The sequence below is a fragment of the Paraburkholderia sp. SIMBA_054 genome (assembly GCF_046534875.1).
Taxonomy (GTDB): Bacteria; Pseudomonadota; Gammaproteobacteria; order Burkholderiales; family Burkholderiaceae; genus Paraburkholderia; species Paraburkholderia hospita.
Window position 1 is genome coordinate 1 of sequence record NZ_JAWRXV010000037.1, and the last position, 56,483, is coordinate 56,483.

Sequence of the window (56,483 nt, forward strand, 5' to 3'; positions counted from 1 at the left end):
TCAGTGACCCGAAGATCACCGCGCGCCGCCATCGAGCACCCACACTTATCGGCTGTTGATTGTTAAAGAACATTCGCGGGAAGCGCCTTGCTTTCACCACGTTGCTGCGTCAGCAGCAGAGAAACGAGATTATGAAGAACCTTTTTCGCTTCGTCAACCGGTTTTTTTTAGCATCGCCTGAAAAACCCTGCTGACTTCACGACCGCGCCGTTTCTGCCGCGGCCCCGTTGCGTCGCACCCAACTCCGTGCTGCTCAACGAGGACGCGAATCTTAGGCCATCCCGCACCCCGTGACAAGGGTGTGACGCAAAGTTTTTTAAGGGTCACTTCAAACCGCCAACCACCGGCTGCAGCGGGATCGCGTCCGCCATCGCCGAATAGCCTGCGTCGCTGGGATGGATCTGGTCTCCACTGTCGAACGAGCGCCGCAGGCGCGTCGGATCGGTAGGGTCGCGCAGCGCGGCGTCAAAATCCACGACGCCATCGAATGCGTGGCTCGTCCGGATCCATTGATTCACCTCCGTGCGAATCGCCTCGCGCTGCGTCGGCAGCGCCGCCGGTGTCAATGTGGCGCCGAAAATCCGCACTCCGCGAGCATGCGCCGCCGCAATCACGCGCTTGTAGCCCGCGATCAGGCCATCCACCGTCACCTGCGTATGCGGAGCGTCGCAATCCAGGCCGCCATGCGCCGGCATCGCTGCGAAGTTGATGTCATTGATACCGATCAGCAGGATCACCGTCTTCACGCCCGGCTGAGCCAGCACGTCCCTCCCGAAGCGCGACGCGAGCGCGTCCCCGTAGCAACTCGAATCCGTCAACAGCCGGTTTCCACTGATCCCCAGATTGACGACCGCCACCGACTTGTCGCCGCCCTGCGCCACCCTTCGCGCCAGCGCATCCGGCCAGCGTCGGTTCTGATTCAGGCTCGAGCGCATCCCATCCGTAATCGAATCGCCGATCGCCGCAATCGTCGACGACGAAGGCGCCTCGACCTGCACGCCCGTTACCCACGCGAACTGCGTGATCCGCTGCCGGTAAGCGTCGGCGGAGGCGTCGCCGGCATGGTTGCCCGGAATCGACAGATAGTTGACCTGGCTCGACACGCGATGCCACGCGATCAATTTTTGCTCGCGCCCCATATAACTACTGACCGCGTACGGCACTCCGGCGGAGATCCCGACACGGACGGGATCGCTATCGATTTCTCCGCCCGGCGGCACGCTAACGGCCGACTTTCCGCCGAAAGTCACCCGCGCCTCCGTCCCAACCTGAACGGCCGAGCCGGCACCGGAGCGCGCGATCCGCAAATCTTCGATGACTAACGGCGCTTTCCCATACGCATTACTTATATGGATGCGCGCGACCTCGCCCGAAAGCGTCGGATACACGATCTGCCGAAGCGTCCGCCCCGCAACATCAGGCGCCCGGTACAGCGGAGGCGGATTGGATATTTGTGGAATCGGCTGGAGCGCGGTCGCCCAGGTGGTGACCCAAGGCGAGTTTTCGGCAGCAGAAACGGGAGCCGACACCAGCAGAAAGGAAGACAGAACCGCGCCACACACGACGGCGAGAGAACGAGTGGTCATTGCGACTGATCGGTGAAAAATGGTTGAGGACATAAGCCGCTCATTGTGCACGATTGCATAGTGCAAACCCCTACCGGCGTATCTCGAAAAATTTATTAACCGACCGGCCGGTTGGTTTATACTGCCGAACACACACTTACTCATGACGAGAGCGTTCGACATGTACACGCAATCCCTCGACATCCCCGGCAACGTCGCCCCGCTCGACGCGGCTGCCAGTTCGCCCGAGCAGGCCCGTTTCGACGCAGTCATGGCCGCCGACGGCAAGATCGAACCGCAAGACTGGATGCCCGACGCGTACCGCAAGACGCTGGTCCGTCAAATCTCACAGCACGCGCACTCGGAAATCGTCGGCATGCTGCCGGAAGGGAACTGGATCACGCGCGCGCCGAGCCTTAAGCGCAAGGCGATCCTGCTGGCCAAGGTGCAGGACGAAGGCGGCCACGGTCTCTATCTGTATAGCGCAGCTGAAACGCTCGGCGTGTCGCGCGACCAGATGATCGATGGGCTGCACTCCGGCAAGGCCAAGTATTCGAGCATCTTCAATTACCCGACGCCGACCTGGGCGGACGTCGGCGTGATCGGCTGGCTGGTCGACGGCGCGGCGATCATGAACCAGATTCCGCTGTGCCGCTGCACGTATGGTCCGTATGCACGAGCGATGATCCGTATCTGCAAGGAAGAGTCGTTCCATCAACGCCAGGGCTTCGACGCGTTGCTCGCGATGATGAAAGGCACCGACGCGCAGCGCGAGCTGGTCCAGCAGGCCGTGAACCGCTGGTGGTATCCCGTGCTGATGATGTTCGGCCCGAGCGACAAGGATTCCGTCCACAGCAACCAGTCGGCCAAGTGGGGCATCAAGCGCATCACGAACGACGACCTGCGTCAGAAATTCGTCGACGCGACCGTCGAGCAGGCGAAGGTACTGGGCGTCACGCTGCCGGATCCGAATCTGAAGTGGAACGAAGAACGCGCCCACTACGACTACAGCGACCTCGACTGGGATGAATTCTGGCGCGTCGTCAACGGCGACGGCCCGTGCAACAAGGAACGCCTCGCCACGCGCGTGAAGGCGCACAACGACGGTGCCTGGGTCCGCGAAGCCGCCCTCGCCCATGCCGAAAAACAGCGCCAGCGCGCGCAGCAACACGCCGCCTGAGTGGCGCCCCGAATCTGGAAGGAGATAGCGATGAACAAGGAATGGCCGATCTGGGAAGTCTTCGTGCGCAGCAAGCAGGGACTCGACCACAAGCATTGCGGCAGCCTGCACGCGTCGGACGCGTCGATGGCGCTGCGCATGGCGCGCGACGTCTACACGCGCCGGCAGGAAGGCGTGAGCATCTGGGTGGTGCCGTCGTCGGCGATCACGGCATCGGCGCCTGACGACAAGGCAGAACTGTTCGAACCGGCGGCGGACAAGATCTATCGCCATCCGACGTTCTATCAGCTGCCTGACGAAGTCAACCACATGTAAGCGCGCGTCATGACTATCACACCCCAACATCTCGCCTACGTGCTGCGCCTCGCCGACACCGCGCTGATCCTCGGTCAGCGCAACGCGGAATGGTGCGGCCACGGCCCGATTCTCGAAGAAGACATCGCGCTGTCGAACATGAGCCTCGACCTGGTCGGCCAGGCGCGCCTGCTGTACACGCACGCCGCCGATCTGGAAAAGACGCTGACTGGCAAAAGCCGCACGGAAGACGACTACGCGTTCTTCCGCGCCGAGCGCGAGTTCGCGAACTACACGCTTGCCGAGCTGCCGCATGTCGGGCCGCTCGCGGGCACGGCGCGCGCCGATAAAGACTACGCGGTCACGATCGTTCGCAACTTCCTGTACTCGACGCTGATGCTGCACGTGTGGTCGACCTTGACGGGTTCGTCGGACGAACAGCTGGCTGCCATTGCCGCCAAGTCGATTAAGGAAACGCAGTATCACGTGCATCACTCACACGAGTGGCTCGTGCGTTTCGGCGACGGCACGGACGAATCCCATGCCCGCGCACAAGCTGCGCTCGACTATCTGATGCCGTACACGCGCGAATTTTTCAGCGCGGACGCGACGGAAGACGCGATCGCCGCTGCCGGTGTCGGCCCGAAGACGTCCGAAATTGAAGCGGTGTGGCTCGAAGACGTGCGCGCCGCGCTCGACGAAGCGACGCTGAAACTGCCCGAGCCCGTCAAGCACATCACGACGGGCAAGTACGGCGAGCATTCGGAGCACATGGGCTTCCTGCTTGCCGAAATGCAAAGCCTCGCGCGCCAGCATCCAGGCGCAAGCTGGTAATCCGTCGATCCAACAGGTGAAACCCACGATGATGTCGACCGCTCAAACAGCCGCCGTGGCACCGGATCACGCGCTCGCCCAGGCGTGGGCCGTGCTCGAAGCCGTGCCTGACCCGGAAATCCCCGTCGTGTCGATCCGCGAACTGGGCATTTTGCGTGACGTGCGCCACGCTGCCGACGGCGCGCTCGAAGTCGTCATCACGCCGACTTACTCGGGTTGCCCGGCGATGTCGCAGATCGCGGAAGACATCGGCCATGCGCTCGATGCGGCGGGTTTCACGCCGTATCGCGTGGCAACCGTGCTCGCGCCCGCCTGGACCACCGACTGGATCACCGACGACGCCCGCGACAAGCTGCGCGCCTACGGCATCGCACCGCCAACGGGCAACTGTGGCAGCGGCGACGCCGGCGCGAACGTCGGACAGAAAGAGAAAGTGATCCGCTTCGTCCCGCGGTCGCTGCCCGCGCCCGCCTGCCCGCGTTGCGGCTCGAAGCACACGGAACGCCTCGCGCAATTCGGCTCGACAGCCTGCAAGGCGCTGTACCGCTGTGTCGACTGCCGCGAACCCTTCGACTATTTCAAACCGTACTGATATGGCCACCCCGCAATTTCATCCGCTGCGCATCCGGGAAGTGCGGCCCGAAACCGCCGATGCGGTCTCCGTCGCCTTCGAAATCCCCGTCGAACTGCGCGAGCAGTATCGCTTCACGCAGGGCCAGTTCGTCACGTTGAAGACGCACATCGACGGCGAGGAAACGCGCCGTTCGTATTCGATCTGCGTCGGCGTCACCGATTACGACCGCGATGGCGAGTTGCGCATCGGCATCAAGCGCGTGCGCGGCGGCCGCTTTTCGAACTTCGCGTTCGATACGCTGCAACCCGGCCACACGCTCGACGTGATGACGCCCGACGGCCGCTTCTTCACGCACCTGAACGCCGATCACGGCAAGCAGTACGTCGCGTTCTCGGGCGGCTCGGGCATCACGCCTGTGCTGGCCATCGTCAAGACGACGCTCGAAATCGAGCCGCGCAGCACGTTCACGCTGATCTACGGGAACCGCAGCGTCGATCAGATCATGTTCGCCGAAGAGCTCGAAGACCTGAAGAACCGGTTCATGAACCGCTTCGTGCTGTATCACGTGCTGTCCGACGATATCCAGGACGTCGAGCTGTTCAACGGCGTGCTTGACCAGGCAAAGTGCGAGTCGTTCCTTGAGACGCTCGTGCCTGTGGACTCGATCGACGAAGCCTTCATCTGCGGCCCCGGTCCGATGATGGACGCCGCCGAAGCCGCGCTGAACGCGGCGGGCGTGCCCCAGGCGAAGGTGCACGTCGAGCGTTTCGGCACGCCGCTGCCGCAGGCGGGCGTCCCCCTTGCAGAAATCACCGACGACACCCCCGCCGCCGATCTCGAAATCGTGCTCGACGGCAAAAAGCGCAAGCTGCGCCTGCCGTATCAGGGTTTGAGCGTGCTCGACGTCGGCCTGCGCGCCGGACTGGCGCTGCCGTATGCGTGCAAGGGCGGCGTCTGCTGCACCTGCCGCGCGAAGGTGCTCGAAGGCGAAGTGAAGATGGAAAAGAACTACACGCTGGAAGAGCACGAAATCCGCGACGGCTACGTGCTGACCTGCCAGTGCCATCCGATCAGCGACAAGGTCGTGGTTAGCTACGACGAACGTTGACGCCTGCATGGCGCAGTGCGCCATGCACCGAACGTGCGCATCGTCGCTTTCGGCACACACGCGATCCGCTTACACTAGGGGCCGCTCGTCAGGGGAAACGCATTCCTCGGACGGGCGGCCTTTTCCGTTACCTGACCGAACTGAGTGATCGAACTGCGCTTCGCATTGCGCTCAAAGCGCGCGCGAACCGCCCGTCAATGACCATGAGCACGATCCACATCGCGAACGGCGACGTCGCCGCCGATTCTCTGCGCAAGGCGCTCGACCAGGCGCGCCGGACGGATATCGTGCTGGCCTTACGCGACGATCTGGCCGTCGGCCCGTTGCATGGCATCGACGAAGCGCCGCAGGTACGCGCCGACTTCTGGGGAGGCGTCATCGGCGACACCACGCGCGATTTTCTCGCCGAGCTAGAACAGCAAGCGAACGAGCTGAAAGCGGTGGTCGACGATACGACGCATGTGGTCGTGTGGCACGGCCAGAGCGCCGCCGATCAGCTGACGCTGCGCCGCGTGTGCTTCCATCTGCGCGAGATGCCGCAGCGGCTCAACGAAGTGCGTCTGTCGATCGACGACCTGACGGGCGACGCAAGCGCCCCGCTACACCGCCCCGATCGCGCGACCTCAGTCGGCATGTTCGCGCCCGATCTGCTGCAAAAGCGCCTGCGCAGCGCCGCGCCGATTTCGGTGCTGCGCATTGGCAGGCTTGCGCTCGAATGGCAGGAAGTGAAAGTCGTCGACGCCGAGCTGCGCCGCTGGCACGACAACACCTTTACGACTGGCACGTTCGCCGAACTGGACGCGCTGATCTTCGAACACGCCGTCGAAGGCTGGCAGCCCGCCGGGCGCGCCGCCGCTTACGTGATGGCGGCGGATAACGGCTTGCTGGTCAGCGACAGCCTCGTGCTGTGGCGGCTGCGCGAACTCGCGGCCGCTGGCCAGTTGCAGTTGCGCGGCGACGCGAATGACTGGCGTTCTCTCGAAATGCACGTCACGCGCACAACCCTTTCTCCCATATAAGACCAACCAGAATAATCATGGCCCGTACACGAGCCCCAGACCATGAAAGCCAGCGTGACCAGATCCTCGATCTGGCCGCCGAAAAATTCGCTCAAACGAGCTATCCCAGCACGTCGATGGCCGATCTGGCTGCGGCGAGCGGCACGTCGAAAGCGCGCCTTTATCACTATTACGAGAGCAAGGAAGCGATTCTCTTCGACCTGCTCGACCGCTACACGAAGCGACTGATGCTGATCATCGCCGAGGTCGAAGGCGCGAGCCAGCGGCGCGGACTCACCGAACGCGAGACCTTCGCCGAGCTGATCCGCGCGTTCCTCTCCGAGTACGAGACGTCGCACAGTCGGCACGTCGCTCTGTTGAACGACGTCAAATATCTGGTCGAAGCGCAGCGCGAGATCATCCTGAACCGTCAGCGCGACGTGGTCGCCGCGTTCGCGCGGCAACTGGCGCGCGCGTACCCCGAGAGCGTGGCGCGCGAAAACCAGACCGCCCTCACGATGATGGTGTTCGGGATGATCAACTGGACGTTCACCTGGCTGAAGCCGGGCGGCCCGATGGGCTATCGGGAATTCGCGGAACAGGTGGTCGCGATGGTGGATCACGGGCTGGCCGCGAGTGCATCGGACGGTGGCGCTGGCGGTCGTTGAGGTCCGCGCCGCCACGCGCCCGGCCTCACATGGATGCTGTCATGCAGCAATTACCGTGCCGTCGTTGTGACAAGACGACGCAACCACGGCGCGCGACCGACTCATATATTTTTCTTAAAAATCAATAACATAGTACTCATCGCACATAATTTTAGACCCCACCCTCGGCTTGTATCAGGGTTTTCCCCAGTGCTACCTCGGGTTTTCCATTAGAATGCTTATTGCGGCGCATCATGCCGCATAGCTAAAAGGAGAACCCACCATGAATCTGCAAACTGTCCGCGCCGCCGAGCCGATCGTGGTCGATCGCTTGCTGAACGTCGCCGGCCGCTCGCCTGTTCTGATCCGGGAACTCAGCGAGAAAGACCGCGAGCGTCTGCTCGCTCACTTCCTCGAACTCGACGAAGACGATCGCCTGCTGCGCTTTGGTCAGGTCACGCCGGATCACGTCATCGAAAACTATGTTCGCATGCTGGATTTCAGCCGCGACACCGTGTTCGGCGTATTCGACCGTCAACTGCAACTAGTCGGCGCCGGCCATCTGGCGTATCTGCCGGCTGAAGGCGATACACGCACCGCTGAATTCGGCGTGTCGGTGTCGGAAAGCGTGCGCGGCCAGGGTATCGGCACGAAGCTCTTCGAGCGCGCCGCCATCCGCAGCCGCAACACGCACGTCACGACGCTGTACATCCACTGCCTGTCGCGCAACACGACGATGATGCACATCGCCAAGAAGGCGGGCATGAAGATCGAATACGCGTACGGCGAAGCGGACGCCTATCTGACGCTCACGCCCGCGGATCAGAACAGCATCATCTCGGAGATGCTGCAGGAGCAAGCCGCCGTGTTCGACTATGTGCTCAAGCGCCAGGCGCGCAACACGTCGAAGCTGATCGAGTCGTTCATTCCGACCGCGATCGCCGCGTAAGTTTCAGCGAAACGGAACATCCAGAAAGGGCGGCTCTTCACGGAGCCGCCCTTTTCTTTTGCCCAACGCGCCTGTCGCGCCCGTCGTTCAAAGCGGCAGCGCGGTCGTCTCCTTGAACTTCTCCAGCGAAAAGCTCGACTTCACGTCGATCACCGACGGATGCCGCAGCAACTGGTCCTGCACAAACCGCGAAAAGTGCGCCATGTCGCGCACCTGCACACGCAGCAGATAGTCCATATCGCCCGTCATCGCGTAGCACGCGACCACCTCCGGCCATCCCTGCACCGCCACGCGAAACAGTTCCGAATGCGTCGCGCCCGCACGCCCCGGCGTGCCGTCGGCGCGTGCGCTGAGAGCCGGGCCGCCGCGCTTTTCTAGCCGCACGTTGACGTAGGCGAGCAGATCGAGCCCGAGCATCTGCGAATCCAGCAGCGCGACATAACCGCGAATCACGCCGGTTTCCTCCAGCCTGCGGATGCGCCGCAAGCACGGACTCGGCGACAGGTTCACCCGCTCGGCGATCTCCTGATTCGACAGCCGCCCGTTTTCCTGAAGAATCGCGAGAATGCGCCGGTCGATCACGTCTATCTCAATTTGAGCCATGTTCTGCCATCCGAGGCGTATTACGCGCCAGAAAATAGCCCGAGCGTAGTGTTCCTCGAATAATTTCGCAAGTTTTCTTCCTGAGGCGGCAACTACACTGTTCTTCATCAGATCGCGCGACGCGCCCCGCACACAGTCGAGGAGACAGACATGAAGGTTTCTACCTGGGAGAATCCCGTCGGCACCGACGGCTTCGAGTTCATCGAATACACCGCGCCGGACCCCGTCGCGCTCGGCAAGCTGTTCGAGAGCATGGGCTTCACGGCAATCGCGAAGCATCGCCACAAGAACGTGACGCTGTACCGTCAGGGCGAGATCAACTTCATCGTCAATGGCGAGCCCGACTCGTTTGCGCAGCGCTTCGCACGTTTGCACGGCCCTTCGATCTGCGCGATCGCGTTCCGCGTGCAGGACGCGGCAAAGGCGTACCAGCGCGCGCTCGAACTCGGCGCATGGGGCTTCGACAACAAGACGGGCCCGATGGAGCTGAACATTCCGGCCATCAAGGGGATTGGCGATTCACTGATCTATTTCGTCGACCGCTGGCGCGGCAAGAACGGCGCGGCGCCGAACAGCATCGGCGACATCGGCATTTATGACGTCGACTTCGAGCCGATTCCAGGCGCGAACCCGAATCCCGTCGGCAACGGCCTCACCTATATCGATCACCTGACGCATAACGTCCATCGCGGACGCATGCAGGAATGGGCCGAGTTCTACGAGCGGCTGTTCAATTTCCGCGAAGTGCGCTACTTCGATATCGAAGGCAAGGTAACGGGCGTCAAGTCGAAGGCGATGACGTCGCCGTGCGGCAAGATCCGCATTCCGATCAATGAGGAAGGTTCGGAAACGGCGGGCCAGATCCAGGAATATCTCGACGCGTATCGCGGCGAAGGCATTCAGCACATCGCGCTCGGCACGGACGATATCTACCGCACGGTAGACGGGTTGCGCGCGTCGAACATCTCGCTGCTCGACACGATCGACACCTACTACGAACTCGTCGACCGCCGCGTGCCGAATCACGGTGAACCGCTGGACGAACTGCGCAAGCGCAAGATTCTGATCGACGGCGAACACGACGACCTGCTGCTGCAGATCTTCACCGAGAACCAGATCGGACCGATCTTCTTCGAGATCATCCAGCGCAAGGGCAACCAGGGTTTCGGCGAGGGTAACTTCAAGGCGCTGTTCGAATCGATCGAACTGGATCAGATTCGTCGCGGTGTCGTGCAGGACAAGACCTGACCCGCTGCGAAAGAGTTAGCGCCAAATAAGAAAAGGCGAGGAATCGTATGATCCTCGCCTTTTCGCATTTTGGAACCGGCTTTTCTCTCCCTCAACCGGCTCTCATCTGTTCATACGCCGCGGATGATCAGCCGATCACCCGCCAGAGCGCGTCAGCCACGCTGCTCCGTGTCGTCGGACTCGCGCCGCTGGTTCACGGCGACCGTCGTCGCGGCGACCTGCGTGGTGCGCGTGACGGCATTTGCGAGCGCATTGGCGCTGTTCGGGCGCATCGGCGCGCTCATCGCGAAGAATGCTGCCGAGACCATCAGGAAGGTCTGGATGTGTCTTGTGTTCATGCGTACTCCTTTTTCGACTGCACAGCGAAGCTCCGCCGCATGCGGAACGTTGCGATTCATGCAGATGGGGAGTTTAGACCGACATTTCAAGCCCAGTTCCGCACGTTGCAAGCTTTTACACCCTGTAACAGCGGCAAACGAAAAAGCTCGCACGCGGTCATACGGATGACATTTCGTTCGTGACCCGTCCCGCACCGTGGTGTTTCCGACGATAGGCGGCGGGTTTTCACCAGTGCTACCATCGAACGAAAGCCGTCAACATGGCGACCCCGGCCGAAGCATTCACAAGATGCCGAGGCCAAGCAGGTTTTGGTGATCCCAAACTGGGTGGAGGAGTACACATAATGAATGCCCCGCTAGACGCCGGTCAGCGAGCCTCGCTCGAAGCCGCGCTGACTTCCGTCACGCTCGACGACAAATACACGCTTGAACGCGGCCGCGCGTACATGAGCGGCATCCAGGCGCTGGTCCGCCTGCCGATGCTGCAACAGGAACGCGACCAGGCCGCCGGGCTCAATACAGCCGGGTTCATCTCGGGCTATCGCGGATCGCCGCTCGGCGGTCTCGACCTGTCGCTGTGGAAGGCGAAGAAGCATCTCGCCGCGCACCAGGTCGTGTTCCAGCCAGGCGTCAACGAAGACCTCGCCGCCACCGCCGTGTGGGGCTCGCAGCAGGTCAACCTCTATCCCAGCGCCAAATACGACGGCGTGTTCTCGATGTGGTACGGCAAGGGTCCCGGCGTCGACCGTTCGGGCGACGTGTTCAAGCACGGCAACTCGGCCGGTTCGTCGCCACATGGCGGCGTCCTCGTGCTCGCCGGCGACGATCACGCCGCCAAGTCGTCGACGCTCGCGCACCAGTCCGAACATCTGTTCAAGGCATGCGGCCTGCCCGTGCTGTTTCCGTCGAACGTGCAGGAATATCTCGACTTCGGCCTGCACGGCTGGGCGATGAGCCGTTACTCCGGCCTGTGGGTCGCGATGAAGTGCGTGACCGACGTGGTTGAATCATCGGCTTCCGTCGATATCGATCCGCACCGCACGCAAATCATCCTGCCGACCGACTTCGCGATGCCCGAAGGCGGCCTAAACATTCGCTGGCCCGATCCGCCGCTCGTGCAGGAAGCGCGTCTGCTCGACTACAAGTGGTACGCCGCGCTCGCCTATGTGCGCGCGAACAAGCTCGACCGCGTCGAGATCGATTCGCCGCACGCGCGCTTCGGCATCATGACGGGCGGCAAGGCGTATCTCGACGTGCGACAGGCGCTGACCGATCTAGGCCTCGACGACGAAACATGCTCGCGCATCGGCATTCGGCTATACAAGGTCGGCTGCGTGTGGCCGCTCGAAGCGCAAGGCGCGCAAGCTTTTGCGCGTGGCCTCGAAGAAATTCTGGTGGTCGAAGAGAAGCGCCAGATTCTCGAATACGCGATCAAGGAAGAGCTGTACAACTGGCCCGACGCGCAGCGTCCGCGTGTGTTCGGCAAGTTCGACGAGAAGGACGGCGCAGGCGGCGAATGGTCGGTGCCGATGGGCAACTGGCTGCTGCCCGCGCACTATGAACTCTCGCCCGCGCTGATCGCGAAGGCGATTGCAACGCGGCTCGACAAGTTCGACCTGCCGTCCGACGTGCGCGCGCGCATCGCCACGCGCGTCGCGGTAATTGAAGCGAAGGAAAAGGCGCTCGCGCGCCCGCGCGTTCAGGCGGAGCGCAAGCCGTGGTTCTGCTCCGGCTGTCCGCACAACACGTCGACGAATGTGCCCGAAGGCTCGCGCGCGATGGCGGGCATCGGCTGCCATTACATGACCGTGTGGATGGACCGCAGCACCAGCACGTTCAGCCAGATGGGCGGCGAAGGCGTCGCGTGGGTCGGCCAGGCGCCGTTCACCAACGACAAGCACGTGTTCGCCAACCTGGGTGACGGCACGTACTTCCATTCGGGCCTGCTCGCGATTCGCGCGGCGATCGCGTCGAAGGCGAACATCACGTACAAGATTCTCTACAACGACGCCGTCGCGATGACGGGCGGCCAGCCCGTCGACGGCGTGCTGACGGTGCCGCAGATCACACATCAGCTCGCCGCCGAAGGCGCGAAGAAGATCGTGATCGTCACCGATGAGCCGGAGAAGTACAACGCGAACGTCGGTCTTGCGCCCGGTATCACGATTCATCATCGCGACCAGCTTGACGACGTACAGCGCGAACTGCGCGAGATCGAAGGCACGACGATCCTGATCTACGACCAGACTTGCGCGACCGAGAAGCGCCGCCGTCGGAAACGCGGCGCCTATCCCGATCCGGCGAAGCGCGTCGTCATCAACGAAGCGGTCTGTGAAGGCTGCGGCGATTGCTCGGTGCAGTCGAACTGCCTGTCCGTCGAGCCGCTCGAAACCGAGTACGGCACGAAGCGGCAGATCAACCAGTCGACCTGCAACAAGGACTACTCGTGTCTGAAGGGCTTCTGCCCGAGCTTCGTGACGGTCGAAGGCGGGCAATTGCGCAAGCCGCAGGCGTCGGGTGTCGCGGGCGACGCGATGCCGCCCGTTCCCGATCCCGAAGTCCCCGCCATCGCGAAGCCGTATGGCGTGCTGGTGACGGGCGTCGGCGGCACGGGTGTCGTGACGATCGGCGCGCTGCTCGGCATGGCTGCGCACCTCGAAAGCAAGGGTGTCACCGTGCTCGACGTGACGGGCCTCGCGCAAAAGGGCGGCGCCGTGATGAGCCACGTGCAGATCGCGAACCAGCCCGCCGACATCCACGCGACGCGTATCGCGATGGGCGAAGCGAGTCTGGTGATCGGCTGTGATTCGCTCGTGACGGCCAGCGACGAATGCGTGTCGCGGATGCAGGCCGGTCAAACGCACGTCGTGCTGAACAGCGCGCCGACGCCGACCGCGGAGTTCATCAAGAACCCGAACTGGCGCTTCCCCGGCGCAAGCGCCGATGCGGACGTGCGCGCGGCAGCGGGCGACGAGCAAGTCGCCGCCGTCGACGCGAATCACTTCGCGGTTGCGCTACTCGGCGACGCGATCTACACGAACCCGTTCGTGCTCGGCTACGCATGGCAGAAGGGTTGGCTGCCGCTCACGCACGAGTCGCTGGTTCGCGCGATCGAGCTGAACGCAGTGCAGGTCGAGAAGAATCTCGCGGCGTTCGAATGGGGCCGCCGCGCGGCTCACGATCTGGCTGCCGTGCGCAAGCTCGCGCAGATGCAAGATCGTTTCGATGACGGCAACACGGCGAATGCCGCGAGCAGCAAGATCGTTTCACTGCATACGCCGAAGGCGCTCGATACGCTGATCGACAAGCGCGCACAGTATCTCGTCGAGTATCAGAACGAAGCGTACGCGACGCGTTACCGCAAGCTGATCGAAACAGTGCGCGCCGCCGAAACGAAGCTCGATGCCGCTGACGGCCAGATGCTGTTGACGGAAGCCGTCGCGAAGAATCTGCACAAGCTGATGGCGTACAAGGACGAGTACGAAGTGGCGCGTCTCTATTCGGACCCGGCGTTCGTCGAGAAGCTGAAGTCGAATTTCGAGGGCGACTGGAAGCTCAAGTTCCACCTCGCGCCGCCGGCCACGTCGAAGAAGGACGCGCATGGGCATCTGGTGAAGAAGCAGTACGGTCCGTGGATGCTCAACGCGATGCACGTGCTCGCGAAGATGAAGTTTCTGCGCGGCACGGCGCTCGATGTGTTCGGCAAGACGGAAGAGCGTCGCACCGAACGGGCGCTGATCGTCGAGTATGAGACGCTGGTGCATGAACTGGTCGGCGGGCTGACCGCGGAGAAGCGTGCGCTGGCTGTCGAGCTGGCGAATCTGCCGGATGGGATTCGCGGCTACGGCCACGTCAAGGAAAACAACCTGAAGGGCGTGCGGGCGAAGTGGACGTCGTTGCTCGCGAAGTGGCGCGCGCCGATGGGTGGGGTTGAGCGGCACGTAGCATAACGTTCTGCCACTCCCGAAGTACAAAGGGCACCTCGCGGTGCCCTTTTTTCATCGTATCAACGAACGAAGCTTACTTCGCGACGTTGCGCTCCACGTTGGCATTCGCCGAAGCGACAGCCGTCATGTTGATGATCCGGCGCACCGTCGCGGCCGGCGTCAGGATGTGCACCGGCTTGGCCGCGCCGAGCAGGAACGGACCGACCGTCACGCCTTCGCCGCCGATCATCTTCAGCAGGTTGTACGTGATGTTCGCCGCTTCGACGTTCGGCATGATCAGCAGGTTCGCTTCGCCCGTCAGCGTCGTGCCGGGGAACGCGGCCTTGCGCACCGCTTCCGACAGCGCGGCGTCGCCGTGCATTTCGCCGTCCACTTCGAGATGCGGCGCGCGTTCGGCGATCAGCTTGCGCGCAGCCGCCATGCGTGCCGAAGACGACGACGGGACGCTGCCGAAGTTCGAGTTCGACAGCAACGCGACCTTCGGAACGATCCCGAACTTCTCGATTTCACCCGCGGCGAGGATCGTCATGTCGGCGAGCTGTTCGGCCGTCGGCACTTCGTTCACGTACGTGTCGCTGATGAAGAGATTGCGGCCCGGCAGCATCAACAGATTCATCGCGGCAAAGTTGTCCACCTTCTCCGCCTTGCCCAGCACCTGCTCGACGAACTTCAGATGCTCGTGATACGTGTCGATCAGACCGCAGATCATGCCGTCCGCGTCGCCGAGATGCACGAGAATCGCGCCGATCAGCGTGTTGAACTTGCGCATCGCTGCCTTCGCGACTTCCGGCGTGACGCCCTCGCGCGCGCCGATCTCGTGATACGCCTGCCAGCTCTTCTGATAACGCGGATCGTCTTCCGGATTGACGATCTCGACATCCTCGCCGCACTTGAGCTTCGAGCCCATCTTCTTCAGACGCATCTCGATCACGCTCGGGCGGCCCACGAGAATCGGCTTCGCGATCTTCTCGAGCAGCACGAATTGCGCAGCGCGCAACACGCGATCGTCCTCACCTTCCGCGAACACGATGCGCGCCGGTTGCGCCTTCGCTGCCGCGAACACCGGGCGCATCACCATGCCCGTGCGGTAGACGGTTGCGCCGAGCTGCTCACGGTACGCGTCCATGTCCTGAATCGGACGCGTCGCGACGCCCGAGTCCATCGCGGCCTGCGCAACGGCGGGCGCGATCTTGATGATCAGACGCGGATCGAACGGCTTCGGAATCAGATAGTCGGGGCCGAATTCGAGCGAGTGACCTTCGTACGCCTTCGCGACTTCATCGCCCTGATCGGTTTCTTCCGCGAGTTCAGCGATCGCGCGCACGCACGCGAGCTTCATTTCTTCCGTAATCGTCGTCGCGCCGACGTCGAGCGCGCCGCGGAAGATGAACGGGAAGCACAGCACGTTGTTGACCTGATTCGGATAGTCCGAACGGCCCGTCGCGACGATGCAGTCCGGGCGCACCTTCTTCGCTTCTTCGGGGCGGATTTCCGGCTCCGGGTTCGCGAGCGCGAGGATCAGCGGCTGCGTGCCCATCTCCTTGACCATCTCCGGCTTCAGCACGCCCGCGCTCGAGCAGCCGAGGAATACGTCCGCGCCCTTGATGGCGTCAGCCAGCGTGCGCGCTTCGGTGTTCGCTGCGTAGCGTTCCTTCGACGGGTCCAGGTTGCCGCGGCCTTCGTAGATCACGCCCTTCGAATCGACGACAAGCACGTTCTTCTTCGACAGGCCCAGATTCACGAGCAGGTCCAGACAGGCGATCGCCGCCGCGCCCGCACCCGAGCATACCAGCGTGACCTCTTCGAGCTTCTTGCCGACCACTTTCAGGCCGTTGAGAATCGCCGCCGACGCGATGATCGCCGTGCCGTGCTGGTCGTCGTGGAAAACGGGAATCTTCATGCGCTCGCGCAGCTTCTTCTCGATGTAGAAGCATTCGGGCGCCTTGATGTCTTCGAGGTTGATGCCGCCGAGCGTCGGCTCCAGCATCGCGATCGCGTCGACGAGTTTGTCGGGATCGGACTCGTTCAGCTCGATATCGAACACGTCGATGCCGGCGAACTTCTTGAAGAGACAGCCCTTGCCTTCCATCACCGGCTTCGCGGCGAGCGGCCCGATGTTGCCGAGACCCAGCACGGCCGTGCCGTTCGTGATCACGCCGACCAGGTTGCCGCGCGACGTGTACTTCTGCGCGTCGAGCGGCTCGTCGAAGATGGCCATGCACGCGGCTGCGACACCCGGCGAATACGCCAGCGACAGGTCCAGCTGGTTCGAAAGCGGCTTGGTCGGGGTGACCGAAATCTTGCCGGGTTTCGGGTTCTGGTGATATGCGAGAGCGCTTTGCTTCAGTTGTTCGTCCATTTTCTAACCTGCGAGACGTTGATAATTGGGCCCGGCTCAATGTCACGTGCTGCGCTGGCCAAGGTCGACGGGTTGCTCGACGGCGGCGATTCTCGCGTGCGCCGGTTGGGCGCGGCGTCAAACCTCAGCGGAAAGCAAACGACGCTGAGCTTTTTCGGGTCGACCAGTGTACACCCCGGATGCGACGGTTCGGGGTAGGTTTTGTACCGGATGGATAAGCCAAAACCGCGCCAGCGCTTGCTGCAGCGCGACATGGAAACACTTCCACCCCGCCCGCCGCCGCACGGCGGCAAGGCTCATTCGAGCGTTGCGCCGCGGCGTTCCGGGATCAAAAAGAGCGTGGCGAGAATGTCGAGGAGATAGATCGAAGCGAGCACGCCGAGCGCCGTCGCGAATGAAAACCGCGCGGCCAGCGCGCCGACGGCAACCGGCCCGAACCCGCCAACCGCGCGGCCGATGTTGAACAACACATTTTGCGCGGTGGCGCGGGCATCGGTCGGATACAGCTCAGAGATCAACGCGCCATAGCCGCCAATCATCCCGTTCACGAACATGCCCATCACTGCGCCGCCAATCAGCAGCGCGAATGGCGTGCTCAGTTGCGAGTAGACGAACACCATCACCACGGCGCCCGCCTGGTAGAACAGGAACGCGGGCTTGCGGCCGAAACGGTCGGCCGCGACGCCGAACAGCCAGATGCCGGCGGCCATGCCGAGCACCGTGACGGCCGTCCATAAGCCGGAGCGCGTCAGCGAATAGCCGAAGGTTTTCGACAGATAAGTGGGTAGCCAGATCATCAGGCCGTAATAGCCGAAGTTTTGCACCGAGCACAGAATCACGACGCCCACGCTTGCGCGGATCGTGCGGGCGTCGGCGACGAGCAGTTTCATCGGCGCCTTGCGCATGCCGCGCGCGACGCGCTCGGTGAAGAGCGCCGGTTCCTCGACGCGCCGCCGCACGAAAAACGACACGACGGCGGGCAGCAGCCCGAGCGCGAACATCCCGCGCCAGCCGATCACGGGCAGCAGTAACGGCGTAAGCAGCGCCGCCGCCAGCACACCCAGCTGCCAGCCAAGCCCGACATACGACGACACGCGCGCCCGCTGTGCCGCTGGCCAAGCTTCCGCAACGAGCGTCATGCCGATGCCGAACTCGCCGCCCAGCCCGATGCCCGCGATCGTCCGGTACGCGAGCAGATCGCCGTAACCTTGTGCAAGCGCGCACAGGCCCGTGAAGACCGCGAAGATGAGAATCGTCCACGTGAGCATGCGCACGCGTCCGAAGTAGTCGCTCAAGACGCCGAAAATCACGCCGCCCGCGACCGCGCCGACCAGCGTCCATGTCACCAGCGACCCGGCTTGCGTCGATGAAAGGTGCAGGTCGGCAGCGATGACGGGCAGCATGAAGCCGAGAATCAGCAGGTCGAAGCCGTCCATCGCGTAGCCGAGCACCGACGCGATCAGCGCGCGCGCCGCATAGCCGGGACGGGCGTCCTGCGCGGCCTGAGTCGTAGAAGGGGCGATGTTCATGAGCGGCAACCTTGCAGCAGACGTGAGCAGAAGGCCATCCGAAGGCCGTCTGGGATAATTTGCCGTGAGTGTAAAGGCGCCAGATTGGTGTCACAACCTGGCCAGAATGCATAGGCGAAACGCACGTCCGGCTGCCGCGCCTACCCGCTTTCGCCGCCTTCCGCCCTGGGAACAGTCCGAATCGGGTAAAATATTGGGCTACGCGCGCAGCAAACCGGCCTGTTTCTCAACTCGTCCGGCATGTTTCGCCCACCAGGCGCGAAACGTTCGCCTGCTGCGCCACAGGGCCCCGCGCCCGCCCTCCAAGCTCATCACACCGAAGGATTCGCCCATGACAGGCTTCGATCGCCAGACGATCTCCGACACGACCGCCAAAATGCTGCTGGAAGTCCAGGCAGTGCATTTCAACGCGGAAAAACCGTACATCTTCACTTCCGGCTGGGCGAGCCCGGTATATATCGACTGCCGCAAGTTGATTTCGTATCCGCGCGTGCGCCGTGGCCTGATGGAAATGGCAGAAGCGACGATTCTGCGCGACGTCGGCTACGAGCAGATCGACGCCGTCGCCGGCGGTGAAACAGCGGGCATTCCGTTCGCTGCCTGGCTGTCGGACCGCCTGATGGTGCCGATGCAATACGTGCGCAAGAAGCCGAAGGGTTTCGGCCGCAATGCACAGATCGAAGGTCTGTTGACGGAAGGTCAGCGCGTGCTGCTGGTCGAAGATCTGACCACCGACAGCCGCAGCAAGATCAACTTCATCAACGCGCTGCGCACGGCGGGCGCGCAGGTGAACCATTGCTTCGTGCTGTTCCACTACAACATCTTCAAGGAAAGCGTGTCGGTTCTGAAGGATATCGACGTCGATCTGCACGCGCTTGCCACGTGGTGGGACGTGCTGCGCGTCGCGAAGGAACAGGGCTACTTCGAAACGAAGACGCTCGATGAAGTCGAGAAATTCCTGCACGCGCCTGCCGAGTGGTCGGCAGCGCACGGCGGCGCAACGGCGGCACCGCAATAAGCGAGCAGCCTGATTCAGCGAGCATACGAAAACGCCGCCTGTCTTAAGGACAGGCGGCGTTTTTATTTGATCCGTTTTCCCGATTTGAGAATCCGACAGCCAGCTTCTGAGATCGCGCTTAGGAACTTCCCTGCGAAGGGCTGCTGCCGGTATCCAGCTCGCCCGGCGCATACGACGACAGATTCATCAAGCCATTACTCTGCGCGTACTGAAAGAGTTCGGAATCCCTTTCGAGTCCGAGCTTGCGCATCGCGGTGTTCTTTTGCGTGCTGATCGTCTTAATGCTGCGGTTCAGTTGCTCAGAAATTTCCTTGATGGCCAGCGACTATAGCTGATTTCGCGCCGTACTGGCCCCTCGCAAAGCACAAATGGCCTCATAAGATGTAATGTTAGACTCGATTTGTCCCTTGGGCACAAAAAAGGACAACAATCCCTCGTAAGGACATTTCTTTACGAGCCTGACAGGAGATTCGGCACATGCACTTGCGTTGCCCGGTCGTTCCGCCCCCGTCGTCTCGTTCGTGCCGTTCGTTGCTGCCGTTTCTGTTTGTCGAGCGATCGCGCGTTGCTACGCTCATCGTTTTTTCATTCGCACTTCATGCGGGCGCGGCCTCTGCCGACACCGCGTTCACCGTGACGAGCGCCAACCTTCGCACAGGCGGCACGGTCGACAACGCGCAGGTGTTCGACCGCGGCGACTGCAAAGGCCTTAACCGCTCGCCGCAACTGAACTGGCACAACCCGCCCGACGGCACGCGCAGCTTCGCAGTCACCATGTTCGACCCCGATTCGCCCGGACGCGGCTGGTGGCATTGGGCCGTCGTCGGTATTCCTGCCAACGTCGACCGGCTGCCGGAAAACGCGAGCGCGTCCGGCTTTCTTAAGAATCTCGGCGCCGTCGAGGCGCGCAACGACTTCGACGTCGACGGCTATGGCGGGCCCTGCCCGCCGCCCGGCAAGCCGCATCGCTACGTGATCACCGTGTACGCGCTGAACACGTCGAACCTCAGGCTCGCGCAAGGACGGCCGTCGCTGATGTTCGACCACGAGATCAGCACGGCAACGCTCGGCTACGCACGCATGACCGTCACCTACGGCCGCTAGTCTTTCGCATCAGCGATAAGGGCGATGCCGCAGTTATCTCGCCGCGTCTCGAACAACTCAGGCCCGGTGACAGAATGAGCGAGGCTCACGTCCACTCATTCGGGATCGAATCGCGATTTGCAACGAGGGAGTTGTCTATGTCAAGAATCATCATCGTGTATCACAGCGGCTACGGCCATACGAAGAAGCTCGCCGAAGCGGTGCTCGCGGGCACGCTCGACGGTGGAGCCGATGCAAGGATGATCGCGGTCGGTGAACTGGACGACGCGGCATGGGCCGAGCTGGACACGGCCGACGCCCTCATCTTCGGCGCGCCGACCTACATGGGCGGCCCGTCCGCCGACTTCAAGAAGTTCGCCGACGCGAGTTCGAAACCGTGGTTCGCGCAAAAGTGGAAGGACAAGGTGGCGGCGGGCTTCACCAACTCGGGGTCGATGAACGGCGACAAGTTCTCGACGATCCAGTATTTCATCACCCTCGCGATGCAGCACGGCATGATCTGGGCGGGCATGGGCATGATGCCCGCCAACACGAAGGCGGCGACGCGCAACGACCTGAATTTCATCGGTGGCTTCGCGGGCCTGCTCTCGCAGTCGCCTGCCGACGCCACGCCCGACGAAGCGCCTCCACCCGGCGACCTCGACACGGCAAAGGTGTTCGGCGCGCGCATCGCGGCCGTGACGGCGCGCTGGAAGGCAGGACAGCCGTCATGAACGCGCCGGGGTACGCGGAAACGCAGCTTGTCATGCCGCTGTCACTGTTGCGGCGCAACGTGTTTTTCGGCCAATTTTGCGCACGCGCCGCCTCACGGTCTTAAAATAACGTTCCGGCGCAGCCAGCGCCGCGTTTTCCCGCCGTTTTTATCAGCCAGCGAGATCGAGATGAGCACGAAAGTTTTTGTCGACGGACAGGAAGGCACGACCGGCCTGAAGATTTTCGAATACCTGTCGCAGCGCGCAGACGTTGAAATCCTCCGCATCGAAGAAGCGAAGCGTAAGGATATCGACGAGCGCCGTCGTCTCATCAACGCTTCGGACGTCACCTTCCTGTGTCTGCCGGACGTTGCGTCGCGCGAATCGGCGTCGCTCGTCGAGAACGACCGCACTGTGCTGATCGACGCGAGCACCGCGTTTCGCACCAGCGCCGACTGGGCGTACGGCCTGCCCGAGCTAGCCCGCGCGCAGCGCGAGCGCCTGCGCACGGCGAAGCGCATCGCCGTGCCGGGATGCCATGCGTCGGCGTTCGTGCTGGCCATGCGTCCGCTCGTCGATGCGGGCGTCGTGTCGGCGGATTTCGCTGCGCACAGCTACTCGATCACCGGCTACAGCGGCGGCGGCAAGAAAATGATCGCGGACTACGAAGCGGGCGGCAACGCGAAGCTCGACAGCCCGCGTCCGTACGCGCTCGGTCTCACGCACAAGCATCTGCCGGAAATGGCCGCGCACACGGGCCTGAAGAGCGCGCCTGTCTTCACGCCGATCGTCGGCAACTTTTACAAGGGCCTGGCCGTGACGACATACTTCACGCCGGGCCAACTGTCCAAGCCGACCACACCGCAAGACGTGCAGGCACTGTTCGCCGAGTACTACAGCGGCGAGCAGTTCGTGCGCGTCGCGCCGTTCAATGCGGACGACAACCTCGACAGCGGCTTCTTCGACGTCCAGGCGAACAACGATACGAATCGCGTCGACCTGTTCGTGTTCGGCAACGAAGAGCGCTTCGTCACGGTCGCGCGGCTCGACAACCTGGGCAAGGGCGCCTCGGGCGCGGCGATCCAGTGCATGAATCTCGCCATCGGCACGAACGAGGCGACGGGCCTCAAGCGCTGACACTTCGCTAGCGGACGGCGCCCGCCGTCCTGCGTGTCACAAAGCCGGCATTCAAACGCCGGCTTTTTCTTTTTATGCTTGCCAATCCGTGATTTAAAACGCCTCATTCAAACGCGGATTAACACCTTTCGATTTTCTCACTATCTCCAGCAGTCCTTATAGCAGGTATTTACTGCTCCCCGTTTTATTCTCCTGGGCATCTATTACCGCATAGGGATATTCCGGATTTTTTTACGAACGAGCGTTCGAAGATGATAGATGCGCTTTTCGGAGTCGCCCGCCGATAAAGGCTCAGCGGCGACACGACAAATCCGTCCGATGCAAAAAATGCTGTTTTGTTTTAAAAGGCGCGCTTCGAAGCGCCATGCGACTCTCCGCGATAAATGCGCTGTTTGAATCGGGTTTTTTAGATGGTTCGTTCAATTGACAGCCCTAAATCGCGCGGCGAAATTAGCTCGCAAATTACACAAATCAGGGAGACAGCAGCATGTACGCCAATTCAAAATGGCTGGCATGTGCCATTGCCAGCGTGCCGTTTTTGTTCGCCTGCGGAGGAGGAAATGCGGGTGATCCCGGCGCGATCAACGCGAACCAGTGCTCGGGATCGAGCTGCGGCGTGCAAGGGCCGCCTGCGTCGACGGCCACCGCAGGCTCGCTCTGCCCCGCCGACGCCAACATCGGCCAGAGCACCTATCTGGGCGGCGCAGGCAGCGGCGAAGTAGTGTCGTTGAACATCGACGCCGTGAAGATGACGTACACGCTGAAGTTTCTCGAATCACCGATCCCGGTATCGGCGGGCCAGGTCGACAATACGCGCGCAGGCACCACCGTCACGGGCGCCGTCATGCATCCGCCTGCGGGCATGCTGCCCAATGCCGAGCAGACGCGCTGCGCATTCATGCTGACGCCCGCGTCAGGCACCGCGCCTTCGACGGGCGCAACCTATACGACGCCCTTTTCGACCACCAATCCGCCCATCGTCTTCGTCGGCAAGGGCGTGGCAGGCGGCGGGATTCCGGGCGCCGACGTCGCATACGCAGGCAAGACGATTCTCACGTTCCAGAACGTCGGCGCCGTCACGCCAAGACATTTCGACTTCTATCCGTTCCTCGGCTTCGCAAGCACGACGACGGACCTCTCGAAGCTCGCCGGCAACTATAACGGGCTGCTCTATCACATCGTTCCGTCGGGCAATTACGCGGCGGCCGCCGCCCAGACATCCGAAACGTTCGATGCCAACGGCGCCTGCTCGTCCGCGACGAACACCCCGCCCGCGAATGGCAACGCAAGCCCGACGCACTGCCTGTCAATGGGTGACACGCCGACGCTCAACGCGAACGGCTATTTCGACAGCACCAACGCGCCACGCATCGAAAGCCAGTTGGTGCTGCCGCTGCTGGGAGCGAGGGGCAGCTCGTCGGCTCACATGATCCTCGGTCAGCTGAACGGCGCGACCGTCCCGGTCGTCGTCAGAACGGGACACGTGTTTACGGGCACCGGCGCGATCCCACTCGACGCCGAAGTCGACGACGAATCCGGCATCGCGCTGCTGGAAACCGCGACTTCGCTCGCGTCGGGCGGCTTCGACGGCGGCTATGTCGGCGCGGACTCGAACTTCAAGTACACCGCGTCGCTGATCCAGGGCGGCGTCGGCACCTTCATCAATCCGTCTACGCAGGCGGCCGAAAGCGGTTTCGGCCTGGGATACGGCGGCGGCAATCCGGGCCTCGTCAGCGTCACCGACAAGCAGGGCAACACGGGCTTCGCAATCGCAGGCGGCGGCCTCTACGCGATCTTCATCAACGGCACCGAAAACGGCGGCCTCACGCCGAGCTCGGCCAATTCCGACACCGCTAGTTCGCCGTACTTCAGCGTCGGCGCGCAGATCGGCAAATAAGCCTTACCCGAATCAACAGAAAGGGCCGTGCATGGCAGGAGGCAACACGGGCAGAAAGCAGCATCGCTAGATGAACAAGACCGAGAGGCGGCTGGACTGGGAGCTGGCCGCCCATAACAAGACTGGAGGCACGATGAACTGGAAGACCCTTTCGGCGCTGGCCTTTGCAGCGCCATTGCTCGGCGCGTGCGGCGGCGCGGGCAGCGAAGGCGCGCCGCCGACGGAAGCGCGCCTGTGCCCCGCGTCGCTCGACTACGGCACGACCTTCACGGGCGGCGGCGGCGACGGCGAACTCGTCAAGCTGCAGCTCGATACGACGAAGATGACCTGGCAGGTCGCTTACATCGAGTCGCCGATTCCCGCCACGACGGGCACGGTCGCACCGACCCGCAAGGGCCAGACGGCATCGGGCACGTTGACCCAGGAAACGCTGCTTCCCACCAACAAGCTCAACCAGTGCGCGTTCCGTCTGAATGGCGCGAGCCTCGATCCGAACCGGCCGGCGCGCATTTTTGTCGGCGAAGGCGTGGCGGGCGGCACGATTCCGGGCGCCGAAATTTCGTTCGGCGGCATTCTCGGGCAAGGCGCGGTCCCCGACACGAAATTCCCGTACTACCCCTTCATCGGCTTTTCGACGATCGAGACGAATCTGGCGAACATCGTCGGCACGTACAACCAGCTCGGCTATCACCAGATTCCATCGCAGGGCTTCGCGCCGACTGTCGTCGATACGAAGATCACGATCAACGCCGACGGCACCTGGACCGAGTGCGACAACGCCGGTGTCAATGCCGGCAAGTGCCAGCAACCGGGCACGAACTGGACGCAATCGTCGAATGGCAGCGGCGCATTTGAAACAGACAACTTCCAGGGCCAGGGCAAGCCGACGCTCGCCTCGTCGCCCGTCGGCAAGGGCTTCATGATCGTCGGCAAGCTGCGCAACCAGAACGTGCCGATCCTCGTCCGCACGGGCGTCGCGAACTCGACGCTCACGCCGAACCCGCAGAACGGCATCAGCGGCCCTGTCGCCGATGATGAATCGGGTATCTCGATCCTCGCGCCGCAGGCGAACATCGCCGTCAACTCGCAGAACGGCGAGTACATCGGCGTCGACAGCGAGTTCAACTACCGCACCAATGCGCTCGTCGGCACGCAGGCGACGCTGCTCGATCCATTCAATGCGTCGCAGGCGTCGCTGACCAAGGCCCTGAATCTCGACTTCACACAGACCGTCCCCGGCGTCGTGACGTCGACGTACGCGAACGCGGCGGCAGGCAGCGCGCCGACCGGCAAGTTCGTTTTCACGGGCGGCGTGTACGGCTTCCTGGACTTGTCGAACGCGTCGTCGCCGTACTTCACGATCGGCGCCTTCGTCCAGTAGTGGGCGCGAGGTCCACCGCATAGAACGCCACGAGGCGACCGCCACCCGGCCGCTTCCCTGCCCGCGCGCAGGGAAGCGGGCAACCGGGAAGCGCAGCAGACGGCACGAATAACGCCGTCGCGCGCGAGGCAGGCCGCCCGCTCAGGAGGAACACAATGAGAAAGCTCTTGGACGCGGCAATGCCCAATGCACTCGCCGCTGTATGCGCGGCTGCATTGGCCACACTCGCGATGCCGAATGCCTATGCGCAAAAGGCGGGCGACAATCTTGTCTCGCTCGGCTGGTTTCACGTGATGCCGCAGGATTCGAGCACGCCGCTCACGACGCACGTCGCGCCCGTGCCGATCAACACGCCGCTGCGTCTGCCGAACTCGTTCACATCGCCTGGCACGAGCCTGTCGACGAACAGCGCCGATACGCTCGGCCTCGTGTTTTCGCACTTCGTCACGGACCATTTCGCGGTGACGTCGGTGGCGGGCGTGCCGCCGAAGTTCGAGCTGTACGGCCACGGCACGATTCAGCCGCCCGGCCCGGCGGGCGCGCTGGGCAAGCAGGATATCGGCGACCCGGCCGTCAACCCGATCGTCAAGAGCGTGCGGCAATGGAGCCCGGCGCTGATTTTCCAGTATTACTTCGGCGAGTCGACGTCGAAGTTCCGGCCGTTTGTCGGCATCGGCGTGTCGTACAACTGGTTCAGCGACATCCAGCTGAATGAGAATTTCGTCACGTCGACGCAGAACAACCTCGGCGCCATTCTGGCAGCGGGCGCGGGCAAGACGGGGAAGACGACCGTGGAGGCGAAGGCGTCGTCGTCGTGGCAGCCCGTCTTCAATGTGGGCGCGATGTACAACATCACCGACCGTTGGGGCGTCACGGCGTCCGTTACCTACATTCCGCTGAAGACGACTTCGTCGACGATCATCAAGGCCGCGGACGGCACGGAACTGGGTGTATCAAAGGCCGAACTGAAGGCCGACCCGATCATCACGTACCTCGCGCTGTCGTACAAATTCTGAGCGCGCTACGGATGGGCAAACGCAGGGCAAAAAAAAGCCCGCCAAGGTGGCGGGCTGAATCCATATCAGAGGAGACATGGAGGAGACAAGACGAACTATAGCAAATCACTTGGTGCGTTGCAACATGGCACGTTAGAGCACTGGTTCTACGTTGCCAAAGGGTGACAAAACGTCGCATCAATCCTTTCGGATGCATTTTTGTGCTCTGCATCATCCGACAGAATGAGCCAGCGCCAGACAGGCCGCATCCTTTTCCAGCTTTTCGACCAGCGCGTCGCGCATCAATTCGACGGGACGTACGAGGCGTCCTGGCAGCGCGCCATGCACGAGCCACACGTTCAGACCGTTCCGGAAGTCCTGCACGTCGATGACCTGCAGCGCCTCCCGATGCGGACTGCGCGCGAGCACTTCCGGCGTCGCGAGACCCACGCCCAGCCCGCGCGTCACCAGCGACAGTTGCAGTTCCGAGCCGAACGCCTCGACGGCGACGTTGAATGGCAATCCCGCCGCCGCCATCGCGCGACTCAGCGCGGAGCGCATCCCACAGCCGTCCTGATTCAACACCCACGGGTAGCCTGACAAGGTCGCGAGCGTCGCCGGCTCGTCGGCAATGCCGAACGAACGCGGCGCGACAACCACGGTCGGCTTGTAGGCAAGGAGCGTCGACGTCAGCCCTTCCGGCAACGGCACGCTTTCCGGCAGCAGCACCACGGCGGCATCCACTTTCGCCTGCTCGACGATCTGCAACAGACCCGGCGACCAGCCCGCCGTCACACGCAGCGTCAGGTTCGGGAAGGCGCTGCGCAATCGGTCGATGGGCTGCTCCAGCGCAAGCTCGGAAAGAAACGGCGGCACGCCGATCTTGAATTCGCCCGTCGGCTCGCTGTCCGGCGATGCAACAGACATCAGATCGTCGACGGCGCGCAGCACCGTGCGCGCGAGGCCGTACACCTCGTTGCCCGCTGCCGTCGGCTTCAGTGGCTTGCTCTGCCGGTCGAGCAATTCGATGCCGAGCATCGTTTCGAGGTTCTGCACGCGGCGCGTGAGACCCGGCTGCGTCAAGAACAGCTTCTCGGACGCCCGCACCATCGATCCGCTTTCGACCACCGCCACAAAAGCCTGCAAGTCACGCGTGTTCAAAACAACCTCGCATAAACATTATCGAGATAATTCAATTGTCGCATAACGTCGGCGTCCCTACGATGGGCCGGATCGAAATCTTCCGGAGCCGAACCATGAACCAGCCCGCCGACACCTGTCCGCGCAGCCTCGCCGCTACATCACCGCCGCAGCCACACTCCGCCGCGCCGCCCGGCCCAACGTTGAGCACGCCGTTGACGCTTTTCTTCGCCGCAGCCGTCGGCGTGATCGTCGTGAATCTGACGGCGGCGCAGCCGTTGACGGGGCCGGTCAGCCGCGCGCTGGATCTGCCGCCCGAACTGGCCGGGCTGATCGCGATGCTGCCGCAACTCGGCTACGCAGCAGGTTTGCTGCTGCTCGTGCCGTTGTGCGATCTGCTCGAAAATCGACGGCTTATTTTCCGGACGCTTGTTTGCTGCGCGGCGTTTCTCGCGCTTTCGTCGTTCGCGCGCTCCGGTTGGATGTTTCTTGCGTCGGTGTTCATGGCGGGCGCGACGTCGAGCGTGATCCAGATGCTCGTGCCGATGGCGGCGTCGATGGCGCCCGAAAGCCGGCGCGGGCGCGCCGTCGGCAACGTGATGAGCGGACTGATGCTCGGCATTCTTCTTTCACGCCCGCTTGCGAGCGTGATCGCCGGAACATTTGGCTGGCGCGCTTTCTATTGCATCGAAGCGTTCGCGGACGCTTTGCTGGCCGTCGTGCTGTACGTCCAGTTGCCGAGCCACACGCCGCACGCCACCGCGCGCTACCCTGAACTGCTGCGCTCGCTCTGGACGCTGCTGCGCACCGAACCCGTACTGCAACGGCGCGCTACGCTGGCCGCCCTCGCGCTCGGCGCGTTCAGCGCTTTCTGGACGGCCATCGCGCTGCGGCTCGCGCAGCCGCCGTTCTCGCTCGGCATGCAAGGCATCGCCGCGTTCGCGCTGGCGGGCGCGACGGGCGCGATCGTCACGCCGCTCGCCGGTTATCTCGGCGATCACGGCGCGGGCCGCGCGACGCAGATCGTCGCGCATCTGGTGATGATCGCGGCCGTCCTCGTGCTGGGCGTCGCGGGCGCGGGCTGGGGCGGATTCTCGCCAGCGGCGCATCCTGTGGCGGCGCTCGCGCTGCTGGTCGCCGGCGCGGCAGCGCTCGACGCCGGGGTCATCGCCGATCAAACGCTCGGACGACGCGCGATCAACCTCATCAACCCCGCTGCACGCGGTCGGTTGAATGCGCTCTTTGTGGGAATTTTCTTTGTCGGCGGGGCAATTGGCGCCGCGTTATCAGGCGTTGCGTGGGCAAGGGCCGGATGGAGCGGTGTGTGCGCAGTCGCGCTGGGGTTCGCGGTTGCCGTGTTTCTGTTCGGTTTCGCCGATCGCGCCGCGCAAGCCGGCCGTCAGTGACGAAAGAGCGCTCGCCGCGCCATGAGACGAGGCGAGCGCTGAAAGGCAGGCGTCAGTGCCGCACCAGCGCCATCATCGCGCCAAAGCCGACGAACACGCCGCCCGTCAACCGGTTGAAAGCCTTCGCGACGCTGCTGCTCTTCAGCTTCGCGCCGATCCGCGTGCCGCAGCCCGCGTAGACCATGTACCAGCTGACTTCCATCACCGCCGTCGTGGCGACGAGCACCGCGAACTGTGGAAGCGTCGGGCGCGAGGCGTCGATGAATTGCGGCAACAGCGCGGCCGAAAACAGAATCGCCTTCGGGTTGCTGCTGCCGACCAGAAAACCGTTGCGCATCAGCGCACCGCGTGACGGTGCGCGCTTGCCGCCCATGACACCAGCGGAAGCGTCCGCTTGCGTCGCCGCGGCTTCGCTCGCGGGCGCGCGCCACGCCTTCACGCCGAGCCAAATCAGATAAGCCGCGCCGAGCAGGCGCAGCGTGTCGAATGTCGCCGGCCATGCTTTCAGCAGCACGCCGAGGCCGGCGACGGAAACGGCCAGCATCAGCATCAGCGACATCAGGCAGCCGGCCATCGTGGCCGTCGTTTGACGCATGCCGTAACGGGCGCCGTGCGTCATCATCAACAGCATGTTCGGGCCGGGAATCGCGCAGACAACGAAGATCGTGGCCACGTAGAGCCACCAGGTATGCAGAATCATGATGCGTATTGCTCGATGGAAATGAAAACGGGCGGAACGAGCATTATGCTCGCCCCACCCGCTCTCATGCAGTTCGCAAAGCTGGCCTGCGCGAATGAGCGCAAGCAAAGACGACGAGCGCCGCGCCCTCAACGCCCCGCGCGGCGCGCTGCGACCTGGCCCAGCACGGCGAAATCCTTCTCGCCGTCGCCGTGTGCGACGGCTTCGATCAGACTGTCGCGCACCACGCTCGCCACCGGCAGCGGCGTCGACACCGACTCGGCAGCCGCCAGCGCGAGACGCACGTCCTTCAGGCCGAGACGCGCCTTGAACAACGCCGGTTCGTAGCGCTGTTCGGCGATCATCTTGCCGTAGCCCTGATACACGGGACCGGGGAACACGCTGTTGGTGATCACATCGAGAAAATCCTGCATTGCGACGCCGTGACCGCCGAGCAAGGCCGACGCCTCGCCCAGCGACTCCACCGCCGACGCCAGCATGAAATTCGCCGCCAGCTTCACGACGTTGGCCTGCTGCGGCAGCGAGCCGATCCGCCACGTCTTCTGGCCGATCGAATCGAACACGGGTTGAACACGGTCGATCGCTTCGGCGGGCCCAGCGGCGACGATGGTCAGCTTCGCTGCCGCCGCGACGTCCGGCCGGCCCATGACGGGCGCCGCGACGTAGTTCAGGCCGCGCCCGGCGTGCGCTGTCGCGAGTTCTTCCGCCAGCGCGACGGAGATCGTCGCCATGTTCACGTGAATCAGTCCACGCGGCGCGTGCTCGAGCAGCGACGCGCTGATGACGTCGCGCAGCGCGGCATCGTCGGCGAGCATCGAGAAGACGGCGTCGCCCGTGAAAGCTTCGGCGGGTGAACCGACGATCCGCGCGCCCAGTTCGACGAGCGGCCGCGCCTTGTCCGGCGAGCGGTTCCAGACGCGCACGCTGTGCCCAGCTTTCAGCATGTTTGCGACCATCGCGGCACCCATTTCGCCGAGACCGATAAAACCGATGTCCATCAATGACTCCTGTTCAAGAACCCGAAGTAGAGCATAGCCACGCGTGTTGTGCAGGTAATTGCCCATCGGCGCTGCGTGAGGCGCGGTGCCATACTGGCGTCATGGTTACGGCCACCTTCCGCTTCTACGAAGAATTGAACGACTTCCTGGCGCGGCCGCTGCGCCGGCAGTCGTTCAGTTGCGAGTGCGCGCGCGCCGCCAGCGCGAAGCACATGATCGAGGCGCTCGGCGTCCCGCATACGGAAGTCGAGCTGATCCTCGTGAACGGCGAATCGGTCGGCTTCGATCACCCGTTGCAGGAAGGCGACCGCGTGGCCGTCTACCCTAAATTCGAGGCGCTCGACATTCAACCGCTGCTGCGCGTGCGCGAACGCCCGCTGCGCGTGGTGTGCTTCGTCGCCGACGCGCATCTCGGCGGACTCGCGCAACTGCTGCGGCTCGCGGGCTTCGACACACTTTACGACAACCACTACGCCGATTCGCATATCGAGTCGATTGCATCCGATGAAAACCGCATCGTCCTGACGCGCGACCGCGAACTGCTGAAACGCCGCACGATCACGCATGGTTGCTATGTCCGCACGCTGAAACCCGAGGCGCAACTGAGGGAAATTTTCGACCGGCTCGATCTGGCGGGCAGCGCGCGGCCGTTTCGCCTGTGCCTCACGTGCAACGCGCCGCTGCGGCGCATTGCGAAAGACGAAGCGATTGGGCGCGCGCCAGAAGGCGTGCTCGAACGGCATGCGCAGTTCGTGACCTGTGACGTGTGCCGGCGCGTTTTTTGGGAAGGCACGCACTGGCGACGCATGCGCGCGCTGATGGACAGCGTGACGAATGCGGAAGCGCCGGCGAAATAGCCGCGGCATCTCGCGCGGCGATTCGGCATGAGTCCGGCATTCACGCGCCGCGCGATGCGTACAATGCTAGATTGCTTACCTGTTTAGAGGCCTTTCCGCATGGCAATGAAGAAATTCGACCTTGAGAAAAACAAGGCACTGAAACTCGGCAACGAGATGAAACAGTCGCTCTCCGCCGATCGCTTCGGCAAGGCGTCGTCGCTACAGCCGCAACTCGACCGGCGCGAGCAGCGCAAGCTCGATCAGGCCAAAGGCCTCGTGCCGTTCGCGTGCAAGCTGCCGGATTCGCTGGTCGATCAGTTGAAGGAGCGCGCTGCGAGTCATCCCGAAGGCATGAACGGACTGATCGCCGAGCTGCTGGTCAACGGACTCGCAGCGGGCGTTTGAGCGGCGCTGCGCGCTTCATGGCGCGGGAACGGCTCGACAGTGCGGTAAAGGCGCCTCGAATGGGCTGCAAACGCGCCGCAAACGCGCCCTAAAAGCAAAAGGCCGAAGCATCGCTTCGGCCTTTCTTTTTGCTGCGCGAACGGGCTGCTTAGTTCTGCGTGCCCTTGTCGTTCGTGCCTGCAGCCGATGCAGCCGACGACACACCAGCGCGCTTGCCGTGCGTCTTCAGTTGCTTGTGAGCATGCTTCGGCTTCGCGGCGCTAGCTGCTGCCGGCGCTGCATCGGATGCCTGTGCGAAAGCTTGAACGGACACCAGCGCGAGCGAGGCGGTGACGAGCGAGGCGATGATCTTCTTCATGTGTGTTATCCCCAAACCTGACGACTGTAAGTCAAATGTTGAATTGGAACCGCATGATGGCGAAGCCTGCTGGGCCACACAGCGCCCGGCGGCTCCCCGCGGGGAGTATCACGCAGCGTCGGCTGTTTGTCATCCCATAACCTTCGATATGTATTTTCCGGGAGACAGCTTCCTTACCGATTGCTTTCATCGCCTCGACGCTTCGCCGACGGCCATACAGGTATCATGTCGGCTGCCATTCAATGACCGTCGTTTCGTCTGAACAGAAGGCGCGCGATGCGCCTGCGCCGCATCGGAAGCTTGCCGCGCGAAACGATCTGTCCTGTCAGGAATTTCCGCTTGAAAACCACCACCCGCCAACACCTGCGCGCGAATCTGCTGATGCTCGTCGCCGCGATGATCTGGGGCAGCGCGTTCGTCGCGCAACGCCTGAGCCTCGATTCGATCGGTCCGTTTCTCTTCACGGGGCTGCGCTTTCTGCTGGGCGCGTTCGTTGTCCTGATCGTGTGGTCGGTTGTACGGCGGCGTCGCAAGCAGGCGGGCGCGGATGACGCACCCGCTTCTCTTGTGCCTTCCCGCGCATCGACGCTATGGCGCGACGGCGCGCTGCTCGGCCTGCTCGTCGCCGTGTCGATCTCCTGCCAGCAGATCGGCCTGCAATACACGAAGGTGGCCAACGCGGGCTTCATCAGTTCGTTGTATGTCGTGATCGTGCCGCTGATCGGCGTGGTGCTGCGTCATCAGACGGGCATCGGCGTATGGCTCGGCGCGCTGCTGGCAGCGCTCGGCATGTATTTTCTGAGTGTCGATGAACATTTTTCAATTCTGTACGGCGACTGGCTGCAACTCGCGGGATCGATCGTCATTTCGGCGCAGGTCGTGCTCGTGAGCCGCTTTGCGCGCCGTCACGATCCGCTGGCGCTCGCGCTGGTGCAGTTCGTCGTGTGTGGCGTGGTCAGCCTCGCGGTGGGACTTGCCGTCGATCCGTTGCGCATCGCCGACATCGTCCGCGCCGCGCCCACCATTCTTTACGGCGGCGCGCTCTCAGTCGGCGTTGCATACACGATCCAGGTCGTCGCACAAAAGGATGCAGCGCCTGCACACGCGGCCGTGATTTTCAGCATGGAAGGTGTGTTCGCCGCGCTCGCCGGCTGGCTCGTGCTGGGCGAAACGCTGGCGACGCGCGCGCTGCTCGGCTGCGGGCTGATGCTGGCGGGATTGATCGTCTGCCAGGTGATGCCGATGTGGACGGCGCGGCGCGAAGTCTCGTCGGACTCGGCGGAACCAGCCTGAAACGCGGTCGGCGGGCTGGCTCAGGCTCGCATGGGCCGGCCGTCGCGACCGATGCTACGCTGCCGCCTGCGCGCCCACCTGGCGCCAGCTTTCGACGGGACGACGGCGGTTCGACGTCGGCGGGAACACGCACCAGCATCCGTCGTCGTGACGAAAGAAGAACAACGAACGCAGACCATCCGGCGCGGACGTTTCGACACGCACGTAGCGCGTGTGGTCCCATTTCGTGCGGCCGAACTGCGTGACGTGCACAGGCGCGGAAACCGGCCCAAGCCATTTCTCGACCAGAAAACGCAGCGACTGTTCGGTGGCGTTTCTCATGACGTTCTCCACGTCGTCTTGTCGCGGGTGCTTTCGCGTGCGGTGTCCGGCTTCTCCTGCTCCTCTTCCGCCTCTTGCGCAGCAAGCTCGATCGCCCGTTGCGTTGCAGCCGCGCGCAGCGCCCTGCAATCTGCCGCATGCCGTATGTCCGACAGCACCCGGACCAGTTGTCGCGCGTTCCTGCGTTTCATATGCACCCCCGCACCGCACAAAAGACTTGAGAAAGCACTTTAACTTTAGGCGTTGATCTCACGTCTCTCTAGTTGTTTTGACGAAATAGCAACAGTCAAATTCGAATTGGATGACTGAGTATTTCATCGGTTTTCATCCTGCTCCCGGCTGCGCGCTCGATCTGTGCGCTGGCGACCGCAACGCAGCAACTGTGTGACCCAAATGGCGCCTGGAGTGGCACCGATTATGCGGTCGCGCGTTGTGCAATGCTTTCGCCGAAACGATCAGTTCACCGAATGGGTGTTTGCGGCAAGCTTGTCTGCAATGCAGCAAGTACCGCGCCAGCAGCGAGCAGGCATGCCGAATAGATGAGGCCTCGCTCCAGACCCACGCCGTCGGACACCAGCCCGATCACGGTTGGGCCGACGATCTGTCCGAACGCGAACACGATCGTGAACGCGCTGATGCCGCGGCCCCAATGCGCGGCGGGCAGATTGTGGCGCACGAAGGCCGTCGTCGACGCGACGGCCGACAGAAATGTCGCGCCGAACAGCACACCCGACGCGAACGCGACGACAGGATGTGCGACGATCGCGGGCATCAGCGTCGCCAGCGCGAGCAATGCATTGAGCAACGCGAGCGCCTGGCCGCCGCGCATGCGGTCGAGCAGCTTCGACCAGATGCGCGCCGACACGATCGTCGCAACACCGAGCAGCAGATAGAACCCCGTCACGACGCCTTCGCTCATGCCGCCGTTGCGCAGCAGCGCGATGATGAACGTCATGTAGCCGATATAGCCGACTCCAAACAGCCCGTAGCCGGCGAGCGCGAACGCGTAGCGCCGCATCGGCGCGGCGCGCGGCGTGGCCGCCGCGGCGTCGCCTGTACCCGTGCGTATCACGTGCTGCCTGTCGATGCCCCGCGCGGCACGCCCCGCGACCAACGACAACGCGACGCACGCCACAGCGAGCGCGAACCACGCCAGCTGCCAGTCATGCGCGCGATGCACGAGTGTGAAGGAAGCGAGCGAAACGGGAACGAGCAGCGCCGACGCGACGATCCCCCATCCCGTGCCGCCGTAGTACAGGCCGAGCACGAGGCCCGCATCGCGCGGACGCGATGTTGCGAGGCGCGCCGCCAGCACGCCGCCGCTCACGAAAATGAATGCGCTCGCGATGCCCGTCGCGACTCGCTGAACAAGCAGCGCGCCGGTATCCGACAACACGCCCGTGATGGCCATCAGCAGGGCCGTCGCCACGCATCCGCCGACAAACAGCGTCCCCGTCGACCAGCGACGCGACAGACGCGGAAACGCGAGCGCCCCGAGTAGATAGCCGAGCGCGTTCGCGGTGTTCATCGCGCCTGCCTGCGCGAAGCTCCAGCCGAGGTCGCTTTTCATCGGCGGCAACAGCAACGCATAGGAAAAGCGCGCAAGTCCCAGCGCAATCGCGCTGCCCATCGACAGGCTCACGGCCAGCCAGAGCGTCGGCCCGCGCCCTGGCGAGCCGATAGCATGGGCGGCATCGGCGTGTTCGCCAGCCGGTGGCGTCGCGCGTGATGCCTGTCGCGGGCTGCTTGCCGTAACACCGCTCAGGACACAGGTCCAGGCAATCACGCGTCGGGCGAAACCAGTCGTCATGTCGTTGTTTGTATCGATCGATTGGGCTATCACTGTACATCGCGAACGTTCGTTCAGCGTGCGTGTCGCGCCGTGTTGTATAGCGAGCGCGACTCCACCAGCGCCATCCGCGATGCATCGCCAGTGGCGACACCGCGCGCCATGCTTGCTGTGCGCTTCGCAACCCTGCTAGCGTAGCGGCACAATCACGACGGAGACGACGCTCGTGTTCAATCCGCTTCTCGTCCTGCGTCAACGGTTTCGCCATCTTGCGCGCAAGCGCGGAGCGGCCGTGTCGCAAGCGGTCGGCAACCGCCCGTTCCTGACGGGCATCGCGGGTACGCTGATCGCCACGGCGATGGCGGGTCTGACGCTCGCCACGCTGTACTCGGGACGCACCGATGCGCTGAATCACGCGCGCGAAACCTCGGCCAATCTGGTTTCGCTGATTTCGAGCGATCTGGCGCGCAACGTCGAGATCTACGATCTGTCGCTGCAGGAAATCGTCCATCGCTCGCAGGAGCCGACGGTCTGGCATCTGCCCGACGATCTGCGCCGCACCGTGCTGTTCGATCGCGCGACGCTCGCCGCTTACCTCGGCGGAGCCTATGTGGTCGACGAACATGGCGTGCTGAAGGCTACGCAGGAAGGCCCCGTCAACAAGAAGGTCCGGTTCGACGACCGCGACTACTTCGTCGTCCATCAGCGCAACCCGAACGCGGGTCTGTTCGTCTCGCATCCGTACCGCTCGCGGCTGCGCGAGCACGAGCTTTCGTTTGCGCTGTCACGGCGCATCGACGCGCGCGACGGCTCGTTTGCGGGCGTCGCGCTGCTCGCCGTACGCATCGCCTATCTGCAGCGGCTGCTCGACAAGGTCAACACGGGCCGCGACGGCACCGCGTTCATCCTGCACGAAGACGGCACAGTGCTCGCGCGCAAGCCGTACGCCGAAGCTATCATCGGCGTCAATGTCGATCGGTATCCGCAATATGAGGTCACGCACTCGGGAACGGCGGGATCGTTCATCGACGAATCTCCCATCGATCATGTGCGGCGCATCTACTCGTACGCGCATGTGTCCGACACGCCGCTCGTCGTGATCGTCGCGCCCGCCCTCGACGACGTGCTCGCCCCGTGGCGCAAGCGCAGCGCGGTCGCGGGCGCGCTGACGTTCACGCTGGGCGCCGTCGTCGTGCTGGTCTGCTGGATGCTCGCCTTTGCGCTGCGCGACAAGGTGCGGGCGCAGGCGCGCCTCGCCGAACTCGCGGCCACCGATCCCCTCACCCGGCTCAGCAACCGCCGCACGCTCGACCGGCACCTCGACGAAGAATGGCGCCGTGCGCGGCGCAATGGCGCGGTGCTGTCGGTGCTGTTCATCGACATCGATCATTTCAAGCGCTTCAACGACACCTACGGGCACGCCGCCGGCGACGAAGTGCTGGCCGCCGTGGCTGACTGCATCGCGTCGGTGGCGCGGCGCTCGATCGACGTGGTCGCGCGCTACGGCGGCGAAGAATTCGCGGTCGTGCTGCCCGATATGGGATCCAACGCTGCGGCGAACTCCGCCGAGAAAGTCCGCCGTGGCGTCGAGGCGCTGCGCATCAGGCAATTGCCGATCGTGACGGTGAGCGTCGGGTGCGCGACGGGCCGGCCTGCCGACGGCTGCAACGCCCCGGAACTGCTCGCTGCCGCCGACGCGCAGCTCTACGCGGCGAAGGCGGCCGGCCGCAACCAGGTGCAAGGGGTGGACTGGACGCAAGCTCAGCCGGACAGCCTGAGCGATCACACGGATCAGGCGAAGCGCCACGCGTGAGCATCAGGGCGCGCCGAGCCGTACAACTTTGCACGACTCCCAGAAACCTGCACGACCCGCAGAATTGCGGGCAAAACCGCTCACTGTTCACGCAATGGCCGAGCATCCGCCCGACGTAGACTTGATCCTGTCTCCACGTTCTCCGTGATTCTTCACGCAGTCGGAATCATTGGAACGCTTCGCGCCACGGCTTCGTCCGTGGCGCTTTTCTTGAGCGACACGGCGAACCTGGGACCGAGGCCGCGCTCCAACGACGCGGCCAGCTCGGAGACCCATCTGCACCGATATGAAATCGATCCAGGATCTGCGTACCGACGACATCGCATGTGAAGCGTTGCTCGGCGCGCTCGACGGCAAAAACAAGCTGGTCGCGATCTACGATACGAGCGACCGCCTCGTATTCGCGAGCAGCGCATTCAAGCACGCGTTCCGGCTCAACCGCGAGCGCGGCGAAATCACGTTCGCCGATCTCGTGATGCGCGGCATCCTCGGTCAATGCGGCACGCGTATCGAGGGCGATAACGCCGCAGCCGTGATCGGCGACGCGATCTCCGTGCGCCGCGAACGCGCCGGGCAGCGCAGCTTCGCGACGGAGCTGATCGACGGGCGCTGGTTCTGGATGACGGAATCGCTGCTGGAGAACGACTGGATCGTGCTGATCGGCACGGACATCTCGGCGTTGCGTTCCAGCGAGCAGGCGTGGATCGGCGCGCACGAACGCGCGGTGCAGGAAGCGCGTACCGACGTGCTGACAGGCCTCTCGAACCGGCGCCATTCGATGTCGGCGCTCGAACTCGCGATCACGGCCGCCGTGGGCACGGAGACGCCGCTCACGGTCGCGCTCGTCGATCTCGATCACTTCAAGCAGATCAACGACTCGCACGGCCACGCCGCCGGCGACGCCGTGCTGCGCGACTTCGGCGAAGTCTGCCGGCACGCGACGCGTCAGACGGATATCGCGGGGCGCATCGGCGGTGAGGAATTTCTGGTGGTGTTTCCGTCGACGTCGGTCGAGCATGGCGTGTCGGCTGTCGAGCGGATGCGCCGCCAGGTGATGAGCCGCCGTGTGCAGGTCGCTGGCGACTGCGCGATCCGTTATTCGTTTTCGGCGGGCGTATGCAAGGTCGAAACGAGCGACGATCTGAACACGACGCTCGCGCGCGCCGACAGCGCGCTTTACTCGGCCAAACGCGAAGGGCGCAACCGCACGATCGCGTGGTCGGCGCCGCTGCAGTGAAGCACGATCGCTAGGGACGCGCCGCGAACCGCGCGATGACATCGTGCGGAATGTTCTCCGGCGTCGTCATCGTCTCCTGCATCAGAAAGCGCGGCCGATGCAGGTCCGGCGCGGCGTCTTCCAGCGCGTCGCGGATCTCGTCGACGAAACGGCGCGGCGCTTCAACCACCACGTCGACGACGAGTTTGCGACCGCTCGTCGCTATTGTCAGTTGCTGCTCCTCCCGTTCCCCGATCGCTTGCCGAATGCGCCGCGGCGTGTGCTCGCGCACGTGCGCGCGTCCGTTCAGCAGGCGGTCGACGGTCGCCATGCCGAGGCCCGCCTGCAACGCGATTTCCTTGATCAGAAAGGGATGACTCATCGCTCACCGAGCGAATCCGCTGCCCGCTTTTGATGTGTTTTTGATGTTTCTTTGATCACGCAGCGGGGGAGATTGCGGATAAGCTGGTTCGCAGCATCGGACCACCCGATGGCATCGGAGGAGACGAGATGAACCCACAGCATCTGCCTTCAGGCGGACAGACCTGGTTTCGCGAGGCCGACTGTTCCGTCGACGACTTCGCGACGCTGATCGAAACCTCACGTGAAATGCGTCCACGGCCGCGCCTTGCGGCCGACCTCGCGCACGCCATACCTGTCTATGACGGCGATGCATTGCGGCCCATCGTGGCCGATGCGGCGCGCCGTCCCGAGCTGCTCGCCGAATGGGCCAGCGTCCTGCTCGACGGCGCCGGCGTGTTCGTGCTGCGGCGCGCGTACGACGACACGACCGCCATCGACGACGCGACCGCGATCTTCGAATCGATCATTCGCAGCGAGCGCAAGGCGGGCGGCGGCGCCGATCACTTCGCGAAGGCGGGCGCGAACGACCGCATCTGGAACGCGCAGGAAAAGCTGTGTCTCGCGGCACCCGACGTCTTCGTCCGCTACTTCGCGAATCCCGTTCTGGTGGCGGCGGCCGAAGCCTGGCTCGGCCCCGCGTACCAGATGACGTCGCAGGTGAACGTCGTGCGGCCGGGCGGCGAAGCGCAGCAGGCACACCGCGATTTCCATCTCGGCTTTCTCACCGTCGACGAAGCGCAGCGTTTTCCCGCACATGTTCACACGATGTCGGCGCTGCTGACGCTGCAAGGCGCCGTCGCACACACCGACATGCCCGTCGAGAGCGGCCCGACCAAGCTGCTGCCGTTCTCGCAGCGTTACCCGCAGGGCTATGTCGCGTGGCGCCGCGCGGACTTCCGCGCGTATTTCGAATCGCACTTCGCGCAGTTGCCGCTGCAAAAGGGCGACGCGCTGTTCTTCAACCCCGCGCTGTTCCACGCTGCAGGCTCGAACCGCACGCGCGACGTGCAACGGATGGCAAACCTGCTGCAGGTGTCGTCGGCGTATGGGCGCGCGATGGAATCGCTCGACCGGACTCGCATGTGCAATGCCGTGTATCCCGTGCTGCGGGCGATGCACGCGCAACAGCGCCTCGACGCGGCGCAAACGGCGGCCGTCATCGCATCGTGCGCAGAAGGCTATGCGTTCCCGACGAATCTCGACCGCAATCCGCCCGTGGGCGGACTCGCGCCAGCGAGTCAGCAGCAGATCCTCGCGACCGCGCTCGACGAAAGCTGGTCCGACGAACAGTTCGCCGATGCGCTGCGCAACCTCGAGTTCCGCAACGCGACGCACTAGCCCCACACATTCGATAACGACGGAGACGACATGGTGACAAGCACGATTGGCCGGCGCATCCGGCTGGGTTTGATCGGCGGTGGGCCGGGGTCGATCATCGGCGAGACGCATCGTATTGCGGCACGCCTGGACGGCCAGTACGACATCGTCGCAGCCGCGCTGTCGTCGAATCCCGAACGCGCGCGGCAGGCGGCGCTCGACCTCGGCATCGGCGCGGAACGCGCGTATGCGTCGTGGCAACAGATGCTCGAAGCAGAAGCGGCGCGCCCGGATCGCATCGACGCCGTCGCGGTGATGACGCCCAACGACTCGCATCACCCGATCTGCATGCTGGCACTCGACCGTGGCTTTCACGTGATCTGCGACAAGCCGCTGGCCAACGATCTCGCGCAAGCACGCGAGATTGCCGCGCGCGCGAAGACGACGAACGCAGAGTTCTGCGTGACCTATTGCTACACAGGCTTTCCGATGGTGCGCCAGGCGCACGACATGATTCGCGCGGGCGAACTCGGCGAGATTCGCCAGGTGCATCTGCAATACGTGCAGAGCTATCTGGCCGGCCACGATCTGCCCGCAGGCTGGCGTACGGAAGCAGGACGCGCGGGCAGTTCGCTCGTGCTGATGGACATCGGCACGCATGCGTTTCATCTGGGCGCGTTCGTGACGGGGCTGGACGTGACGCGCTTGTGCGCGGACGTCGGGTCCGCGATTCCAGGCCGCCCCATCGACGATTACGTTTCCGCGTTGCTGCGCTACGAGAACGGCGCGCGCGGCTCGCTGTGGGTCACCAATGCCGCGGCGGGCTCGGAGCACGGATTGAGCTTCCGCATTCACGGCGACAAGGGCGGGCTCGAGTGGCATCAGGAGGAACCGAACAGGCTGATCCATCGGCGGCAGGACGCGTTCGAAGAGATCATCACGCGCCGGCTGGGACCCGCGACGAGCGAAGGCGCACAACGTTCGACGCGTATCGCGATCGGTCATCCCGAAGGTTATCTGGAAGCGTTCGCGAATCTTTATACGGAGTTCGCGCAGCGCGTTGCGACGCGAATAGGCGGCACACCCGGTGACGACCAGCCGACGCTCTTTCCCGGCGTCAGCGATGGCGTGAAGGGACTGGCATTCGTCGCCGCATCGGTGAAAAGCATGGCGACGGGCGGATGGCAGGACGTCGAGCGCATGTGAGAAGCGCTCGCAGCACGAAAAAAAAGCCCTGTTCCGCGGGGAACAGGGCTCGGTGGATGAGTCATATCGAACAGGCGCGTGGATGCTTGCCGACTGCTGCTCATCACGAGAAGCTCTTATTAGTAAAATGTCTTTTCGCTTCAATTGGTCCCGCGCCTACTCCTTGCTGCTAACCCCAACTGCATTTGATGAACCGGTCTTTCGACTGCCAGTTGCTTGTGTTGCGATTGCAATTTCAAACTGCCAATTCAAACTGCTGATCCCGTTGCTGCGAGTACTTCGTTTGTTACATCGACTTCCGTTGCTGCGCGTACTGCCACTTCGTTGACTGCCACTGCCGGTGCTTCCGTTGCTTCTGCTACTTCTGTTACGACTGCTGGCAACCTGCGGTCTTGCGCAACGCGGAGGGGAACCGCGTCGATGGGCTGTTGAATCGTCGCGCCATGGAAAGAAGTATAAGAGCCACCAGGCGCATTCAATCGGCGGAAGCGAGGGCGATTCGTGGCTCAGTTCGGCCGTTTGTCCGTACGGCCGTCAGTACGCCGGTAAGGCACCGTGTCGTGTTCAGTTCGCGTAGCGGCTGGTGATCGCGTTCGATCGATAGTAGCTGCCGAACAGCACGTCCGGATCCGCACGTTCTTCGACGGGCGTCTCGCTCAGCTCGCGGAATGTCGCGACGAGGCTTTGCCACGACGCGGACCAGCGTGTTTCTCTTAGACGGCTGCCTGTGCTGTCGGTGATACGCAGAACGCCGGTGTCGGGGAAAAAGGTCAGTGTGACCGCGATTCCATCGATGACACATGTCGCAGTACACGGTTTTGTTGCCAGCACGATCGCCTCCGGGGTGTTTTGGTGAGGTCCGCTTCATTGAGCGGGCGCGCCTTCTAACAGCAATGTGTATGCCCGTTTGCGGCTCGCAGACCTCGCGGCTTGCCACGCAAGCTTTGGCGGCGAATGAGGCTCGTGCGATTCGCGCGCGGCGAACGAATCCGGGCGCAGAAGTGTTGGCTCACGCCATACACATGAATCGCTTTGCCGGATGCGAATTCCGACAACGCGTTTTTTCAGACTGATGCCGTTCATCGCGCTGTTCACCGGACAGGCAGATCATCGCCCTGCCGTACATGCAGGCGCCACGCGCGGTTTGTTTACTGTCTTTGAAGTTATAAGTATGTATACGTAGTAGCAGTTAACAAGGGCATCCACTTTCTGTGGACAAGCGCCAAATCCGCTTTGCACTCAACGGATTGCGAAACGTATACCCTTGCGCATAAGCGTGGGACCGTTCGCCGCAAGTTTGAATAACTTGTCCCATGTTCGAGCACACCTCGTGTTTACCCAGAATCTGCCCACAGCAATCGCCTCCGTGATATCCCCATGTTGTCCATAGGATCGTGTGGACATCTGGATGTGCAGAGGTCAGCTGGGACGGTCTCGTGACGATTGGTCGTTGACCTCTGACGCGAGGGTCCTATAACGGAAGTGACTTGAAGCACCAAGGGGGAACGGCCATGAAAGAAGACCAGTTCAGTGCCTTCGAACATCGGGGATGGGAGCGCGTCGCGCAGCCTTATCACACGTTTTTCGGCAACCTGACCATCCAGTCGCACTGCGCCTTGCTCGATGCGCTGTCCGTTCGCCGTGGCGTGCGTCTGCTCGATGTCGCGTCGGGCCCTGGCTATCTCGCCGCTGCGGCTGCGCAGCGCGGCGCGGATGTCGTCGGGGTGGACTTCGCGGATTCGATGGTCGATCAGGCGAGGCGCATCTATCCCGCGCTGACGTTTCGCATCGGCAGCGCGGAAGACCTGCCCTTTCCCGACGATGATTTCGATGCCGTCGGCATCAGCTTCGGCATGCTGCATTTCTCGCATCCCGAGAAGGCGATCGAGGAAGCGTTCCGCGTGCTTCGGCCGGGTGGCAAGGTCGGCTTCACGGTATGGGCGTCGCAAGACAAGGCCGTCGGTTTCTCGATCGTGCTGAAGGCGATCGAGACGCATGGCCGGATGGACGTCCAGTTGCCCCCCGGGCCGCCCTTCTTCAGATTCAGCGACTGGGCGGAGTGCGAGCGTGTATTGCTGGCGGCGGGCTTTCGCGAGCCGCGCATCGAGGAAGTCGAGCAGACCTTGCATGCGCCCTCGCCCGATGCGCTGTTCGAGATGCTGTTGCGCGGCGGCGTGCGGGTTTCGGCGATTCTGAATGCGCAGACGCCGGATGCGCTGGCTGCGATCAGCAAGACGGTGCGCGAAGGCGCGTCGGCCTATGCCAGTGAGGATGAGGTGCGGATACCGATGCCGTGCGTGCTGGCCTATGCGACGAAGCCTTGAGTGCCGCGCGAGGGAAACACCAGGGGAAGAGCAAGGAGATTTGACTGGTTCTGGATACGTCCGCGAGCGCGGCGCCGTATCCAGAACGCAGGTGAGACGGTTACGACAACATCAACACAAAGCCACCCATCTCACTCCACTGTCACCGATTTCGCGAGATTACGCGGCTTGTCCACATCCGTGCCCCGCGAGCAAGCCGTGTGATACGCGAGCAACTGCAGCGGCACGACGTGCAGGATCGGCGACAGCAAGCCGTAATGCTCCGGCATGCGGATCACGTGGATACCTTCATCGTTGACGATCTTCGTATCGGCATCCGCAAACACATACAACTGACCGCCGCGCGCGCGCACTTCCTGAATGTTCGACTTGAGCTTTTCGAGCAGTGCATCGTTCGGCGCGACCGTCACCACCGGCATCGCTTCCGTCACGAGCGCGAGCGGCCCGTGCTTCAGCTCGCCCGCCGGATAAGCCTCGGCGTGGATGTACGAGATTTCCTTGAGCTTGAGCGCGCCTTCCAGCGCGATCGGATAGTGCAGGCCGCGGCCGAGGAACAGTGCGTTTTCCTTGCGCGAGAACTCTTCCGACCACGCGATGATCTGCGGCTCCAGCGCCAGCACGCTATTGAGCGCGGCAGGCAAGTGACGCAACTGGCGGATGTAGTCCGCTTCCTGCGCTGCGCTGACATGACCGCGCATCTTGCCGAGCGTCATGGCGAGCACGAACAGCGCGACCAGTTGCGTCGTGAAGGCCTTCGTCGACGCGACACCGATTTCGCGGCCCGCGTGCGTGAGGAACGACAGCTCCGTCAGGCGCACCATCGCGCTCGTGCCGACGTTGCACACCGACAGCGTGTGCTTGTGTCCCAGCGACTGCGCGTGCTTCAACGCCGCGAGCGTGTCGGCCGTTTCGCCCGATTGCGAAATCACGACGACGAGCGCCTTCGGATTCGGCACCGAATCGCGATAGCGATATTCGCTCGCGATCTCAACCTGCGTCGGAATCTTCGCGACGGATTCGAGCCAGTACTTCGCCGTCAGGCCCGAGTAGTAGCTCGTGCCGCACGCGAGAATCAGCAGACTGTCGATTTCCGAAAACGCCTTCGGCGCGTTTTCGCCGAACAGCGCCGCATCGAATGCATCCGCTTGCGGGATCGTGTCGGTGATCGCGCGCGGCTGCTCGAAAATTTCCTTCTGCATGAAATGGCGATACGGTCCGAGTTCGACCGCGCCGCCGTAGGCTGCCACCTGGCGCACTTCGCGATCGGCGGGATTGCCGTCGCGATCGAACACGCGCACCTTTTCCAGCGTCAGTTCGCAGACGTCGCCTTCTTCGAGGAAGATGAAGCGATCAGTGCTGCCCGCCAGCGCGAGCGCGTCGGATGCGAGGAAGTTCTCGCCCTCGCCGAGGCCGACGACGAGCGGCGAACCTTGACGCGCGCCCACCACCGTATGCGGCTGGTTCTTGTGCAGCACGGCGATTGCGTAGGCGCCATGCAGTTGCGCCGTCGCTTCGCGCACGGCCGCGAACAGATCGCCGCGATACAGGCTATGAACCAGATGCGCGATCACTTCCGTATCGGTCTGCGAGACGAACTCGTAGCCCTTGCCGCGCAGCATCTCGCGCAGCGACTCATAGTTCTCGATGATGCCGTTGTGCACCAGCGCCAGTTCGTTGCGCGAGAAGATCGGGTGCGCGTTGTCCGTGACGGGCGCGCCATGCGTGGCCCAGCGTGTGTGGGCGATGCCCGTCGCGCCTTCGAGGTGCGTCTCGCGCACCTGGTCGTCGAGATCGGCGACGCGCGCTACGCTGCGCGCGCGCTTCGGCTCGCCGTTCGCCAGCACGGCGACGCCGCATGAGTCATAGCCGCGATATTCGAGGCGACGCAGTCCTTCGATCAGGACGGGAACGATGTTTCGCTGCGCAACAGCGCCGACAATGCCGCACATATTCAATGGTCCTTTGCAGAGTTAGGGGTCGAGGCGCGCGCCTCGCACGCGCGGTTCCCTTCAGCTTTTCTTTTTCGTCGGGCGCACGTAGCCCGTCTTGCCTATCTGGGTCTTTTCGTTGAGCACCAGCAGGCCTTCTTCGACATCCTTCCAGACCGTCGTGCCCGCCGCGATCGTCACGCCGCGGCCGATGCGCACGGGCGCCACCAGTTGCGTATCCGAGCCGACGAACACGTCGTCTTCGATGACCGTGCGGAACTTGTTGGCGCCGTCGTAGTTGCAGGTGATCGTGCCCGCGCCGATATTCACGCGCGCGCCGACGTCCGAATCGCCGATATACGACAGGTGATTCGCCTTCGAGCCACGGCCAAGCACCGCATTCTTCACTTCGACGAAGTTGCCGACGTGCGTTTCGTCCGCAAGCGTCGCGCCTGGACGCAGCCGCGCATACGGACCGAGCACGGCCTGCGCGCCGACCTGCGCACCTTCGATATGCGTATACGCGTCGATACGCGTGCCCGCGCCAACCGAGGCATTACGGATCACGCAGTTCGGTCCGATCGATACGTTGTCGGCCAGCGTCACCTTGCCTTCAAACACGCAGTTCACGTCGATCGACACATCCCGGCCGCATTCGAGCGTGCCGCGCACGTCGATACGCGCCGGGTCGGCGATCGTCACGCCCGCGACGAGCAGTTCGTCAGCGACGTTGCGCTGATGGATGCGTTCGAGTTCCGCGAGTTGCTGCTTGCTGTTGACGCCCAGCGTTTCCCATTCTTCGTCGGGCTGCGCGGTGACGGCTTCGATACCCGCTTCGATCGCGAGTTCGACTACGTCGGTGAGATAGAACTCGCCCTGCGCATTGTCGTTCTTCAGCGACGACAGCCAGCCGTCGAGGCGCTTCGTCGGCATCACGACGATGCCCGTGTTGATCTCGGCAATCTTCTGCTGTTCCGGCGTCGCGTCTTTCTGCTCGACGATGCGCTCCACCTTGCCCTGCGCATCGCGCACGATACGGCCGTAACCGGTGGGATCGTCGAGCGTGACGGTCAGCACGCCGTAGCCGTCGTGGCCCGCCGCGTCAGTCAGACGCTTGAGCGTGCTCGTCTTCGTGAGCGGCACGTCGCCATACAGCACGAGCGTCGGCGCGGACGCATCGAGCAGCGGCAACGCCTGCTGTACCGCGTGTCCTGTGCCGAGTTGCTGTTCCTGCAATGCGAACTGTACATCGGGCGCCGCGACGGCTTCGCGCACCTGTTCCGCGCCATGACCGATCACGACGACGAGACGCGTCGGATTCAGTGTGCGGGCGGTGTCGATGACATGAGCAAGAAGCGGCCGACCGGCCAGGGGATGAAGCACCTTTGGCAATGCCGAGCGCATGCGCTTGCCGGTGCCTGCCGCCAGGATCACGATGTTCATGACGTGGGCGTATGTGACGAGTTTGGAGTGGGCGATTCTAGCACGCTGAGTGTGACTGCAACGTGGCCTTCCAGACCGAAATCACCCCGCAAATGCCTGTTTTAAAAGGATTTGCGGGATGGGTGAAGTGTCAAATATCGTCGAATTGCACGAAGGAAATCGTTTGCGATGCCGGCTGCATCCCTTCTGATGCGGAATCGGTCGAACACGGCTCTTCGTCGAAGGCGATATCGCCTTGCACATCGGCTTCGCCCGTGGCGCGCAACGATGCGAACGGAAACAGCTTGTGATCCATCAGATGCGAAGGCACGACATTCGACAATGCATTGAACATGTTGTCGACGCGCCCCGGAAAACGCTTGTCCCATTCGCGGATCAGCGCCTTCATTTCCGCGCGTTTCAAATTCGGCTGACTGCCGCACAGGGTGCACGGAATGATCGGGAATTGACGCAGTTCGGCGTATTTCTCGAGATCGGTTTCCTTCACATACGCCAGCGGCCGGATCACGACGTTCTTGCCATCGTCCGATTGCAGCTTGGGCGGCATGCCCTTCAGCTTGCCGCCGTAGAAAAGATTCAGCAGCAGCGTCTGCAGGATGTCGTCGCGATGATGGCCCAGCGCGATCTTGGTCGCGCCGAGTTCGCCCGCCACGCGGTAGAGGATGCCGCGCCGCAGGCGCGAGCACAGCGAGCAGGTCGTCTTGCCCTCGGGCACGAGCCGCTTGACGATGCTGTACGTGTCCTGGTTCTCGATATGAAACGGAATGTCGAGCTTGCTCAGGTACTCGGGCAGCACGTGCTCGGGAAAGCCCGGCTGCTTCTGGTCGAGATTCACGGCGACGATGTCGAAGTTGATCGGCGCGCGCTCGCGCAGCCGCATCAGGATCTCCAGCATCGCGTAGCTGTCCTTGCCGCCCGACAGGCACACCATCACCTTGTCGCCGTCCTCGATCATGTTGAAGTCGCCGATCGCCTGGCCGACCTGGCGCGCGAGGCGCTTGAACAGCTTGTTGTTCTCGTACGCCTCTTTCTGCTCGCGGCGCGTGAGCGCGCGCTTGGGTTCGGCGGTTTCGACTTGAGCTTCGGCAATGGGCGCGGCCGCGTCGACGCCCGTCAGCGTTTCGGGAGCGTTCATCGCTCAGACCTCTTTGATATGGAAGACTTCGACGCCCACGGCATCGCAGTCGGGATAAACATCGGGCTTTTCCGTCGACAGACGCACGCCGCGCACTTGCGGATGCGCGAGCAGCGCTTTCGCGAGGTCGTCGCAGAGCGTTTCCTGCAGATGGATGTGCCCCTGGCTCACGCGCTGCGCGATCGTCGAACGCATGAAGTCGTAATCGACGACTTCGCGCAGCTTGTCTTCGACGGGCGTGGACAGCGCGAGCGGCACGAACAGTTCGACGTTGATCACCACGCGCTGCTCGCCGCGCTTTTCGAACTCGTGCACGCCGATGTTGATGTGCACCTCGTAATCGCGCAGAAAGAGCCGGCGGCAATCAGCGAGCCGGGGATGAAGCAAAGCGGCAGACATGTTCGTTCCAGTACAAAAAGGGTGCGTGCGAACCCGCACGCAGTTGCAATTGGGCGCGCCGTGCAGCGCGCCGGAGGGCGCAACGTCTAACGACGGCTAACCGTGGGTCAGCGGTCGGCGCCCGTCAAAAACATCACATCACGCGGCAGCGGCACGAGATGCTGGCCGCCGTCGACAACCAGCGTCGTGCCCGTGACGCCGCGCGCATCCGCGAGATACAGCGCCGCCGCGACGAGATCCTCGATGCGCGACGCATGGCCGAGCGGCGTCACCTTGTGCGCGGCCGCGAAGCTTTCCGGGGTCTGATCGCCGGATCGCAGCGTGAGGCCGGGCGCAAGACCCACGACGCGCACCTTCGGCGCCAGCGCCTGCGCAAGCGCGACGGTCGCCGTGCCGAGCGCGGCCTTCGACAGCGTGTACGACAGGTAATCCGGATTCATGTTGTAGAGCTTCTGGTCGAGCACGTTGATGACCGCCGCGCGCAGCGACTCGTCGTGACGCGCCGCCTCGGGCGTAACCTCATACAACATCCGCGCGAGCACGAGCGGCGCGCCGACGTTGATCGACGTCAGATGCAGCAGCTTCGCGTAGCTGACGTCGAGCGCGGTGTCCTCGTCGAACATCGACGCGTTGTTCACGATGCACGACGGACGCCCGAGCGCCGCCGTGCATTCGGGCACGAGCCGCTCCACTTCCGCCTCGACGGACAGATCCGCCTTCAGCGCGACGGCGCGCCGCCCGAGCGCGGCGATTTCCGCGACGACCTCGTCGGCTTTCGCCTTCGACGAGCCGTAATGCACGGCCACGTCCCAGCCCGCCGCGGCAAAGCCCAGCGCGAGGCCACGGCCGATCCGGTGCCCGGCGCCCGTGACGAGCACGGTGCGGGCAGGCCGGTCGGGACGGCCGCTGGCGGCGAAAGTATCGTTCGAGGCGGTCATTTACAATGCGGGGATGAATCCGAAAGCTCACCAACCCGATAGTTTACCTGCTCCCGGCCCGACCGCGCTCGCGCAGTCGGAAGCGCTGGTTTCGCAGATTCGCGCGGAGATCGACGCAAACGGCGGCTGGATGCCGTTCGATCGCTACATGGAGCGCGCGTTGTACGCGCCGGGACTGGGCTATTACAGCGGCGGCGCGATCAAGTTCGGCCGACGCGCGGAGGATGGCAGCGACTTCGTGACGGCGCCGGAACTGTCGCCGCTGTTCGCGCAAACGCTCGCGCGGCCCGTCGCGCAGGCGCTGGAAATGAGCGGCACGCGGCACGTGATGGAGTTCGGCGCGGGCACAGGCAAGCTGGCTGCCGGTCTGCTCAACGCTCTGGATGAGCTGGGCACGCAGTTCGACACGTATTCGATCGTCGATCTGTCGGGCGAATTGCGCGAGCGCCAGCGCGAAACGATCGAAGCGCACGCGCCCGGCTTGGCTACGCGCGTGCGCTGGCTCGACGCGTTGCCCGAGCAGTTCGAAGGCGTCGTGGTCGGCAACGAAGTGCTCGACGCGATGCCCGTGCGGCTGTTCGCCCGCATCGGCGACGAGTGGCACGAGCGCGGCGTTACGGTGAAAGACGGCGCGCTGCAATTCGAAGACCGCCCCGTTCCATCGACGCACGATGCCGCCTTCCTGCGCGATCTGGAGATCGAAGGCGATCACGACTACGTGACGGAAACGCACGACGCCGCCCTCGCCTTCACGCGCACCGTCTGCACGATGCTCACGCGCGGCGCGGTGTTGCTGATCGACTACGGCTTTCCGCGTCACGAGTTCTATCACGCCCAGCGCGCGCAAGGCACGCTGATGTGCCACTACCGGCACCGCGCGCACGGCGATCCGTTTCTCTACCCGGGCTTGCAGGACATTACCGCGCACGTCGAATTTACCGGTATCGCCGAAGCGGGCGTCGATGCGGGCGCGGACCTGCTCGGCTATACGTCGCACGCGCGTTTTCTGATGAACGCGGGTATCACGGAAGCGTTGAGCACGATCGATCCATCCGACATTCCCAACTTCCTGCCCGCCGCCAACGCGGTGCAGAAGCTGCTGTCGGAAGCCGAGATGGGCGAGCTGTTCAAGGTGATCGCGTTTTCACGCGGCATCGACGGCACGCTCGACGCGTTCGTGCGCGGCGACCGCTCGCATACGCTCTGAGCTTTAAGTCGAGGCACACACGATGATCCGCTGGCTGCTGACTACTTTCATCGCGGTGGCCGTGCTGTCGGCGTGCTGGCCGTGGCTGCGCAAGCTGGGCATCGGCAGGATGCCGGGCGATGTCACGCTGCGGCTGTTCGGGAAGGAGTATCCGTTCCCGTTCATGTCGACGCTGGTGCTGTCGATGCTGCTGTCGCTGCTTGCGCGGTTGCTCTGACCTACTCTGCCTCTTCCTCTGACGCCGTTTCGCTCAACGCCTTCGCGACTGCGCGCACGCGCTCGCGATGCACGGCATCCTTGATCTTCGCCGGATCGCTTTCATAGGCCTTCGCGACTGCGCCCGCATCGACGGCACGCGCGGCGACCAGAGCCTGGCGCAGACGCTCCGCTTGCGGATAGGCCTTCGCTTCGAAGCCGAGCCGGCCGCGCGCATCGGCTTCACAAGCCTGAAGCGCTTCGGCGAAACGCGCGGGCTTGCGCAGCGCGTCGCTGCGCTCGAAAAGCCGCACGATGCCCGCCGCCTTCGTCTCCATCACATGATGAATATTGCCGTGCTCGCGTGCCACCAGCAGCGCGAGATCGCGGCATTCGTTCGGCACGCGCAGACGTTCGCACAAAGGCTTCAGCAGATTGACACTGCGCCCTTCGTGCCCGATATGACGCGGCAACACATCTTCAGGTGTGGTCGCCTTGCCGAGATCGTGCGTTAGCGCGGCGAAGCGCACCGCGAGCGCATAGTTCTGCGCGGCGGCGTGATCGACGACCATCATCACGTGCACGCCCGTATCCACTTCCGGGTGATAGTCGGCGCGCTGCGGCACGCCGTACAGCGCGTCGATCTCCGGCAGAATGCGCGCGAGCGCGCCGCATTCGCGCAGCACGTCGAACATCCGCGACGGCTTCTTCTCCATCAGTCCGCGCGACAGTTCCTGCCACACGCGCTCAGGCACGAGCGCATCCACTTCGCCCGCTTCGACCATCTTGCGCATCAACGCCAATGTGTCGGGCGCGACAGTAAAACTCGTGAAACGCGCCGAGAAACGCGCGACGCGCAGAATGCGCACCGGGTCTTCGAGAAACGCATCGCTGACATGCCGGAACACGCGTTGCTTCAGATCGTCCTGGCCGTTGAACGGATCGATCACGGGACCGGTCAACTCGCCGTCCGGCGTGACTTCGCGCGCCATCGCATTGACCGTGAGGTCGCGCCGCGCGAGGTCCTCTTCGAGCGTCACATCGGGCGCGTAGAAAAACTGGAAGCCGTGGTAACCCGCCGACGTTTTGCGTTCGGTCCGCGCAAGCGCGTATTCCTCGTGCGTGTCGGGATGCAGAAAAACCGGAAAGTCCTTGCCGACCGGGCGAAAGCCCTTTGCGACCATCTGCTCGGGCGTGGCGCCCACCACGACGTAATCGCGGTCCTGCACGGGCATCCCAAGCAGCTCATCGCGGATCGCACCGCCTACTGCGTAGATATTCATGCGCAGGTGTCTTGATAGGGGATGCGATGTGTCTCTTGCAATGCGTCGTCGATCCACGCCTTGACCGCGGGCTGCGCCGTCACGCGGCGTGAATAGGCAAGCGCCGCTTCCGACAGCTTCGGTTGCCACGTATTGAAGCGCATCACGACGGGCGCATACATCGCATCGGCAATCGTGAATTCGCCGAACAGGAACGGACCGCCATACGTTGCCAGGCACTCGCTCCAGAGCGCGTCGATACGCTCGATGTCGGCCAGTGCTTCGGGTGTCGCGCCCTTGCCCGGAAACGACGCGCGAATGTTCATCCACATGTTGTTGCGCAGCGCGCCGAAACCGGAATGCATCTCGGCGCTGACGCTGCGCGCATGGCCGCGCGCGACGGCGTCGCGCGGCCACATCGCATGTTGCGGATAACGTTCGGCGAGCGTCTCGCAGATCGCGAGCGAATCCCACACGGTGACGCCGTCGTCGGCAATCAGACACGGCACTTTGCCCGAAGGCGAATGCTCGAGGATCGACGCTTTCGACTCTGCCTCATTGAGCAGAACCATCACCTCTTCAAATGCAATGCCGAAGTGTTTGAGCACGAGCCACGGCCGCATCGACCACGACGAATAGTTCTTGTCACCGATAACGAGTTTCATGCTTCGCCAGAAAGTGGATTGAAACGATAAAAAGTTTAGCGGCCCGCGCTCGCGCGGAACGCGTTGAAGCGCGAACGGAACGACGAACCCGTCAGATACACGGGCGCGATCGTTTCGATGCTGGCCGGTTCGATATCGAGCTCGGGCGCGAGCGGCGCGCTCAGCACGGCGTCGATTTTCATCGAATCGAGATTGTCGCGCGAAATGACGGGTTCGCCGGGCGCCAGCTCGAACGAAAGCGCCTGCAATCGCGCCAGCGAATCCGGCAAGCGGATGATGCGCGCATGCTTGCCGATCACGTCGCCGCAGTATTCGACGAGCGCTTCGAGCGTGTACACCGACGGCCCGCCAAGCTCATACGTGCGGCCTGTCGATGCATCGAGATCCAGCACGTTGACGATCGCCTTCGCGACATCGCCGACAAAGATCGGCTGAAAGCGGGCGTTGGGTTTCGCGAGCGGAATGACGGGGAACATGCGCTGCAGGAACGCGAACTTGTTGAGGAACGCGTCTTCGGGGCCGAACACGACCGACGGGCGAAAGATGGTCGATGCAAGCATCGATGAAGCATGCACCGCGCGCTCGCCGTCGCCCTTCGAGCGCAGATACATGCTCGGCCCGCGCGGGTCGGCGCCGATCGCGCTAATATGGATCAGCCTGTGCACGCCCTTGCCTTCGCAGGCGGAAACGATCTTCGTCGGCAGTTCGACATGAGCTTTCGCGAACTCGGGTCCGTACGGGTCGCCGCGATGACCGTGCAATACGCCGACGAGATTGATGACGGCATCCGCGCCCTCGACGAAGCGCGCAAGCTGGATGGGATCGAACACATCGGTTTCGATCACATCGATGGGAAGCAGTGTGAGATGCCGCGCGTTATAGCGACGGCGAGTGGCAATGCGTACCGTCTTGCCCAGTTCGACGAGCGCGTTGACGAGATGACTGCCGATAAACCCGGAACCGCCGACGATTGCGATGGTTTGATGTCGCATTTTTCGACTCCCTGATGGAAGCCGCGGCAACGGCTGAGGTCGTGCTCCGCCGCGTGCGTGACGGATCACGCGGCGGCGGCATGGCGCATCGTTACTGCAACGGCTGGATATAACCCAGACGCGCCTTCAGCGATTGCGGACGGCCTTCGAACAACGCTGCATAGTAGACCGTGTTGGACAGCACGTTCTTCACGTAGTCACGCGTTTCCTGGAACGGAATGGCTTCCGCGAAAATCGCGCCTTCGACACCGCGCGGCAACGTTGAGCGCCAGTTGCGCGGACGGCCCGGACCTGCGTTGTAACCTGCCGTGGCAAGCACGGCGGACCCGTCGAACTCATTGTAGATCATCGACAGATAGTTCGTGCCGAGCAGGATATTGGTGTTGATGTCGTTCATCTGCGCGCGCGAAATCGTGCCGAGACCGATCTTCTTGGCGACCAGTTGCGCGGTGCCCGGCATCAGCTGCATCAGGCCGCTCGCGCCGACTTCCGAGCGCGCGTTCATGATGAAACGCGACTCCTGACGGATCAGACCATACGCCCATTCGACGTCGAGCCCGTTCGACTGCGCGTCGCGCTCGACGATATCGCGGAACGGCGACAGGTAGCGCAGCGAGAAGTCGTGCTCGGTCTTCGTGCGGTCGGCCGTGTTCACGGCGCGGTCATACAGTTCGATACGGCGCGCGTATTCGGCTGTCGCGATCAACTGGCGGTCCGTCATGCTGCGCAGCGGCCAGTTCCATTCGCGGTTGCCTTCCAGACGCAGATTCAGCTGATAGAACTTCTGTGCAAGCGCGAAGCCTGGCGTGTTGCCGGCCTGCTCGACTTCGGCGTCCGTGACCGTGGTCTTCGGCGGCACGACGATCTTCTGGCCGAGTTCTTCCGCGGCAAGCTGGCCGTAGAAATTGAACTGCTGCGAGATCGACTCGAACTCCTGGTTGGCCGTGACGACATCGCCCGCCTGTTTCAAAGCGCGCGCGTGCCAGTAGACCCACGTAGGCTGGCTGCGCAGCGCAGGCGGCATCTGTTCGACCGACCAGCGCACCATCGTCCAGTCGCCGGCGAGCAGCGCGAGGCGCGTGCGCCATTCGTATGCGGGATTCGACAGCGGCGCATTCGCCGACAGCCGATACCAGTCTACGGCGCCCGGCATCTGCTTGGAGGCCGCCTGATAGGCGATCGTGCCCCAGCCGATGGCACGCTCGGGCGAAGTCAGCGACGGCGCGACGGAACCGAAGGTCGCGGCGGCCATGGCGGGATCGTTGCGGGCCATGCGCGTGATCGCGAGCAGCGCTAGCTGATGCGATTGCGGATCGGCGCCGACGCCGCGCGCGAGCAGGAGCGGCGGCGTGGTCGCGGCCTGGTCGAACAGCGTCGGATCGGGACGGGCGTTGCCCAGCGCATCGACGAGCTTGGCGCCCGTGCTGGTCTGGTTCTGTTCATACGCGAGACGGATCTGCTGCCACACGTCGTCGGTGGTGAACTGCTGGTTGATTGCCAGCGACGTGATCAGATCGACACAGCCGTCGCCATAGTTGCGCGGATCGACGAGCAGCGCGCGCGCCGGTTCGACCACGTTCTCACCCTTTGCCGCGCGTGATTCGAGCGCGTAGCACTTCACCTGCGTGTCGTCGTTCAGCACGAAGCGCGCGTATTGCTGGTCGAAGTTTTTCCAGTCGTGGCGCGCGCCGAGCACGACGAGGTAGTCGTTGCGCATGCGGTCGGCGATGGCCTGGCCGTCGTAGCGTTGCAGGAACGACAGCACGGGCGCGTCGGGCGCGTCGATACGCGGATGGCCCGAGCCGTCGAACAGCTGCGGTTTCAACTGGAAATATTCCAGATACGACGGCGCCGGGTAATCCGGAATCATCGCTGCGAGCTGCGCGGCGCGGCCTGCGTCGTTATTGCGCGCTGCCTCGCGCAATTGCATGAAAGTCTGGTCGTCGTTGGTGAGTTGGGAAAGCGGGATCGGCTTGACGGCGGAGGCCGTGCTGCACGCGACGAGTGCCGCCGCGGCGAGCGCCAGACTGGCCGCGCGATATACTCGGAAGAGGCGTTTGGACATCGTTATTTCTAGAGCGTTTCTGGAGCGCGAATTGAACTCAAGCATAGCATGCAACCCCACCGCAAAATCGAAAAAGGAACTGCGTGCCGCGCTGCTGGAAGCACGTCTGCATGCGGCTCTCGATGCGGCGGGCAATGATGCCCTGAGGCGTCGGGTGCTGGATGTGTTAACGGTTTATTCGCCGGCAAGTGTAGGGTTGTACTGGCCTTTGTCAGGGGAGTTCGACATTCGGTCTGTGATTGCCACGTGGCTCGCTGGCGATGTTGCGCGGCGCGCGAGTTTGCCTGTGATTACTGGCCGTGATCGGCCGCTGGAATTTCATGTCTGGACGCCTGATATGCCGATGCAGGTCGGGGCTCATCGGATTCA

General features: G+C 63.4%; 52 protein-coding genes and 1 pseudogene (1 of these 53 running past the window's edge). 29 read left to right on the forward strand and 24 right to left on the reverse strand.

The genetic code is table 11. The features are described 5' to 3' along the window. Positions 1-323 precede the first annotated feature (323 nt). Entirely contained in the window at positions 324-1,586 is a 1,263-nt protein-coding gene (locus SB822_RS34885; protein WP_090838224.1) for an SGNH/GDSL hydrolase family protein, read from the reverse strand. 160 nt (positions 1,587-1,746) lie between these two features. On the opposite strand from SB822_RS34885, the gene paaA reads away from it, so the two are divergent. From paaA to SB822_RS34925, 8 genes are all read left to right on the forward strand, one after another. Further along, positions 1,747-2,745 carry a 1,2-phenylacetyl-CoA epoxidase subunit PaaA gene (gene paaA / locus SB822_RS34890; RefSeq protein WP_007733490.1) on the forward strand — a complete coding sequence of 333 codons (999 nt, stop codon included), beginning with the start codon at positions 1,747-1,749 and terminating at the stop codon, positions 2,743-2,745. A gap of 30 nt (positions 2,746-2,775) precedes the next feature. Further along, positions 2,776-3,060 (forward strand): 1,2-phenylacetyl-CoA epoxidase subunit PaaB, encoded by a 285-nt coding sequence (gene paaB, locus SB822_RS34895; protein WP_007733491.1) that lies wholly within the window; start codon positions 2,776-2,778, stop codon positions 3,058-3,060. A 9-nt stretch (positions 3,061-3,069) separates the two neighbouring features. After that, on the forward strand, positions 3,070-3,873 hold the full coding sequence (gene paaC, locus SB822_RS34900; RefSeq protein WP_009769933.1) for a 1,2-phenylacetyl-CoA epoxidase subunit PaaC: 804 nt from the start codon (positions 3,070-3,072) through the stop codon (positions 3,871-3,873). Positions 3,874-3,901: 28 nt separating this feature from the next. Next, on the forward strand, positions 3,902-4,465 hold the full coding sequence (gene paaD / locus SB822_RS34905) for a 1,2-phenylacetyl-CoA epoxidase subunit PaaD (protein WP_009769934.1): 564 nt from the start codon (positions 3,902-3,904) through the stop codon (positions 4,463-4,465). Between the two features lies 1 nt (position 4,466). Continuing rightward, positions 4,467-5,555, forward strand: coding sequence for a 1,2-phenylacetyl-CoA epoxidase subunit PaaE (paaE, locus tag SB822_RS34910; protein WP_090838226.1), 1,089 nt, complete (start codon positions 4,467-4,469; stop codon positions 5,553-5,555). 203 nt (positions 5,556-5,758) lie between these two features. After that, on the forward strand, positions 5,759-6,574 hold the full coding sequence (locus SB822_RS34915; RefSeq protein WP_176133937.1) for a DUF1835 domain-containing protein: 816 nt from the start codon (positions 5,759-5,761) through the stop codon (positions 6,572-6,574). A 17-nt stretch (positions 6,575-6,591) separates the two neighbouring features. Further along, complete coding sequence (locus SB822_RS34920; RefSeq protein ID WP_007733503.1) at positions 6,592-7,221, forward strand: TetR/AcrR family transcriptional regulator; 630 nt, start codon at positions 6,592-6,594, stop codon at positions 7,219-7,221. 262 nt (positions 7,222-7,483) lie between these two features. Continuing rightward, entirely contained in the window at positions 7,484-8,149 is a 666-nt protein-coding gene (locus tag SB822_RS34925; RefSeq protein ID WP_007733504.1) for a GNAT family N-acetyltransferase, read from the forward strand. 87 nt (positions 8,150-8,236) lie between these two features. Here the strand turns inward: SB822_RS34925 and SB822_RS34930 are convergent, their stop codons facing one another. After that, positions 8,237-8,752 carry an Lrp/AsnC family transcriptional regulator gene (locus SB822_RS34930; protein ID WP_079498816.1) on the reverse strand — a complete coding sequence of 172 codons (516 nt, stop codon included), beginning with the start codon at positions 8,750-8,752 and terminating at the stop codon, positions 8,237-8,239. Between the two features lie 150 nt (positions 8,753-8,902). Between SB822_RS34930 and hppD the strand changes: the two genes are divergently transcribed. Continuing rightward, a complete protein-coding gene (gene hppD / locus SB822_RS34935) occupies positions 8,903-10,000 on the forward strand; it encodes a 4-hydroxyphenylpyruvate dioxygenase (protein ID WP_009769937.1) in 1,098 nt (365 codons plus the stop codon). Positions 10,001-10,152: 152 nt separating this feature from the next. On the opposite strand, the gene SB822_RS34940 is transcribed toward hppD, so the two are convergent. Then, entirely contained in the window at positions 10,153-10,338 is a 186-nt protein-coding gene (locus tag SB822_RS34940) for a hypothetical protein (protein WP_007733517.1), read from the reverse strand. A gap of 344 nt (positions 10,339-10,682) precedes the next feature. Here SB822_RS34940 and SB822_RS34945 point away from each other — a divergent pair, with 344 nt between their 5' ends. Beyond that, a complete protein-coding gene (locus tag SB822_RS34945) occupies positions 10,683-14,288 on the forward strand; it encodes an indolepyruvate ferredoxin oxidoreductase family protein (RefSeq protein ID WP_090838230.1) in 3,606 nt (1,201 codons plus the stop codon). 70 nt (positions 14,289-14,358) lie between these two features. Here the strand turns inward: SB822_RS34945 and SB822_RS34950 are convergent, their stop codons facing one another. Together SB822_RS34950 and SB822_RS34955 are read right to left on the reverse strand one after the other, a co-directional pair. Further along, the gene (locus tag SB822_RS34950; RefSeq protein ID WP_090838231.1) at positions 14,359-16,644 is read right to left on the reverse strand and encodes an NADP-dependent malic enzyme; all 2,286 of its coding nucleotides are present in this window, start codon (positions 16,642-16,644) and stop codon (positions 14,359-14,361) included. A gap of 296 nt (positions 16,645-16,940) precedes the next feature. After that, the gene (locus SB822_RS34955) at positions 16,941-18,173 is read right to left on the reverse strand and encodes an MFS transporter (RefSeq protein ID WP_090838233.1); all 1,233 of its coding nucleotides are present in this window, start codon (positions 18,171-18,173) and stop codon (positions 16,941-16,943) included. A 331-nt stretch (positions 18,174-18,504) separates the two neighbouring features. Between SB822_RS34955 and SB822_RS34960 the strand changes: the two genes are divergently transcribed. Further along, positions 18,505-19,191 (forward strand): orotate phosphoribosyltransferase, encoded by a 687-nt coding sequence (locus tag SB822_RS34960; RefSeq protein ID WP_007730809.1) that lies wholly within the window; start codon positions 18,505-18,507, stop codon positions 19,189-19,191. A gap of 118 nt (positions 19,192-19,309) precedes the next feature. Here the strand turns inward: SB822_RS34960 and SB822_RS34965 are convergent. After that, positions 19,310-19,513: pseudogene (locus SB822_RS34965) on the reverse strand (LuxR C-terminal-related transcriptional regulator); the annotation flags it as partial. A gap of 155 nt (positions 19,514-19,668) precedes the next feature. On the opposite strand from SB822_RS34965, the gene SB822_RS34970 reads away from it, so the two are divergent. The 6 genes from SB822_RS34970 to SB822_RS34995 all read left to right on the forward strand — a co-directional run bounded on the left by SB822_RS34970 (position 19,669) and on the right by SB822_RS34995 (position 26,418). After that, the gene (locus SB822_RS34970) at positions 19,669-20,295 is read left to right on the forward strand and encodes a YbhB/YbcL family Raf kinase inhibitor-like protein (protein WP_090838235.1); all 627 of its coding nucleotides are present in this window, start codon (positions 19,669-19,671) and stop codon (positions 20,293-20,295) included. A gap of 137 nt (positions 20,296-20,432) precedes the next feature. Beyond that, positions 20,433-21,008 (forward strand): flavodoxin family protein, encoded by a 576-nt coding sequence (locus tag SB822_RS34975; RefSeq protein WP_090838236.1) that lies wholly within the window; start codon positions 20,433-20,435, stop codon positions 21,006-21,008. Positions 21,009-21,176: 168 nt separating this feature from the next. Further along, complete coding sequence (gene argC / locus SB822_RS34980; protein WP_090838238.1) at positions 21,177-22,124, forward strand: N-acetyl-gamma-glutamyl-phosphate reductase; 948 nt, start codon at positions 21,177-21,179, stop codon at positions 22,122-22,124. Between the two features lie 487 nt (positions 22,125-22,611). Continuing rightward, positions 22,612-24,021 (forward strand): DUF2957 domain-containing protein, encoded by a 1,410-nt coding sequence (locus tag SB822_RS34985; RefSeq protein ID WP_090838240.1) that lies wholly within the window; start codon positions 22,612-22,614, stop codon positions 24,019-24,021. A 133-nt stretch (positions 24,022-24,154) separates the two neighbouring features. Further along, entirely contained in the window at positions 24,155-25,402 is a 1,248-nt protein-coding gene (locus tag SB822_RS34990; RefSeq protein WP_090838271.1) for a DUF2957 domain-containing protein, read from the forward strand. Positions 25,403-25,581: 179 nt separating this feature from the next. Beyond that, on the forward strand, positions 25,582-26,418 hold the full coding sequence (locus tag SB822_RS34995) for an OmpW/AlkL family protein (RefSeq protein ID WP_176133939.1): 837 nt from the start codon (positions 25,582-25,584) through the stop codon (positions 26,416-26,418). A 210-nt stretch (positions 26,419-26,628) separates the two neighbouring features. On the opposite strand, the gene SB822_RS35000 is transcribed toward SB822_RS34995, so the two are convergent. Next, on the reverse strand, positions 26,629-27,558 hold the full coding sequence (locus tag SB822_RS35000) for a LysR family transcriptional regulator (RefSeq protein ID WP_079483706.1): 930 nt from the start codon (positions 27,556-27,558) through the stop codon (positions 26,629-26,631). A 95-nt stretch (positions 27,559-27,653) separates the two neighbouring features. On the opposite strand from SB822_RS35000, the gene SB822_RS35005 reads away from it, so the two are divergent. After that, the gene (locus tag SB822_RS35005) at positions 27,654-28,943 is read left to right on the forward strand and encodes an MFS transporter (RefSeq protein WP_090838242.1); all 1,290 of its coding nucleotides are present in this window, start codon (positions 27,654-27,656) and stop codon (positions 28,941-28,943) included. A gap of 52 nt (positions 28,944-28,995) precedes the next feature. Here the strand turns inward: SB822_RS35005 and SB822_RS35010 are convergent, their stop codons facing one another. Together SB822_RS35010 and SB822_RS35015 are read right to left on the reverse strand one after the other, a co-directional pair. Continuing rightward, positions 28,996-29,643: a LysE family translocator gene (locus SB822_RS35010; protein ID WP_042314107.1), complete on the reverse strand. Its 648-nt coding sequence runs from the start codon at positions 29,641-29,643 to the stop codon at positions 28,996-28,998. Positions 29,644-29,771: 128 nt separating this feature from the next. Further along, complete coding sequence (locus tag SB822_RS35015; RefSeq protein WP_090838244.1) at positions 29,772-30,641, reverse strand: NAD(P)-dependent oxidoreductase; 870 nt, start codon at positions 30,639-30,641, stop codon at positions 29,772-29,774. A gap of 101 nt (positions 30,642-30,742) precedes the next feature. Between SB822_RS35015 and SB822_RS35020 the strand changes: the two genes are divergently transcribed. Further along, positions 30,743-31,498, forward strand: coding sequence for a Mut7-C RNAse domain-containing protein (locus SB822_RS35020; RefSeq protein WP_090838246.1), 756 nt, complete (start codon positions 30,743-30,745; stop codon positions 31,496-31,498). A 99-nt stretch (positions 31,499-31,597) separates the two neighbouring features. Beyond that, positions 31,598-31,885, forward strand: a complete 288-nt coding sequence (locus SB822_RS35025) for a hypothetical protein (protein ID WP_007747873.1) — start codon at positions 31,598-31,600, stop codon at positions 31,883-31,885. Positions 31,886-32,033: 148 nt separating this feature from the next. Here the strand turns inward: SB822_RS35025 and SB822_RS35030 are convergent, their stop codons facing one another. Then, the gene (locus tag SB822_RS35030; RefSeq protein WP_009769951.1) at positions 32,034-32,243 is read right to left on the reverse strand and encodes a hypothetical protein; all 210 of its coding nucleotides are present in this window, start codon (positions 32,241-32,243) and stop codon (positions 32,034-32,036) included. Between the two features lie 339 nt (positions 32,244-32,582). Between SB822_RS35030 and SB822_RS35035 the strand changes: the two genes are divergently transcribed. After that, positions 32,583-33,536, forward strand: coding sequence for a DMT family transporter (locus SB822_RS35035; RefSeq protein ID WP_090838273.1), 954 nt, complete (start codon positions 32,583-32,585; stop codon positions 33,534-33,536). Positions 33,537-33,590: 54 nt separating this feature from the next. Here the strand turns inward: SB822_RS35035 and SB822_RS35040 are convergent, their stop codons facing one another. The 3 genes from SB822_RS35040 to SB822_RS35050 all read right to left on the reverse strand — a co-directional run bounded on the left by SB822_RS35040 (position 33,591) and on the right by SB822_RS35050 (position 35,487). After that, a complete protein-coding gene (locus tag SB822_RS35040; protein WP_079483709.1) occupies positions 33,591-33,857 on the reverse strand; it encodes a hypothetical protein in 267 nt (88 codons plus the stop codon). Then, entirely contained in the window at positions 33,854-34,048 is a 195-nt protein-coding gene (locus tag SB822_RS35045) for a hypothetical protein (RefSeq protein ID WP_009769954.1), read from the reverse strand. Before SB822_RS35045 ends, SB822_RS35040 begins: the two co-directional genes overlap by 4 nt. A gap of 269 nt (positions 34,049-34,317) precedes the next feature. Further along, entirely contained in the window at positions 34,318-35,487 is a 1,170-nt protein-coding gene (locus SB822_RS35050) for a YbfB/YjiJ family MFS transporter (RefSeq protein ID WP_244144682.1), read from the reverse strand. A 385-nt stretch (positions 35,488-35,872) separates the two neighbouring features. Between SB822_RS35050 and SB822_RS35055 the strand changes: the two genes are divergently transcribed. Both SB822_RS35055 and SB822_RS35060 read left to right on the forward strand, forming a co-directional pair. Beyond that, on the forward strand, positions 35,873-37,459 hold the full coding sequence (locus tag SB822_RS35055; protein ID WP_090838248.1) for a diguanylate cyclase: 1,587 nt from the start codon (positions 35,873-35,875) through the stop codon (positions 37,457-37,459). 286 nt (positions 37,460-37,745) lie between these two features. After that, positions 37,746-38,696: a GGDEF domain-containing protein gene (locus SB822_RS35060; RefSeq protein WP_007747888.1), complete on the forward strand. Its 951-nt coding sequence runs from the start codon at positions 37,746-37,748 to the stop codon at positions 38,694-38,696. Positions 38,697-38,706: 10 nt separating this feature from the next. Here the strand turns inward: SB822_RS35060 and SB822_RS35065 are convergent, their stop codons facing one another. Next, positions 38,707-39,057, reverse strand: coding sequence for a LacI family DNA-binding transcriptional regulator (locus tag SB822_RS35065; protein ID WP_090838250.1), 351 nt, complete (start codon positions 39,055-39,057; stop codon positions 38,707-38,709). A gap of 128 nt (positions 39,058-39,185) precedes the next feature. Here SB822_RS35065 and SB822_RS35070 point away from each other — a divergent pair, with 128 nt between their 5' ends. Beyond that, complete coding sequence (locus SB822_RS35070; RefSeq protein ID WP_090838252.1) at positions 39,186-40,376, forward strand: phytanoyl-CoA dioxygenase family protein; 1,191 nt, start codon at positions 39,186-39,188, stop codon at positions 40,374-40,376. A gap of 30 nt (positions 40,377-40,406) precedes the next feature. Further along, a complete protein-coding gene (locus SB822_RS35075) occupies positions 40,407-41,561 on the forward strand; it encodes a Gfo/Idh/MocA family protein (protein ID WP_090838254.1) in 1,155 nt (384 codons plus the stop codon). 564 nt (positions 41,562-42,125) lie between these two features. Here SB822_RS35075 and SB822_RS35080 read toward each other — a convergent pair. After that, a complete protein-coding gene (locus SB822_RS35080; protein ID WP_410856730.1) occupies positions 42,126-42,392 on the reverse strand; it encodes a hypothetical protein in 267 nt (88 codons plus the stop codon). Between the two features lie 680 nt (positions 42,393-43,072). On the opposite strand from SB822_RS35080, the gene SB822_RS35085 reads away from it, so the two are divergent. After that, a complete protein-coding gene (locus tag SB822_RS35085) occupies positions 43,073-43,885 on the forward strand; it encodes a class I SAM-dependent methyltransferase (protein WP_007747900.1) in 813 nt (270 codons plus the stop codon). A gap of 131 nt (positions 43,886-44,016) precedes the next feature. Here the strand turns inward: SB822_RS35085 and glmS are convergent, their stop codons facing one another. The 5 genes from glmS to SB822_RS35110 all read right to left on the reverse strand — a co-directional run bounded on the left by glmS (position 44,017) and on the right by SB822_RS35110 (position 49,728). Then, complete coding sequence (gene glmS / locus SB822_RS35090) at positions 44,017-45,834, reverse strand: glutamine--fructose-6-phosphate transaminase (isomerizing) (protein WP_090838256.1); 1,818 nt, start codon at positions 45,832-45,834, stop codon at positions 44,017-44,019. Positions 45,835-45,894: 60 nt separating this feature from the next. Beyond that, a complete protein-coding gene (glmU, locus tag SB822_RS35095; RefSeq protein ID WP_090838258.1) occupies positions 45,895-47,256 on the reverse strand; it encodes a bifunctional UDP-N-acetylglucosamine diphosphorylase/glucosamine-1-phosphate N-acetyltransferase GlmU in 1,362 nt (453 codons plus the stop codon). A gap of 130 nt (positions 47,257-47,386) precedes the next feature. Then, entirely contained in the window at positions 47,387-48,391 is a 1,005-nt protein-coding gene (gene ttcA, locus SB822_RS35100; protein WP_090838260.1) for a tRNA 2-thiocytidine(32) synthetase TtcA, read from the reverse strand. 3 nt (positions 48,392-48,394) lie between these two features. Further along, entirely contained in the window at positions 48,395-48,790 is a 396-nt protein-coding gene (locus SB822_RS35105; RefSeq protein ID WP_007747908.1) for a dihydroneopterin aldolase, read from the reverse strand. A 107-nt stretch (positions 48,791-48,897) separates the two neighbouring features. Beyond that, entirely contained in the window at positions 48,898-49,728 is an 831-nt protein-coding gene (locus SB822_RS35110) for an SDR family oxidoreductase (protein ID WP_090838262.1), read from the reverse strand. Between the two features lie 13 nt (positions 49,729-49,741). On the opposite strand from SB822_RS35110, the gene SB822_RS35115 reads away from it, so the two are divergent. Both SB822_RS35115 and SB822_RS35120 read left to right on the forward strand, forming a co-directional pair. Continuing rightward, complete coding sequence (locus SB822_RS35115) at positions 49,742-50,935, forward strand: class I SAM-dependent methyltransferase (RefSeq protein WP_090838265.1); 1,194 nt, start codon at positions 49,742-49,744, stop codon at positions 50,933-50,935. Positions 50,936-50,957: 22 nt separating this feature from the next. Then, positions 50,958-51,152, forward strand: a complete 195-nt coding sequence (locus tag SB822_RS35120) for a DUF2905 domain-containing protein (RefSeq protein WP_007747914.1) — start codon at positions 50,958-50,960, stop codon at positions 51,150-51,152. 1 nt (position 51,153) lies between these two features. On the opposite strand, the gene SB822_RS35125 is transcribed toward SB822_RS35120, so the two are convergent. From SB822_RS35125 to SB822_RS35140, 4 genes are all read right to left on the reverse strand, one after another. Further along, a complete protein-coding gene (locus SB822_RS35125) occupies positions 51,154-52,413 on the reverse strand; it encodes a multifunctional CCA addition/repair protein (RefSeq protein WP_090838267.1) in 1,260 nt (419 codons plus the stop codon). Beyond that, positions 52,410-53,057 (reverse strand): glutathione S-transferase family protein, encoded by a 648-nt coding sequence (locus SB822_RS35130; protein WP_079498768.1) that lies wholly within the window; start codon positions 53,055-53,057, stop codon positions 52,410-52,412. Before SB822_RS35130 ends, SB822_RS35125 begins: the two co-directional genes overlap by 4 nt. Before the next feature lie 35 nt (positions 53,058-53,092). Further along, complete coding sequence (locus SB822_RS35135; RefSeq protein WP_090838269.1) at positions 53,093-54,049, reverse strand: complex I NDUFA9 subunit family protein; 957 nt, start codon at positions 54,047-54,049, stop codon at positions 53,093-53,095. A gap of 91 nt (positions 54,050-54,140) precedes the next feature. Continuing rightward, positions 54,141-56,114 (reverse strand): lytic transglycosylase domain-containing protein, encoded by a 1,974-nt coding sequence (locus SB822_RS35140; protein ID WP_167449582.1) that lies wholly within the window; start codon positions 56,112-56,114, stop codon positions 54,141-54,143. A 31-nt stretch (positions 56,115-56,145) separates the two neighbouring features. On the opposite strand from SB822_RS35140, the gene SB822_RS35145 reads away from it, so the two are divergent. Continuing rightward, positions 56,146-56,483 carry the 5' portion of a 5-formyltetrahydrofolate cyclo-ligase gene (locus tag SB822_RS35145; RefSeq protein WP_167449598.1) on the forward strand. The gene runs 271 nt beyond the window's last position, so 338 of the gene's 609 nt are visible here — the first part of the coding sequence; the start codon lies at positions 56,146-56,148; the stop codon falls past the right edge of the window.

What these genes read in the sequence shown, in the direction of transcription:
- SB822_RS34885 (WP_090838224.1), bottom strand. Translation starts at nt 1,586, where the DNA reads ATGACCACTCGTTCTCTCGCCGTCGTGTGTGGCGCGGTTCTGTCTTCC.
- paaA (WP_007733490.1), top strand. Translation starts at nt 1,747, where the DNA reads ATGTACACGCAATCCCTCGACATCCCCGGCAACGTCGCCCCGCTCGAC.
- paaB (WP_007733491.1), top strand. Translation starts at nt 2,776, where the DNA reads ATGAACAAGGAATGGCCGATCTGGGAAGTCTTCGTGCGCAGCAAGCAG.
- paaC (WP_009769933.1), top strand. Translation starts at nt 3,070, where the DNA reads ATGACTATCACACCCCAACATCTCGCCTACGTGCTGCGCCTCGCCGAC.
- paaD (WP_009769934.1), top strand. Translation starts at nt 3,902, where the DNA reads ATGATGTCGACCGCTCAAACAGCCGCCGTGGCACCGGATCACGCGCTC.
- paaE (WP_090838226.1), top strand. Translation starts at nt 4,467, where the DNA reads ATGGCCACCCCGCAATTTCATCCGCTGCGCATCCGGGAAGTGCGGCCC.
- SB822_RS34915 (WP_176133937.1), top strand. Translation starts at nt 5,759, where the DNA reads ATGAGCACGATCCACATCGCGAACGGCGACGTCGCCGCCGATTCTCTG.
- SB822_RS34920 (WP_007733503.1), top strand. Translation starts at nt 6,592, where the DNA reads ATGGCCCGTACACGAGCCCCAGACCATGAAAGCCAGCGTGACCAGATC.
- SB822_RS34925 (WP_007733504.1), top strand. Translation starts at nt 7,484, where the DNA reads ATGAATCTGCAAACTGTCCGCGCCGCCGAGCCGATCGTGGTCGATCGC.
- SB822_RS34930 (WP_079498816.1), bottom strand. Translation starts at nt 8,752, where the DNA reads ATGGCTCAAATTGAGATAGACGTGATCGACCGGCGCATTCTCGCGATT.
- hppD (WP_009769937.1), top strand. Translation starts at nt 8,903, where the DNA reads ATGAAGGTTTCTACCTGGGAGAATCCCGTCGGCACCGACGGCTTCGAG.
- SB822_RS34940 (WP_007733517.1), bottom strand. Translation starts at nt 10,338, where the DNA reads ATGAACACAAGACACATCCAGACCTTCCTGATGGTCTCGGCAGCATTC.
- SB822_RS34945 (WP_090838230.1), top strand. Translation starts at nt 10,683, where the DNA reads ATGAATGCCCCGCTAGACGCCGGTCAGCGAGCCTCGCTCGAAGCCGCG.
- SB822_RS34950 (WP_090838231.1), bottom strand. Translation starts at nt 16,644, where the DNA reads ATGGACGAACAACTGAAGCAAAGCGCTCTCGCATATCACCAGAACCCG.
- SB822_RS34955 (WP_090838233.1), bottom strand. Translation starts at nt 18,173, where the DNA reads ATGAACATCGCCCCTTCTACGACTCAGGCCGCGCAGGACGCCCGTCCC.
- SB822_RS34960 (WP_007730809.1), top strand. Translation starts at nt 18,505, where the DNA reads ATGACAGGCTTCGATCGCCAGACGATCTCCGACACGACCGCCAAAATG.
- SB822_RS34970 (WP_090838235.1), top strand. Translation starts at nt 19,669, where the DNA reads ATGCACTTGCGTTGCCCGGTCGTTCCGCCCCCGTCGTCTCGTTCGTGC.
- SB822_RS34975 (WP_090838236.1), top strand. Translation starts at nt 20,433, where the DNA reads ATGTCAAGAATCATCATCGTGTATCACAGCGGCTACGGCCATACGAAG.
- argC (WP_090838238.1), top strand. Translation starts at nt 21,177, where the DNA reads ATGAGCACGAAAGTTTTTGTCGACGGACAGGAAGGCACGACCGGCCTG.
- SB822_RS34985 (WP_090838240.1), top strand. Translation starts at nt 22,612, where the DNA reads ATGTACGCCAATTCAAAATGGCTGGCATGTGCCATTGCCAGCGTGCCG.
- SB822_RS34990 (WP_090838271.1), top strand. Translation starts at nt 24,155, where the DNA reads ATGAACTGGAAGACCCTTTCGGCGCTGGCCTTTGCAGCGCCATTGCTC.
- SB822_RS34995 (WP_176133939.1), top strand. Translation starts at nt 25,582, where the DNA reads ATGCCCAATGCACTCGCCGCTGTATGCGCGGCTGCATTGGCCACACTC.
- SB822_RS35005 (WP_090838242.1), top strand. Translation starts at nt 27,654, where the DNA reads ATGAACCAGCCCGCCGACACCTGTCCGCGCAGCCTCGCCGCTACATCA.
- SB822_RS35010 (WP_042314107.1), bottom strand. Translation starts at nt 29,643, where the DNA reads ATGATTCTGCATACCTGGTGGCTCTACGTGGCCACGATCTTCGTTGTC.
- SB822_RS35015 (WP_090838244.1), bottom strand. Translation starts at nt 30,641, where the DNA reads ATGGACATCGGTTTTATCGGTCTCGGCGAAATGGGTGCCGCGATGGTC.
- SB822_RS35020 (WP_090838246.1), top strand. Translation starts at nt 30,743, where the DNA reads ATGGTTACGGCCACCTTCCGCTTCTACGAAGAATTGAACGACTTCCTG.
- SB822_RS35025 (WP_007747873.1), top strand. Translation starts at nt 31,598, where the DNA reads ATGGCAATGAAGAAATTCGACCTTGAGAAAAACAAGGCACTGAAACTC.
- SB822_RS35030 (WP_009769951.1), bottom strand. Translation starts at nt 32,243, where the DNA reads ATGAAGAAGATCATCGCCTCGCTCGTCACCGCCTCGCTCGCGCTGGTG.
- SB822_RS35040 (WP_079483709.1), bottom strand. Translation starts at nt 33,857, where the DNA reads ATGAGAAACGCCACCGAACAGTCGCTGCGTTTTCTGGTCGAGAAATGG.
- SB822_RS35045 (WP_009769954.1), bottom strand. Translation starts at nt 34,048, where the DNA reads ATGAAACGCAGGAACGCGCGACAACTGGTCCGGGTGCTGTCGGACATA.
- SB822_RS35050 (WP_244144682.1), bottom strand. Translation starts at nt 35,487, where the DNA reads ATGGGCAGCGCGATTGCGCTGGGACTTGCGCGCTTTTCCTATGCGTTG.
- SB822_RS35060 (WP_007747888.1), top strand. Translation starts at nt 37,746, where the DNA reads ATGAAATCGATCCAGGATCTGCGTACCGACGACATCGCATGTGAAGCG.
- SB822_RS35065 (WP_090838250.1), bottom strand. Translation starts at nt 39,057, where the DNA reads ATGAGTCATCCCTTTCTGATCAAGGAAATCGCGTTGCAGGCGGGCCTC.
- SB822_RS35070 (WP_090838252.1), top strand. Translation starts at nt 39,186, where the DNA reads ATGAACCCACAGCATCTGCCTTCAGGCGGACAGACCTGGTTTCGCGAG.
- SB822_RS35075 (WP_090838254.1), top strand. Translation starts at nt 40,407, where the DNA reads ATGGTGACAAGCACGATTGGCCGGCGCATCCGGCTGGGTTTGATCGGC.
- SB822_RS35085 (WP_007747900.1), top strand. Translation starts at nt 43,073, where the DNA reads ATGAAAGAAGACCAGTTCAGTGCCTTCGAACATCGGGGATGGGAGCGC.
- glmS (WP_090838256.1), bottom strand. Translation starts at nt 45,834, where the DNA reads ATGTGCGGCATTGTCGGCGCTGTTGCGCAGCGAAACATCGTTCCCGTC.
- glmU (WP_090838258.1), bottom strand. Translation starts at nt 47,256, where the DNA reads ATGAACATCGTGATCCTGGCGGCAGGCACCGGCAAGCGCATGCGCTCG.
- ttcA (WP_090838260.1), bottom strand. Translation starts at nt 48,391, where the DNA reads ATGAACGCTCCCGAAACGCTGACGGGCGTCGACGCGGCCGCGCCCATT.
- SB822_RS35105 (WP_007747908.1), bottom strand. Translation starts at nt 48,790, where the DNA reads ATGTCTGCCGCTTTGCTTCATCCCCGGCTCGCTGATTGCCGCCGGCTC.
- SB822_RS35110 (WP_090838262.1), bottom strand. Translation starts at nt 49,728, where the DNA reads ATGACCGCCTCGAACGATACTTTCGCCGCCAGCGGCCGTCCCGACCGG.
- SB822_RS35115 (WP_090838265.1), top strand. Translation starts at nt 49,742, where the DNA reads ATGAATCCGAAAGCTCACCAACCCGATAGTTTACCTGCTCCCGGCCCG.
- SB822_RS35120 (WP_007747914.1), top strand. Translation starts at nt 50,958, where the DNA reads ATGATCCGCTGGCTGCTGACTACTTTCATCGCGGTGGCCGTGCTGTCG.
- SB822_RS35125 (WP_090838267.1), bottom strand. Translation starts at nt 52,413, where the DNA reads ATGAATATCTACGCAGTAGGCGGTGCGATCCGCGATGAGCTGCTTGGG.
- SB822_RS35130 (WP_079498768.1), bottom strand. Translation starts at nt 53,057, where the DNA reads ATGAAACTCGTTATCGGTGACAAGAACTATTCGTCGTGGTCGATGCGG.
- SB822_RS35135 (WP_090838269.1), bottom strand. Translation starts at nt 54,049, where the DNA reads ATGCGACATCAAACCATCGCAATCGTCGGCGGTTCCGGGTTTATCGGC.
- SB822_RS35140 (WP_167449582.1), bottom strand. Translation starts at nt 56,114, where the DNA reads ATGTCCAAACGCCTCTTCCGAGTATATCGCGCGGCCAGTCTGGCGCTC.